This window comes from Pseudomonas sp. PGPPP4 (assembly GCF_002256045.1).
GTDB lineage: Bacteria > Pseudomonadota > Gammaproteobacteria > Pseudomonadales > Pseudomonadaceae > Chryseomonas > Chryseomonas oryzihabitans.
The window spans coordinates 224,104-278,903 of the sequence record NZ_NKID01000005.1 but is presented as its reverse complement, the minus strand read 5'-3'; the positions used below and the strand labels follow the sequence as shown (position 1 = coordinate 278,903).

General features: G+C 66.0%; 56 protein-coding genes and 5 tRNA genes (1 of these 61 running past the window's edge). 32 read left to right on the top strand and 29 right to left on the bottom strand.

Features of this window, described 5'->3' with window-relative positions; translation table 11 throughout:
- The 4 genes from metG to CFE50_RS12010 all read left to right on the top strand — a co-directional run.
- Positions 1–1,911 carry the 3' portion of a methionine--tRNA ligase gene (gene metG, locus CFE50_RS12025; RefSeq protein WP_286733769.1) on the top strand. 129 nt of this gene lie to the left of the window's left edge, so the window shows 1,911 of its 2,040 coding nt (coding positions 130–2,040); its start codon lies off the left edge, out of view; it ends in the stop codon at positions 1,909–1,911.
- A 178-nt stretch (positions 1,912–2,089) separates the two neighbouring features.
- A complete protein-coding gene (locus tag CFE50_RS12020; RefSeq protein ID WP_502694698.1) occupies positions 2,090–3,070 on the top strand; it encodes an RnfABCDGE type electron transport complex subunit B in 981 nt (326 codons plus the stop codon).
- Positions 3,067–3,705 carry an endonuclease III gene (gene nth, locus CFE50_RS12015; RefSeq protein ID WP_042138452.1) on the top strand — a complete coding sequence of 213 codons (639 nt, stop codon included), beginning with the start codon at positions 3,067–3,069 and terminating at the stop codon, positions 3,703–3,705. The genes CFE50_RS12020 and nth overlap by 4 nt, the downstream gene beginning before the upstream one ends.
- A gap of 141 nt (positions 3,706–3,846) precedes the next feature.
- Positions 3,847–4,026, top strand: a complete 180-nt coding sequence (locus CFE50_RS12010; RefSeq protein WP_241809603.1) for a PA3496 family putative envelope integrity protein — start codon at positions 3,847–3,849, stop codon at positions 4,024–4,026.
- A 50-nt stretch (positions 4,027–4,076) separates the two neighbouring features.
- On the opposite strand, the gene CFE50_RS12005 is transcribed toward CFE50_RS12010, so the two are convergent.
- On the bottom strand, positions 4,077–5,294 hold the full coding sequence (locus tag CFE50_RS12005) for an argininosuccinate synthase (protein ID WP_286733764.1): 1,218 nt from the start codon (positions 5,292–5,294) through the stop codon (positions 4,077–4,079).
- Positions 5,295–5,411: 117 nt separating this feature from the next.
- Entirely contained in the window at positions 5,412–6,362 is a 951-nt protein-coding gene (locus tag CFE50_RS12000; protein WP_286733762.1) for a flagellar protein MotY, read from the bottom strand.
- 141 nt (positions 6,363–6,503) lie between these two features.
- On the opposite strand from CFE50_RS12000, the gene pyrC reads away from it, so the two are divergent.
- The 4 genes from pyrC to bfr all read left to right on the top strand — a co-directional run bounded on the left by pyrC (position 6,504) and on the right by bfr (position 9,216).
- A complete protein-coding gene (gene pyrC, locus CFE50_RS11995; RefSeq protein ID WP_286733760.1) occupies positions 6,504–7,547 on the top strand; it encodes a dihydroorotase in 1,044 nt (347 codons plus the stop codon).
- Positions 7,548–7,549: 2 nt separating this feature from the next.
- A complete protein-coding gene (gene rnt, locus CFE50_RS11990; protein WP_371099723.1) occupies positions 7,550–8,221 on the top strand; it encodes a ribonuclease T in 672 nt (223 codons plus the stop codon).
- A 110-nt stretch (positions 8,222–8,331) separates the two neighbouring features.
- On the top strand, positions 8,332–8,547 hold the full coding sequence (locus tag CFE50_RS11985; RefSeq protein WP_007162750.1) for a bacterioferritin-associated ferredoxin: 216 nt from the start codon (positions 8,332–8,334) through the stop codon (positions 8,545–8,547).
- Between the two features lie 192 nt (positions 8,548–8,739).
- Positions 8,740–9,216 carry a bacterioferritin gene (bfr, locus tag CFE50_RS11980; protein ID WP_286733757.1) on the top strand — a complete coding sequence of 159 codons (477 nt, stop codon included), beginning with the start codon at positions 8,740–8,742 and terminating at the stop codon, positions 9,214–9,216.
- Positions 9,217–9,275: 59 nt separating this feature from the next.
- Here the strand turns inward: bfr and grxD are convergent, their stop codons facing one another.
- Positions 9,276–9,602 carry a Grx4 family monothiol glutaredoxin gene (gene grxD, locus CFE50_RS11975; protein ID WP_007162748.1) on the bottom strand — a complete coding sequence of 109 codons (327 nt, stop codon included), beginning with the start codon at positions 9,600–9,602 and terminating at the stop codon, positions 9,276–9,278.
- Positions 9,603–9,846: 244 nt separating this feature from the next.
- Here grxD and CFE50_RS11970 point away from each other — a divergent pair, with 244 nt between their 5' ends.
- A complete protein-coding gene (locus CFE50_RS11970; RefSeq protein ID WP_007162747.1) occupies positions 9,847–10,251 on the top strand; it encodes a DUF3597 domain-containing protein in 405 nt (134 codons plus the stop codon).
- Positions 10,252–10,445: 194 nt separating this feature from the next.
- Entirely contained in the window at positions 10,446–11,363 is a 918-nt protein-coding gene (gene argF, locus CFE50_RS11965; RefSeq protein ID WP_286733754.1) for an ornithine carbamoyltransferase, read from the top strand.
- Positions 11,364–11,409: 46 nt separating this feature from the next.
- Here argF and CFE50_RS11960 read toward each other — a convergent pair whose 3' ends face one another.
- Positions 11,410–12,192 carry a PhzF family phenazine biosynthesis protein gene (locus tag CFE50_RS11960; protein WP_286733752.1) on the bottom strand — a complete coding sequence of 261 codons (783 nt, stop codon included), beginning with the start codon at positions 12,190–12,192 and terminating at the stop codon, positions 11,410–11,412.
- A gap of 296 nt (positions 12,193–12,488) precedes the next feature.
- Here CFE50_RS11960 and CFE50_RS11955 point away from each other — a divergent pair, with 296 nt between their 5' ends.
- The 5 genes from CFE50_RS11955 (at position 12,489) to metR (ending at position 18,596) form a co-directional block, all read left to right on the top strand.
- Positions 12,489–13,361, top strand: coding sequence for an MIP/aquaporin family protein (locus CFE50_RS11955; RefSeq protein WP_027601308.1), 873 nt, complete (start codon positions 12,489–12,491; stop codon positions 13,359–13,361).
- Positions 13,362–13,391: 30 nt separating this feature from the next.
- Entirely contained in the window at positions 13,392–14,900 is a 1,509-nt protein-coding gene (gene glpK / locus CFE50_RS11950) for a glycerol kinase GlpK (protein ID WP_286733750.1), read from the top strand.
- Positions 14,901–15,071: 171 nt separating this feature from the next.
- Entirely contained in the window at positions 15,072–15,836 is a 765-nt protein-coding gene (locus CFE50_RS11945) for a DeoR/GlpR family DNA-binding transcription regulator (RefSeq protein WP_007162742.1), read from the top strand.
- A 156-nt stretch (positions 15,837–15,992) separates the two neighbouring features.
- A complete protein-coding gene (gene glpD / locus CFE50_RS11940) occupies positions 15,993–17,522 on the top strand; it encodes a glycerol-3-phosphate dehydrogenase (protein WP_286733748.1) in 1,530 nt (509 codons plus the stop codon).
- 156 nt (positions 17,523–17,678) lie between these two features.
- The gene (gene metR, locus CFE50_RS11935; RefSeq protein ID WP_007162740.1) at positions 17,679–18,596 is read left to right on the top strand and encodes a transcriptional regulator MetR; all 918 of its coding nucleotides are present in this window, start codon (positions 17,679–17,681) and stop codon (positions 18,594–18,596) included.
- A gap of 23 nt (positions 18,597–18,619) precedes the next feature.
- Here metR and CFE50_RS11930 read toward each other — a convergent pair whose 3' ends face one another.
- Complete coding sequence (locus tag CFE50_RS11930; protein ID WP_007162739.1) at positions 18,620–18,880, bottom strand: type B 50S ribosomal protein L31; 261 nt, start codon at positions 18,878–18,880, stop codon at positions 18,620–18,622.
- Between the two features lie 398 nt (positions 18,881–19,278).
- On the opposite strand from CFE50_RS11930, the gene CFE50_RS11925 reads away from it, so the two are divergent.
- From CFE50_RS11925 to CFE50_RS11910, 4 genes are read left to right on the top strand one after another with little or no spacing between them, the layout of a single operon-like run.
- Entirely contained in the window at positions 19,279–21,051 is a 1,773-nt protein-coding gene (locus tag CFE50_RS11925; protein WP_286733742.1) for an N-acetylglutaminylglutamine amidotransferase, read from the top strand.
- A 13-nt stretch (positions 21,052–21,064) separates the two neighbouring features.
- Entirely contained in the window at positions 21,065–22,804 is a 1,740-nt protein-coding gene (ngg, locus tag CFE50_RS11920; RefSeq protein ID WP_286733741.1) for an N-acetylglutaminylglutamine synthetase, read from the top strand.
- Positions 22,801–23,988, top strand: a complete 1,188-nt coding sequence (locus tag CFE50_RS11915) for an osmoprotectant NAGGN system M42 family peptidase (protein ID WP_286733738.1) — start codon at positions 22,801–22,803, stop codon at positions 23,986–23,988. Before ngg ends, CFE50_RS11915 begins: the two co-directional genes overlap by 4 nt.
- A 54-nt stretch (positions 23,989–24,042) precedes the next feature.
- Positions 24,043–24,273: a YheU family protein gene (locus CFE50_RS11910; RefSeq protein WP_286733736.1), complete on the top strand. Its 231-nt coding sequence runs from the start codon at positions 24,043–24,045 to the stop codon at positions 24,271–24,273.
- Positions 24,274–24,288: 15 nt separating this feature from the next.
- Here CFE50_RS11910 and CFE50_RS11905 read toward each other — a convergent pair whose 3' ends face one another.
- The 11 genes from CFE50_RS11905 to CFE50_RS11855 form a co-directional block, all read right to left on the bottom strand.
- Complete coding sequence (locus tag CFE50_RS11905; RefSeq protein WP_286733734.1) at positions 24,289–24,618, bottom strand: YnfA family protein; 330 nt, start codon at positions 24,616–24,618, stop codon at positions 24,289–24,291.
- Positions 24,612–25,754, bottom strand: a complete 1,143-nt coding sequence (locus CFE50_RS11900; RefSeq protein ID WP_286733732.1) for a GNAT family N-acetyltransferase — start codon at positions 25,752–25,754, stop codon at positions 24,612–24,614. The genes CFE50_RS11905 and CFE50_RS11900 overlap by 7 nt, the downstream gene beginning before the upstream one ends.
- Positions 25,755–25,887: 133 nt before the next feature.
- Positions 25,888–25,963: transfer RNA gene (locus tag CFE50_RS11895), tRNA-Glu, on the bottom strand.
- A gap of 34 nt (positions 25,964–25,997) precedes the next feature.
- A tRNA-Ala gene (locus CFE50_RS11890) sits at positions 25,998–26,073 on the bottom strand.
- A gap of 40 nt (positions 26,074–26,113) precedes the next feature.
- A tRNA-Glu gene (locus tag CFE50_RS11885) sits at positions 26,114–26,189 on the bottom strand.
- A 41-nt stretch (positions 26,190–26,230) separates the two neighbouring features.
- Positions 26,231–26,306: transfer RNA gene (locus CFE50_RS11880), tRNA-Ala, on the bottom strand.
- Positions 26,307–26,405: 99 nt separating this feature from the next.
- Complete coding sequence (locus CFE50_RS11875) at positions 26,406–27,284, bottom strand: ParB/Srx family N-terminal domain-containing protein (protein ID WP_027597598.1); 879 nt, start codon at positions 27,282–27,284, stop codon at positions 26,406–26,408.
- 70 nt (positions 27,285–27,354) lie between these two features.
- Positions 27,355–28,476: a beta-ketoacyl-ACP synthase III gene (locus CFE50_RS11870; protein WP_241809394.1), complete on the bottom strand. Its 1,122-nt coding sequence runs from the start codon at positions 28,474–28,476 to the stop codon at positions 27,355–27,357.
- 72 nt (positions 28,477–28,548) lie between these two features.
- On the bottom strand, positions 28,549–29,538 hold the full coding sequence (locus tag CFE50_RS11865; protein WP_286733728.1) for a DctP family TRAP transporter solute-binding subunit: 990 nt from the start codon (positions 29,536–29,538) through the stop codon (positions 28,549–28,551).
- Between the two features lie 187 nt (positions 29,539–29,725).
- Complete coding sequence (locus CFE50_RS11860; RefSeq protein ID WP_007162893.1) at positions 29,726–29,857, bottom strand: hypothetical protein; 132 nt, start codon at positions 29,855–29,857, stop codon at positions 29,726–29,728.
- Positions 29,858–29,914: 57 nt separating this feature from the next.
- Positions 29,915–30,154 carry a DUF2789 domain-containing protein gene (locus CFE50_RS11855; protein WP_286733726.1) on the bottom strand — a complete coding sequence of 80 codons (240 nt, stop codon included), beginning with the start codon at positions 30,152–30,154 and terminating at the stop codon, positions 29,915–29,917.
- A gap of 138 nt (positions 30,155–30,292) precedes the next feature.
- Between CFE50_RS11855 and cprA the strand changes: the two genes are divergently transcribed.
- Positions 30,293–31,444 carry a cationic peptide resistance protein CprA gene (cprA, locus tag CFE50_RS11850; RefSeq protein WP_286733724.1) on the top strand — a complete coding sequence of 384 codons (1,152 nt, stop codon included), beginning with the start codon at positions 30,293–30,295 and terminating at the stop codon, positions 31,442–31,444.
- Positions 31,445–31,486: 42 nt separating this feature from the next.
- Here the strand turns inward: cprA and CFE50_RS11845 are convergent, their stop codons facing one another.
- Entirely contained in the window at positions 31,487–32,425 is a 939-nt protein-coding gene (locus CFE50_RS11845; RefSeq protein ID WP_241809397.1) for a bestrophin family protein, read from the bottom strand.
- Between the two features lie 283 nt (positions 32,426–32,708).
- Here CFE50_RS11845 and CFE50_RS11840 point away from each other — a divergent pair, with 283 nt between their 5' ends.
- Positions 32,709–33,347 carry a DsbA family oxidoreductase gene (locus CFE50_RS11840; RefSeq protein WP_286733720.1) on the top strand — a complete coding sequence of 213 codons (639 nt, stop codon included), beginning with the start codon at positions 32,709–32,711 and terminating at the stop codon, positions 33,345–33,347.
- Here CFE50_RS11840 and def read toward each other — a convergent pair.
- Positions 33,344–33,883: a peptide deformylase gene (gene def / locus CFE50_RS11835; RefSeq protein WP_286733717.1), complete on the bottom strand. Its 540-nt coding sequence runs from the start codon at positions 33,881–33,883 to the stop codon at positions 33,344–33,346. The two genes, CFE50_RS11840 and def, sit on opposite strands and share 4 nt — an antisense overlap.
- 59 nt (positions 33,884–33,942) lie before the next feature.
- On the opposite strand from def, the gene CFE50_RS11830 reads away from it, so the two are divergent.
- The gene (locus CFE50_RS11830; RefSeq protein WP_286733715.1) at positions 33,943–35,133 is read left to right on the top strand and encodes a serine hydrolase domain-containing protein; all 1,191 of its coding nucleotides are present in this window, start codon (positions 33,943–33,945) and stop codon (positions 35,131–35,133) included.
- 327 nt (positions 35,134–35,460) lie between these two features.
- Here the strand turns inward: CFE50_RS11830 and CFE50_RS11825 are convergent, their stop codons facing one another.
- From CFE50_RS11825 to CFE50_RS11810, 4 genes are all read right to left on the bottom strand, one after another.
- Positions 35,461–36,069, bottom strand: a complete 609-nt coding sequence (locus CFE50_RS11825; RefSeq protein WP_241809401.1) for a hypothetical protein — start codon at positions 36,067–36,069, stop codon at positions 35,461–35,463.
- A 382-nt stretch (positions 36,070–36,451) separates the two neighbouring features.
- Complete coding sequence (gene pepN, locus CFE50_RS11820; protein ID WP_286733711.1) at positions 36,452–39,091, bottom strand: aminopeptidase N; 2,640 nt, start codon at positions 39,089–39,091, stop codon at positions 36,452–36,454.
- A gap of 11 nt (positions 39,092–39,102) precedes the next feature.
- Positions 39,103–39,945 (bottom strand): DUF2797 domain-containing protein, encoded by an 843-nt coding sequence (locus CFE50_RS11815; RefSeq protein WP_286733882.1) that lies wholly within the window; start codon positions 39,943–39,945, stop codon positions 39,103–39,105.
- Positions 39,946–40,030: 85 nt separating this feature from the next.
- Positions 40,031–40,294 (bottom strand): YeaC family protein, encoded by a 264-nt coding sequence (locus CFE50_RS11810; RefSeq protein WP_007162881.1) that lies wholly within the window; start codon positions 40,292–40,294, stop codon positions 40,031–40,033.
- 390 nt (positions 40,295–40,684) lie between these two features.
- On the opposite strand from CFE50_RS11810, the gene pdeM reads away from it, so the two are divergent.
- Entirely contained in the window at positions 40,685–41,344 is a 660-nt protein-coding gene (gene pdeM, locus CFE50_RS11805; protein ID WP_286733709.1) for a ligase-associated DNA damage response endonuclease PdeM, read from the top strand.
- Positions 41,345–41,362: 18 nt separating this feature from the next.
- On the opposite strand, the gene CFE50_RS11800 is transcribed toward pdeM, so the two are convergent.
- Positions 41,363–41,587, bottom strand: a complete 225-nt coding sequence (locus CFE50_RS11800; RefSeq protein ID WP_241809403.1) for a hypothetical protein — start codon at positions 41,585–41,587, stop codon at positions 41,363–41,365.
- A 67-nt stretch (positions 41,588–41,654) separates the two neighbouring features.
- Complete coding sequence (locus tag CFE50_RS11795) at positions 41,655–42,536, bottom strand: polyprenyl synthetase family protein (RefSeq protein WP_241809404.1); 882 nt, start codon at positions 42,534–42,536, stop codon at positions 41,655–41,657.
- A gap of 135 nt (positions 42,537–42,671) precedes the next feature.
- On the opposite strand from CFE50_RS11795, the gene fni reads away from it, so the two are divergent.
- The 6 genes from fni (at position 42,672) to CFE50_RS11765 (ending at position 49,309) form a co-directional block, all read left to right on the top strand.
- Positions 42,672–43,721 carry a type 2 isopentenyl-diphosphate Delta-isomerase gene (gene fni / locus CFE50_RS11790; protein WP_286733705.1) on the top strand — a complete coding sequence of 350 codons (1,050 nt, stop codon included), beginning with the start codon at positions 42,672–42,674 and terminating at the stop codon, positions 43,719–43,721.
- On the top strand, positions 43,721–45,016 hold the full coding sequence (locus CFE50_RS11785) for a nucleotide disphospho-sugar-binding domain-containing protein (RefSeq protein WP_286733704.1): 1,296 nt from the start codon (positions 43,721–43,723) through the stop codon (positions 45,014–45,016). Before fni ends, CFE50_RS11785 begins: the two co-directional genes overlap by 1 nt.
- The gene (gene crtY / locus CFE50_RS11780) at positions 44,979–46,172 is read left to right on the top strand and encodes a lycopene beta-cyclase CrtY (RefSeq protein WP_286733702.1); all 1,194 of its coding nucleotides are present in this window, start codon (positions 44,979–44,981) and stop codon (positions 46,170–46,172) included. The genes CFE50_RS11785 and crtY overlap by 38 nt, the downstream gene beginning before the upstream one ends.
- Entirely contained in the window at positions 46,169–47,665 is a 1,497-nt protein-coding gene (locus CFE50_RS11775; protein ID WP_286733699.1) for a phytoene desaturase, read from the top strand. The genes crtY and CFE50_RS11775 overlap by 4 nt, the downstream gene beginning before the upstream one ends.
- Before the next feature lie 2 nt (positions 47,666–47,667).
- Positions 47,668–48,603, top strand: a complete 936-nt coding sequence (locus CFE50_RS11770; RefSeq protein ID WP_286733697.1) for a phytoene/squalene synthase family protein — start codon at positions 47,668–47,670, stop codon at positions 48,601–48,603.
- A gap of 172 nt (positions 48,604–48,775) precedes the next feature.
- Positions 48,776–49,309: a gluconate 2-dehydrogenase subunit 3 family protein gene (locus CFE50_RS11765; RefSeq protein WP_286733695.1), complete on the top strand. Its 534-nt coding sequence runs from the start codon at positions 48,776–48,778 to the stop codon at positions 49,307–49,309.
- 40 nt (positions 49,310–49,349) lie between these two features.
- On the opposite strand, the gene CFE50_RS11760 is transcribed toward CFE50_RS11765, so the two are convergent.
- The 5 genes from CFE50_RS11760 to CFE50_RS11740 form a co-directional block, all read right to left on the bottom strand.
- On the bottom strand, positions 49,350–49,877 hold the full coding sequence (locus CFE50_RS11760; RefSeq protein WP_286733694.1) for a sterol desaturase family protein: 528 nt from the start codon (positions 49,875–49,877) through the stop codon (positions 49,350–49,352).
- Between the two features lie 22 nt (positions 49,878–49,899).
- Complete coding sequence (gene yegS / locus CFE50_RS11755) at positions 49,900–50,844, bottom strand: lipid kinase YegS (protein WP_286733692.1); 945 nt, start codon at positions 50,842–50,844, stop codon at positions 49,900–49,902.
- A gap of 126 nt (positions 50,845–50,970) precedes the next feature.
- Positions 50,971–52,167, bottom strand: a complete 1,197-nt coding sequence (locus CFE50_RS11750; protein WP_286733689.1) for a molybdopterin molybdotransferase MoeA — start codon at positions 52,165–52,167, stop codon at positions 50,971–50,973.
- Positions 52,164–52,703: a molybdenum cofactor biosynthesis protein B gene (moaB, locus tag CFE50_RS11745; protein ID WP_133859462.1), complete on the bottom strand. Its 540-nt coding sequence runs from the start codon at positions 52,701–52,703 to the stop codon at positions 52,164–52,166. Before moaB ends, CFE50_RS11750 begins: the two co-directional genes overlap by 4 nt.
- Positions 52,704–52,934: 231 nt before the next feature.
- Positions 52,935–53,426 (bottom strand): hypothetical protein, encoded by a 492-nt coding sequence (locus CFE50_RS11740; RefSeq protein ID WP_286733685.1) that lies wholly within the window; start codon positions 53,424–53,426, stop codon positions 52,935–52,937.
- Positions 53,427–53,627: 201 nt separating this feature from the next.
- Between CFE50_RS11740 and mobA the strand changes: the two genes are divergently transcribed.
- The 3 genes from mobA to CFE50_RS11725 all read left to right on the top strand — a co-directional run bounded on the left by mobA (position 53,628) and on the right by CFE50_RS11725 (position 54,687).
- The gene (gene mobA / locus CFE50_RS11735) at positions 53,628–54,203 is read left to right on the top strand and encodes a molybdenum cofactor guanylyltransferase MobA (protein WP_286733683.1); all 576 of its coding nucleotides are present in this window, start codon (positions 53,628–53,630) and stop codon (positions 54,201–54,203) included.
- 109 nt (positions 54,204–54,312) lie between these two features.
- Positions 54,313–54,534, top strand: a complete 222-nt coding sequence (locus CFE50_RS11730; RefSeq protein ID WP_286733682.1) for a YgdI/YgdR family lipoprotein — start codon at positions 54,313–54,315, stop codon at positions 54,532–54,534.
- A gap of 76 nt (positions 54,535–54,610) precedes the next feature.
- A tRNA-Pro gene (locus CFE50_RS11725) sits at positions 54,611–54,687 on the top strand.
- Positions 54,688–54,800: the final 113 nt, after the last annotated feature.

Sequence of the window (54,800 nt, the reverse complement as noted above, 5' to 3'; positions counted from 1 at the left end):
CAGTGCCTCTATGTCTGCGCCGACGACGCCCACGGCTCGGCCATCATGCTGCGCGCCGAGCGCGAGGGCATCACGCCCGAACAGCTGATCGACAACGTCAAGCGCGAGCACAGCGCCGATTTCGCCGACTTCGGCGTGGCCTTCGACAACTTCCACTCCACCCATGCGGAAGAGAATCGCGAGCTGTCGCGCGCCATCTACCTGAAGCTGCGCGAAAACGGCCACATCGCCACCCGTCCGGTCACCCAGTATTTCGACCCGGACAAGCAGATGTTCCTGGCCGACCGCTTCATCAAGGGCACCTGCCCCAAGTGCGGCAGCGCCGACCAGTACGGCGACAACTGCGAGAAGTGCGGCGCCACCTATGCGCCCACCGAGCTGAAGGATCCCAAGTCGGCCATCTCCGGCGCGACCCCGGTGCTGCGCGAATCCGAGCACTTCTTCTTCAAGCTCCCCGACTTCACCGACATGCTCAAGGGCTGGACCCGCGGCGGTGCCCTGCAGGAATCGGTGGCCAACAAGATTGCCGAATGGCTGGACGCCGGTCTGCAGGAGTGGGACATCTCCCGGGATGCGCCCTACTTCGGCTTCGAGATTCCCGACGCCCCGGGCAAGTACTTCTATGTTTGGCTGGACGCCCCCATCGGCTACATGGCCAGCTTCAAGAATCTCTGCGATCGCCGCGACGACCTGGATTTCGACGCCTTCTGGAACAAGGACAGCAGCGCCGAGCTGTACCACTTCATCGGCAAGGACATCGTCAACTTCCACGCGCTGTTCTGGCCGGCCATGCTCGCAGGTGCCGGCTACCGCAAGCCGACCGCGCTCAACGTCCACGGCTTCCTGACCGTCGACGGCCAGAAGATGTCCAAGTCCCGCGGTACCTTCATCAAGGCGCGCACCTACCTGGACCACCTCAATCCCGAGTACCTGCGCTACTACTTCGCCGCCAAGCTCTCGCGCCACGTCGAAGACATCGACCTGAACCTCGAGGACTTCGTGCAAAAGGTCAATTCCGACCTGGTGGGCAAGGTGGTCAACATCGCCAGCCGCTGCGCCGGTTTCATCCACAAGGGCAACGCCGGCCTGCTGGTGGACGCCCAGGCCGCACCCGAGCTGGAAGCCGCCTTCCGCGCCGCCGCGCCGAGCATCGCCGAGGCCTACGAGACCCGTGACTTCGGCCGTGCCATGCGCGAGATCATGGCCCTGGCCGACCGCGCCAATGCCTGGATCGCCGACCAGGCGCCCTGGAGCCTGGCCAAGCAGGACGGCAAGCAGGACGAGGTCCAGGCCATCTGCGCCCAGGGCATCGAGCTGTTCCGCCAGCTGGCGATCCTGCTCAAGCCGGTGCTGCCCAACCTGGTCGCCGCGGCCGAGGACTTCCTCAATGTCGCGCCCCTGACCTGGGCAGACCTGGACACGCGCCTGGCCAATCACCAGCTCAATGCCTTCCAGCCCCTGCTCACCCGCATCGAACCCGCCAAGGTGCAGACCATGATCGACGCTTCCAAGGAAGACCTGGCCGCCCAGGCCGCGCCGCAGCCCGCCGGCAACGGCGAACTGACCAAGGCCCCGCTGGCCGAGACCATCGACTTCGACACCTTCGCCAAGGTCGATCTGCGCATCGCCCTGATCGAGAAGGCCGAATTCGTCGAGGGCGCCGACAAGCTGCTGCGCCTGACCCTGGACATCGGCGATGCCAAGCGCAACGTCTTCTCCGGCATCAAGAGCGCCTACCCCGAGCCGAGCCAGCTCGAAGGCCGCCTGACCCTGTACGTCGCCAACCTGGCGCCGCGCAAGATGAAGTTCGGCGTCTCCGAAGGCATGGTGCTGGCCGCCGGCCCCGGCGGCAGCGAGATCCACCTGCTCAGCCCCGACAGCGGCGCCAAGCCCGGCCAGCGGGTGATGTGATAGCGACGGCGCCTTAGAGCCTGTTCAAAGGCTCGCGAGCTAGCGACAAGCAAGGCGAAAATGGCTGAGGAAGCGGAGTTTACAAAGCGTAAATGAGCATTCCGAAGCTATTTTCAACGCAGTTTGGCCGACGCGCAGCCGACTTTGAGCAGGCTCTCAGGGCGCAGTTCTTTCTGTCATGACCATGAACGCCCAAGCCAACCTCATCACCGCCATCGACGCCCTCTTGCCGCAGACCCAGTGCGGCAAGTGCGGCCATCCCGGTTGCCAGCCCTATGCGGCAGGCATTGCCGCGGGCGAAGCGCACAACAAGTGCCCGCCCGGCGGCACGGCTACCATCCTCGAACTCTCGGCCCTGCTCCAGCGCCCGGCGCTGCCCCTGGACTCGCCCTATCCGGTGACACCCAGCCAGCGCGCGGTGATCCGCGAGGCCGACTGCATCGGCTGCACCAAGTGCATCCAGGTCTGTCCCACCGACGCCATCCTTGGCGCAGCCAAGCTGATGCACACGGTCATCGAGAGCGAATGCAGCGGTTGTGAGCTGTGCCTGGCGCCCTGTCCGGTGGACTGCATCGACCTGGTGGCGGTACCGGCCCCGGTCGATCGCCCGGCGGAGCGTCAGCGCGCGCAGTACTACCGCCGCCGCTTCGACGCCCGCCAGGCGCGCCTGCAGCGCGACCGCGAGCGCCAGGAGGCCGAACGCCAGCGGCGGCAGGTGCCTCCCGCGGCCAGTACGCCGACGGAGACGCCGGTCACCACGGACGCTGCGCTCAAGCCCTTGAAGATCGCCGCTGCCATGGCCCGGGTCGCCCTGCAAAAGGCCGAACGGCAACTGGCGCAGTACGGCACACCGGCCCTGGAGGCCCAGGTGCAGCAACTGCGCGAAGCCGCTAAGCAGGCCCAGGTGGCCCTGGACAACGCGCAGCATGGGGCGGCCACCGCCAGGGTACCGGACCTGGCGACGCCAGCCACCGACCCCGCCGTCCTCAAGCAGGCGCGCATCGCCGCCACCCTGGCGCGTGCCCAGCTGACCAAGGCCGAGCGCGCCTTCGGTAGCGCGCCCACCCCCGAGCAGAGCACTCAACTGGCAACCCTGCGTGGCACCGCTCAGCAGGCCGCCCACCGTCTTGCCGCACTGGAAAATGCGACCCGCCCATGAACGCCGCCAAACGCCTGGAGATCTTTCGCCGCCTGCACGAGGACAATCCCGATCCCAAGACGGAACTGGCCTACGCCTCGCCGTTCGAGTTGCTGATCGCGGTGATCCTCTCCGCCCAGGCCACCGATGTCAGCGTCAACAAGGCCACCGCCCGCCTCTATCCGGTGGCCAACACCCCCCAGGCCATCCTGGACCTGGGCGTGGAAGGGCTGTCGGAATACATCAAGACCATCGGCCTCTACAACAGCAAGGCCAAGAACGTCATCGAGACCTGCCGGCTGCTGCTTGAGCGCCATGGCGGCGAGGTGCCCCAGACCCGCGAGGAACTGGAGGCGCTGCCCGGCGTGGGCCGCAAGACCGCCAACGTGGTGCTCAACACCGCCTTCCGCCAGCTCGCCATGGCAGTGGATACCCATATCTTCCGGGTCAGCAACAGAACCAATCTGGCGCCTGGCAAGAACGTGGTGGAAGTCGAGCTCAAGCTGCTCAAGGTGGTGCCCAAGGATTTTCTGCTGGACGCCCACCACTGGCTGATCCTGCACGGCCGCTATGTCTGCCAGGCGCGCAAGCCCCGCTGCGGCAGCTGCCGGATCGAGGATCTCTGCGAATACAAGGCGAAAACCTCTGACGATTGAAAAAGGGCTTACCAAAGCCCTTTGGCGATTGAAAAAATCTTTTTTACCGACCCCGGCTTTGTCGTTATAAGGTGCGCGAAAAGGTCCCGCAGCCCTGTCGATGAGTGCGTGTGACCCTGTCCAGCCTTGCAGGAGTTACCAATGGCCGAAGACAAAAGCGATATCGATGTAGACGATGATTTCGAAGGCGAGGCCGAAGCCCCGGAGACCGTCGAGCCCGTCGTCAGCAAGACCAACCTGACCAAGCGGCGGCTGATTGACGACATGCTCGAAGAGCGCCGTCTGAAGCGGCAGATTTCCGAGTACGACTTCGATCTGTAAGCCATAAAAAACCCCAGCCGAGGCTGGGGTTCCGTCGTGCGGGGCGACCCTTACAGCAGGGTACGGCCCTTGCCTGCGGCGATGCGCATGCGCAGGGCGTTGAGCTTGATGAAGCCCGCCGCGTCCGCCTGATTGTAGGCGCCGCCGTCTTCTTCGAAGGTGGCGATGTTGGCGTCGAACAGCGACTCGTCGGACTTGCGGCCGACGACGATGACGTTGCCCTTGTACAGCTTCAGGCGCACCACGCCGTTCACGTTGGCCTGGGAGGCGTCGATCATCTGCTGCAGCATCAGCCGTTCGGGGCTCCACCAGTAGCCGGTGTAGATCAGGCTGGCGTACTTGGGCATCAGCTCGTCCTTGAGGTGGGCCACCTCGCGGTCGAGGGTGATGGACTCGATGGCGCGGTGGGCCTTGAGCATGATGGTGCCGCCGGGGGTCTCGTAGCAGCCACGGGACTTCATGCCCACATAGCGGTTCTCGACGATGTCCAGGCGACCGATGCCGTTCTCGCCGCCGATGCGGTTCAGTTCGGCCAGTACGGTGGCCGGGCTCAGCTCCTGGCCGTCGAGGGCGACGATGTCACCGTTGCGGTAGGTCAGCTCGAGATAGGTCGGGGTATCCGGCGCGGCTTCCGGCGACTTGGTCCAGCGCCACATGTCTTCTTCGTGCTCGGTCCAGGTGTCTTCCAGCACGCCGCCCTCGTAGGAGATGTGCAGCAGGTTGGCGTCCATGGAGTACGGCGACTTCTTCTTGCCGTGGCGCTCGATCGGGATCTGGTGCTTTTCGGCGTAGTCCATCAGCTTCTCGCGGGACAGCAGGTCCCACTCGCGCCAGGGCGCGATCACCTTGACGCCCGGCTTGAGCGCATAGGCGCCCAGCTCGAAGCGCACCTGGTCGTTGCCCTTGCCGGTGGCGCCGTGGGAGATGGCGTCGGCGCCGGTCTCGTTGGCGATCTCGATCAGGCGCTTGGCGATCAGCGGACGGGCGATGGAGGTACCCAGCAGGTACTCGCCTTCGTAGACGGTGTTGGCACGGAACATCGGGTAGACGAAGTCGCGGACGAATTCTTCGCGCAGGTCGTCGATGTAGATTTCCTTGACGCCCATGGCCTTGGCCTTGGCACGTGCCGGTTCGACTTCCTCGCCCTGGCCGAGGTCAGCGGTGAAGGTCACCACTTCGCAGTTATAGGTATCCTGCAGCCACTTGAGGATCACCGAGGTGTCCAGGCCGCCGGAATACGCCAGGACTACCTTCTTCACATCCGCCATGCCGTTCGCTCCCGTGTGTTGCGTTGAGTCGGAAAGCGACAATTCTACTGGTCGCCTCGCTGCTTTTACAGGGGCGCGACGCACTCTGATGTCTGGGCGACATGCGGTCGGGGCGGGTCAGCCCTTGGGCTTGGCCGGCGGTGCCGGGGTGGGCGCCGGCGATTCGGGCGGATTGGCCGCGGTACTGGTGGCTGGCGCAGCCGGCGGCTCGCCGCTCGGCGGGACCCGCGAGAACACCAGGGTCACCCGGCGGTTGAGCGCGCGATTGGCCTTGCTGGTGTTGGGCGCCACAGGGTACTGCTCGCCAAAGAAGCGCAATTCGATCTGCTCCGCGGCGAAGCCCTTGCTCTTGAGGTACTCCATCACGGCGATGGCGCGCAGCCGCGATTCCTGGCGGTTGTCCAGGCGGGTGCCCTGGTTGTCGCTGTAGCCGGAGACGATGACGTGATTGACCGTCGGATCGGCGTTCAGGTACTCGTCGATGAGGTCGAGCTTGGCCTTGGCGAGGTCGTCGAGGGTATCGCCGCCGCCTGGGAAATTGACCTGGGAATGGCGGATCTGCTCGAAGTTGACCGCCAGCAGCTTCTGGGTGCAGGCCTGGAATTGCTGGTAGGCCGGCTCGAAGCGCACCGGCAGCAGTCGCACCTCGACGCGGTCGTCCAGGGCCCCCGAGCGACTCACCTGGGGCATGCGCCCCTCCATCAGCCCCGCCAGCAACCGCTGCGCCTGTTGCGCGCTGGTGGCCAGCGCCTGCTCGCCCTCCACCACCTTGACCGAGCCGAGGCTGATATCGCCCAGCCCCGGCTTCCAGGGCACCGCCGCCGCCTTCAGGCTGGCGCTGCCCGTCGGCAACCACTGGCCATTGGGCCGCAATTCGAACACCGTGGACTCGCCCGCGCGGCGCAGGAAGCCGCCACTGCCGAAGCGCGGGATGGGCTGCAGCAGGCGACAGGCGAAGATGTCGCCCTCCACCTTCCACTCCACGCTCTCGAGCCGGCTCTGGAAGGTCATCCCCCAGGCCGGCACGGCAAGCAGCAGACAGGAAAGGAAGAGGTAACGCGGGCGCACGTCGAACTCCGGAAAGAAAAAGTACCTGGGGTTCTTATCGGTCGAGGCCGCGGAAAACTTGAGCGCGGTCCCGCCGCACGGGTGCCGGCCACCCCCTTTTCCGGTAGCATTTCCCCACTTTCCCGCAGCCTGGAATCCCGCATGACCGACCGGATCACTCTTGCCCGTCCCGATGACTGGCACATTCACCTGCGCGACGGCGCCGCCCTGCAGCAGACCGTCGCCGACGCCGCCCGGGAATTCGGTCGCGCCATCGTCATGCCCAACCTGGTGCCACCGGTGCGCAATGCCGAGCAGGCCGCCGCCTATCGCGAGCGCATCCTGGCCGCACGCCCGGCCGGCAGCCGCTTCGAGCCGCTGATGGTGCTCTATCTCACCGACCGCACCAGCCCGGAAGACGTCCGCGCCGCCAAGGCCAGCGGCTTCGTGCATGCCGCCAAGCTCTATCCGGCCGGCGCCACCACCAACTCCGATTCCGGCGTGACCTCGCTGGACAACCTCTTCCCGACGCTGGAGGCCATGGCCGAGATCGGCCTGCCGCTGCTGGTGCACGGCGAGGTCACCCACGCCGAGGTGGACGTCTTCGACCGCGAGAAGAAATTCATCGACGAGCACCTGGTGCGCATCGTCCAGCGCTTTCCGACGCTCAAGGTGGTGTTCGAGCACATCACCACCGGCGACGCCGCCGCCTTCGTGCGCGAGGCCCCGGCCAACGTCGGCGCCACCATCACCGTCCACCACCTGCTGTACAACCGCAACCACATGCTGGTGGGCGGGATCCGGCCGCACTTCTATTGCCTGCCGATCCTCAAGCGCAACACCCACCAGAGCGCCCTGCTGGACGCCGCCACCAGCGGCAATCCCAAGTTCTTCCTGGGCACCGATTCGGCGCCCCACGCGCGGCACGCCAAGGAAGCGGCTTGCGGCTGCGCCGGCTGCTATACCGCCTATGGCGCCCTGGAGCTCTATGCCGAGGCCTTCGAAAGCCGCAATGCCCTCGACCGCCTGGAAGGCTTCGCCAGCCACTTCGGTGCCGATTTCTACGGCCTGCCACGCAACACCGAAACCGTCACCCTGGTGCGCGAGGACTGGCAGGCGCCGGCTTCCCTGCCCTTCGGTGACCACGAGGTGATTCCGCTGCGCGCCGGCGAAACCCTGCGCTGGCGCCTGGAGGTGGGCGCATGAGCATGGACGAGACCTTCAGCGACGAACTGGACGCCAGCCAGCCGATGTCCGACTCGCGCATCCCCATGGCCCGTCGCTTCCGCGGCTACCTGCCGGTGGTGGTGGATGTCGAGACCGGCGGCTTCAACGCCGCCACCGATGCCCTGCTGGAAATCGCCGCCACCACCGTGGCCATGGACGAGGAAGGCGTGCTCTATCCGGATCACACCTACTTCTTTCGCGTCGAACCCTTCGCCGGCGCCAACATCGAGGCGGCGGCCCTGGAATTCACCGGCATCAAGCTCGACCATCCGCTGCGCATGGCGGTGGGTGAAGAGCAGGCGCTCAGCGAGATCTTCAAGGGCGTGCGCAAGTCGCTCAAGTCCAGCGGCTGCAAGAGGGCCATCCTGGTCGGCCACAACAGCAGCTTCGACCTGGGCTTCCTCAATGCCGCGGTGCTGCGCTGCGGCCTGAAGCGCAATCCCTTCCACCCCTTCTCCAGCTTCGATACTGCGACCCTCGCCGGCCTGGCCTATGGCCAGACGGTGCTGGCCAAGGCCTGTCAGGCGGCCGGCATCGAATTCGATAACCGCGAAGCCCACTCGGCCCGCTACGACACCGAGAAGACCGCCGAGCTGTTCTGCGGCATCGTCAATCGCTGGCGGGAGATGGGCGGCTGGGTCGATCTCGACTGACCGTCCGTCGCCGATCCTGCCTTTGATGAGATTTTGCCGCCTACAACTTTGACAATCATTCTCATTGTCATTAGCTTTGGCGGCACCTCCACTCATACAGCAGGCGATCCATGTACGTGTGTCTTTGCCGTGGCGTGACCGACAAGCAGATCCGTGAAGCCATCTACGAGGGCTGCTGCAGTTATCGGGAAGTTCGGGAAAGCACCGGTTGCGCCACCCAGTGCGGCAAGTGCGCCTGCCTGGCCAAGCAGGTGGTCAAGGAAACCCTCGGCGAACTGCACGGCGCCCAGCAGCTCGCCTACGCGCTGGACGTGCCGCGCGCCTGAGCGCAAGCCCTGTAAAAAAAGCCGGACCCAGGGTCCGGCTTTTTTATTGTCTAATCAAACGCTTACGGAAAGGATGGAAAAGCTTCCGATTACCGTTCGATTTTCGTCGATTTTTCAACAACTTAAGCTTTTGACAAAGGGCTGTTCCGCGCTCAGACTGCCGGCAATCCCACCCCATTCGCAGGTCCAGCCATGAAAGGCGATATCACCGTCATCCAGCATTTGAACAAGATCCTCGGCAACGAACTGGTGGCCATCAACCAGTACTTCCTGCATTCGCGGATGTACAACGACTGGGGTATCCGCAAACTCGGCCATCACGAGTACAAGGAATCCATCGACGAGATGAAGCACGCCGATCGCCTGATCGAGCGCATCCTGTTCCTGGAAGGCCTGCCCAACCTGCAGGATCTGGGCAAGCTGATGATCGGCGAGAACACCCAGGAGATGATCCAGTGCGACCTGCGCCTGGAAATCAGCGCCGTGGCCGACCTGCGTGAAGCCATCACCTACTGCGAAAGCGTGCGGGACTACGTCAGCCGCGACATGCTCAAGGACATTCTCGAATCCGAGGAAGAGCACATCGACTGGCTGGAAACCCAGCTGAGCCTCATCGCCAGCGTCGGGATCGAGAACTACATCCAGTCGCAGATGCACGACGACGATTGATCGGGCAGACGCCCACAAAAAAGCCCGCACATTGCGGGCTTTTTCTATGCACCAGGGACTCAGGCGTCCTTGGTTTCCACGGCTTGCTTGATCAGGGTCTGCAATTCGCCCTTCTCATAGAGTTCGGCGAGGATGTCGCTGCCGCCGACCAGTTCACCGCCGACCCACAGCTGGGGGAAGGTCGGCCAGTTGGCGTACTTGGGCAGATTGGCGCGGATTTCCGGATTCTGCAGGATGTCGACGTAGGCGAATTTCTCGCCACAGGCCATCAGCACCTGAGCAGCACGGGAAGAGAAGCCGCACTGAGGCGCGTTCGGCGAACCCTTCATGTAGAGCAGCACGGGATTGTTGGCAATCTGGTCTTTGATGGTATCGATGATGTCCACGATGCACCTCGCTAATACGGTGGGACGATTGTAACGGAAAGGCCGGTGGAACGCCGGGATTTCCGCGACGTCCAGCCCGTGACAGGCGCGGCTCGACCTGGCAATCGACCACGTTCCGACCCGGCCGTTCGCCAGCACCCTGACCATCCGGAGCGGTGCCAGGCAAAACTTTGGCGCCGGGGCCGTGGTCAGGTTAAGGGTAGGCGCCGCTCGGTGCGCCTGATCCAAGACCCAGGAGAACTCCATGAGCCTGTTCAGCAAGATCCTCTCGAAGCTCGGCATTGGTGAAGCCCATGCGGATACCCCCGCCGCAGCGCCCACCACCGGCGCGACCGATACCGCCGCACCCGCCGGCAGCCCGGCCGCCCCGACCGGCGCCACCCCCATGAGCCAGGTGGACGTCGCCGCCAAGCTTGACGGTCTGGCCGCCCAGAAAGGCGAACAGCTCAACTGGAAGACCTCCATCGTCGACCTGCTCAAGCTGCTCGACCTGGACAGCAGCCTGACCGCCCGCCAGGAGCTGGCCAAGGAACTGAACTGCCCCGCCGACAAGATGGGCGATTCCGCCCAGATGAACATGTGGCTGCACAAGGCCGTTCTGCAGAAGCTGGCCGACAACGGCGGCAATGTCCCCGCCGACCTGCTGTAAGGCACCGCCCCTCCGCTACCCCGTCTCAGGCTAGCCGCCCGAAAAGAAGGGCCTAGCCTGGGATGGTGGTAAAATGCGACATGAACTTATACCATTTCGCCTTTGGTCTTTCCGCCGTTTGAAACGGCATGCTCTCAGGTTCGCCGCGCCCTCCATGGACGGCCGTTACCGGGACGGGACGCTAGGGTAACGAAATGACGGTTCGCCACTTTCTTTCTTTCATGGACTGTTCCCCCGAGGAACTCCGGCAACTCATCGCACGCGGCATCGAGCTCAAGGCCCTGCGCAACCGGGGCGTGCTGCATGAGCCCCTGCGCAATCGCGTCCTGGGCATGATCTTCGAAAAGGCCTCCACCCGCACCCGCCTCTCCTTCGAGGCGGGCATGATCCAGCTCGGTGGCCAGGCGATCTTCCTCTCCTCCCGGGACACCCAGCTCGGCCGCGGCGAACCCGTCCCGGACAGCGCTCGCGTCATGTCGAGCATGCTCGACGGCGTGATGATCCGCACCTATGCCCACGAGATGCTGACCACCTTCGCCGCCCATTCCCAGGTGCCGGTGATCAATGGCCTGTCGGACGATCTGCACCCCTGCCAGCTGCTGGCCGACATGCAGACCTTCTTCGAACACCGCGGCGATATCCGTGGCAAGACCGTGGCCTGGATCGGCGACGGCAACAACATGTGCAACAGCTATATCGAAGCGGCCGAACAACTCGACTTCAATCTGCGCATCGCCTGCCCGGAAGGCTACGAGCCCAACCCGCGCTTTCTCGAGCGTGCCGGCGAACGCGTCCGGGTGACCCGGGATCCGCGCGAGGCCGTGGCTCAGGCACACCTGGTCAGCACCGACGTCTGGACCTCCATGGGCCAGGAAGAGGAAACCCGCCTGCGCCTGGCGGCCTTCAAGCCCTACCAGGTCACCGCCGAGTTGCTCGATGGCGCCGCACCGGATGTGCTCTTCATGCATTGCCTGCCGGCGCACCGCGGCGAAGAGATCAGCCATACCCTGCTGGACGACCCGCGCGCCGTGGTCTGGGACGAAGCGGAAAATCGCCTGCATGCCCAGAAAGCGCTGCTCGAATTCCTCATCAAGCCGCCGCTACACGCCTGATCCGGAGCAAGAGACCTCGGCAGCACCCGCCGCCGAGGTCTCCCCATCACAGCAGCAACTGCCCGCGCATGACCGTTACCGCGCGCCCGGCGATGCTGACCCTATCCCCTTCCAGCCGACACCTGAGCTGCCCGCCCCGCGCCGAAAGCTGCTGGGCGGTGAGCATCCGCTTGGCCAGTCGCCGCGACCAGTAGGGAATCAGGCTGCAGTGCGCCGAACCGGTGACGGGATCCTCGTCCACGCCCACCGCCGGGGCGAAGAAGCGCGACACGAAGTCGACCTCCTGGCCTCGCGCGGTCACGATGACGCCCTGCCAGGGCAGCCGGGCGATGGCCGCCAGATCAGGCTTGCAGTCCCGCACCGCCTGTTCCGACTCCAGCAGCACCAGCAGCTTGTCCGCCGCCAGGGCATCCACCGGCGATACCCGCAAGGCACGCTCCAGTTCGGGGGTCACCCCCAGCTCCGTGGGCACCAGCGCCGGAAAATCCAGCGCCAGCAGGCCATCGCCTTCCCGAAACACCCGCAGGACGCCCGCCTGGCTGATGAACGCCAGGCGGTCACCCACTTCGCCATAGACCTCGAACAGGATGTGCGCCGCGGCCAGGGTGGCATGGCCGCACAGGGGCACCTCGGTCCGCGGGGTAAACCAGCGGATGCGCCAGGTGTCCCCCTCCTGCACCACGAAGGCGGTTTCCGAAAGATTGTGCTCGGTGGCGATCCGCTGCAGCAGCTCGTCGGCTGGCCAGCTCTCCAGGCGGTAGACCGCGGCGGGATTGCCGCGAAAGGGCTGATCGGTGAAGGCATCGACCTGATGAAATTCTAGGGGCATGCGCGCTACCTGAGCAGAAGAAGAAAAACAGCGAGCGTCGCCGTCGCGCGGGCACCAGACCCCTGATGATCCCTGGCCGCGACGGCTACCTCTTGAGACCTGCCAACGGGCCGGTTGTCGCCAGAAGTCCTATGACCAAAATAGCAGGCGGCGTCGCATCGGCAATGAATTGTCGAACGTCGTCACTGTTTTTGCGCTCAGGAGCTTTGACAGTTTTCATATTTGAAATTAGATTTTCGGTTGCGAACAAATGGCTCTCCGGCCACCTATAAATACAACAACCACGAGGCTCCTCCATGAGTACTCTTCTCGCTCCAACGCTACGCGGTCAATGCATCGCCGAATTCCTCGGCACAGCCCTCCTCATCTTTTTCGGTACAGGTTGCGTGGCGGCCGCGAAGGTCGGCGGTGCCACCCTCGGCCTGTGGGAAATCAGCATCATCTGGGGCGTGGGTGTGAGCATGGCGGTCTACCTGTCCGCCGGGGTCTCCGGCGCGCATCTCAGCCCGGCCGTCACCATCGCCCTCTGGTTGTTCGGCGGCTTCGAAAGACGCAAGGTGCCCGCCTACATCCTGGCCCAGGTCGCCGGTGCCTTCTGTGGCGCGGCCCTGGTCTACGGCCTCTACAGCAGCCTGTTTTTCGATTATGAACAAGCCCACAACATGGTCCGCGGCAGCCAGGCGAGCCTGGAGCTGGCCGGCGTCTTCTCCACCTATCCCCATCCTTCCCTGTCGATTGGCCAGGCGTTCCTCGTCGAAGCCGTCATCACCGCGATCCTGCTGGCCATGATCATGGCCCTCACCGACGACGGCAACGGTCTGCCCCGTGGCCCGCTCGCGCCCCTGCTGATCGGCCTGCTGATCGCCGTGATCGGCGGCTCCATGGGCCCGCTGACCGGCTTCGCCATGAACCCGGCCCGGGATTTCGGACCCAAGCTGATGACCTTCTTTGCCGGCTGGGGCGAGATCGCCTTCACCGGTGGCCGTGACATCCCCTACTTCCTGGTGCCCATCTTCGGCCCCATCGTCGGTGCCTGCCTGGGCGCCGCCGGTTACAAGGCGCTGATCTGCCGCCATCTGCCCGGCCTGGCCTCCGGTGCCTGCGACGTTCCGGCCAAGGCCGAGGACAGTGCCCGCACCGAAGTGACCTCCGCCTCCAAAGCGTCCTGATCGCCGCGAATCACAATAAGGAACAAGACCATGACCGACCAGAACAAGCAGTACATCGTCGCGCTCGACCAGGGCACCACCAGCTCGCGCGCCATCGTGCTGGATCGCAACGCCAACGTGGTGACCATCGCCCAGCGCGAATTCGCGCAGATCTATCCGCAGGCCGGCTGGGTCGAGCACGATCCCATGGAGATCTGGGCCACCCAGAGCGCGGTGTTCGTCGAGGCGCTGGCCCAGGCCAGCATCAGCAACGAGCAGATCGCCGCCATCGGCATCACCAACCAGCGCGAGACCGCCATCGTATGGGACAAGACCACCGGTCGCCCCATCTACAACGCCATCGTCTGGCAGAGCCGCCAGAGCACCGCGATCTGCGACCAGCTCAAGCGCGACGGCATGGAAGACCATATCCGCAAGACCACCGGCCTGGTGATCGACCCCTATTTTTCGGGCACCAAGATCAAGTGGATCCTCGACCACGTCGAAGGCAGCCGTGAACGCGCCCGCCGCGGCGAACTGCTGTTCGGCACCGTGGACACCTGGCTGATCTGGAAGATGACCCAGGGTCAGGCCCACGTGACCGACTACACCAACGCCTCGCGCACCCTGCTGTTCGATATCCACAAGCGCGAGTGGGACGCCACCATGCTCGAGGTGCTGGACATCCCGCGCGAGATGCTGCCTGAGGTGAAGTCCTCTTCCGAGGTCTATGGCCAGGCGCACCTGGGCAGCGGCCAGACCACCGGCATTCCCATCGCCGGCATCGCCGGCGACCAGCAGGCGGCCCTGTTCGGCCAGATGTGCGTGGAGCCGGGCCAGGCCAAGAACACCTATGGCACCGGGTGCTTCCTGCTGATGAACACCGGCGAGAAGGCGGTGCAGTCCCAGCACGGCCTGCTGACCACCATCGCCTGCGGTCCCCGCGGCGAGGTCAACTACGCCCTGGAAGGCGCCATCTTCAACGGCGGCTCCACTGTCCAGTGGCTGCGCGACGAACTCAAGGTGATCAACGATTCCCTGGATTCCGAGTACTTCGCCACCAAGGTGACCGACAGCAACGGCGTCTACCTGGTCCCGGCCTTTACCGGCCTGGGCGCGCCCTACTGGGATCCCTATGCCCGCGGCGCGCTGTTCGGCCTGACCCGTGGCGTCAAGGTGGACCACATCATTCGCGCCACCCTGGAATCCATCGCCTTCCAGACCCGCGATGTGCTGGACGCCATGCAGCAGGACGCCGGCGAAGCCCTGAAGTCCCTGCGGGTGGACGGCGGCGCCACCGCCAACAACTTCCTCATGCAGTTCCAGTCGGACGTGCTCGGCACCCGGGTCGAGCGGCCGGAAATGAAGGAGACCACTGCCCTCGGCGCGGCCTATCTGGCCGGTCTCGCCACCGGCTTCTGGAGCAGCCTGGACGAGTTGCGCAGCAAGAGCACCATCGAGCGCGTATTCGAACCGGCCTGTGATCCGACCAAGAGAGACGCCCTGTACAAGGGCTGGAAGAAGGCCGTCGAGCGTACCCGCGGCTGGGCGCTGGACTGAGTCGAATCCGACCGGGAGGCGGCCGGCACTTGCCGGGCCGCTTCCCGCAAGGCTCCCACACGAGGCCGGCGTCTTCCGACGCCGGTCTTGCTTTGCGCGACAAGCGCTTTCCACCTGGATAGAGCTACGGCATCCTCTGTGAATTTACTCGATCACCTCAAGGAAGCCGTAATGAGCCTGGCGCCTCGCCAACAGCAGATTCTCGAACTGGTCCGTGAGCGCGGCTACGTCAGCATCGAAGAGCTGGCCCAGCATTTCTCCGTCACCCCCCAGACGATCCGTCGTGACATCAATCAGCTCGCCGAAGCCGGGCTGCTGCGGCGCTACCACGGGGGCGCCGCCCACGATTCCAGCGTGGAAAACACCGAATACAGCATGAGAGCGGGCCAGATGCGCGAGGAAAAGCGCCTGATCGCCGAAGCCGTGGCCGCGGCCGTGCCCGACCACGCCTCGCTGTTCATCAACATCGGCACCACCACCGAGGCCATCGCCCATGCCCTGCTCGGGCATCGCAGCCTCAAGGTCATCACCAACAACCTGCACGTGGCCAACATCCTCAGCGCCAAGGACGACTTCGACGTGCTGATCGCCAGCGGCAAGGTGCGCAGCGATGGCGGCGTGGTGGGCCAGGCCACGGCCGACTTCATCAAGCAGTTCAAGGTCGACTATGCCCTGGTGGGCATCAGCGGCATCGACGAAGACGGCACCCTGCTGGACTTCGACTACCAGGAGGTCTGCGTCTCCCAGGCCATCATCCATAACGCCCGCCAGGTGTTTCTCGCCGCCGACTCCAGCAAGTTCGGCCGCAACGCCATGATCCGCCTGGGCAGCCTGGAACAGATCGACCAGCTGTTCACGGAGCAGGAGCCCTCTCCCGCCTTCGCACGCTGCCTGCGCGAATGGCAGGTCAAGGTAGAAGTGGCGCGTCCGCGTTGATCCCTCGAGGCGACGACCATTCGTCGCCTCGCCTCTGTCTATATTCGTTTTTTTTCGTTTTAGCGGTCTTAAGCCACAGGCTTGGCTAGAACCTGAGTTTTTGCTGGGCTATTATGTTCGAAACCGAATAATTATGTTCGTTTCACAGGAGGCACTATGGCCCAGGCACCCACTGCAACTCCCCGGACTTACGATCTCGCCGTCATCGGCGGTGGCATCAACGGTGTAGGCATCGCGGCCGATGCAGCCGGTCGGGGTCTGTCGGTGTTTCTCTGTGAACGCGACGACCTGGCGAGCCATACCTCCTCCGCCAGCAGCAAGCTGATCCATGGCGGCCTGCGCTACCTGGAGCATCACGAATTCCGCCTGGTGCGCGAAGCCCTGGCCGAGCGCGAGGTACTGCTGGCCAAGGCGCCCCATATCGTCAAGCCGATGCGCTTCGTCCTGCCCCACCGTCCGCACCTGCGTCCGGCCTGGATGATCCGTGCCGGTCTCTTCCTGTATGACCACCTCGGCAAGCGCGAAAAGCTGCCGGGTTCCCGTGGCCTGAAGTTCGATGCCCAGGGGCCGCTCAAGGCCGAGATCAAGCGCGGCTTCGAATATTCCGATTGCTGGGTGGACGACGCCCGCCTGGTGGTGCTCAACGCCATGCAGGCGCGTGACAAGGGCGCCGACATCGTCACCCGCACCCGCTGCGTCAGCGCCCGGCGCGTCGAAGGTCACTGGGAAGTCGAGGTCGAGGGGCCCCATGGCCGCCAGCAGATCCGCGCCAAGGGCCTGGTCAATGCCGCCGGTCCCTGGGTCGCCAGCTTCATCCGCCAGGACCTGCAGCAGAAGTCGCCCTACGGCATCCGCCTGATCCAGGGCAGCCACGTGATCGTGCCCAAGCTGTACGAAGGCGAGCAGGCCTACATCATGCAGAACGAAGACCGCCGCATCGTCTTCGCCATCCCCTACCTGGGCCAGTACACCATGGTGGGGACCACGGATCGCGAGTACCAGGGCGATCCGGCCAAGGTGACCATCACCGACCAGGAAATCGACTATGTCCTCGGGGTGACCAACGCCCACTTCCGCAAGCAGCTAAGCCGCGACGATGTGCTGCACACCTTCTCCGGCGTGCGCCCGCTGTGCGACGACGAATCGGACAACCCCTCGGCCATCACCCGCGACTACACCCTGTCGCTGGCCGAGGAACAGGGTGCGCCGCTGCTGTCGGTGTTCGGTGGCAAGCTGACCACCTACCGCAAGCTGGCCGAATCGGCCATGGCGCAGCTGCAGCCCTTCTTTCCACAGTTGGGCAACAGCTGGACCGCCTCGTCACCGCTGCCCGGTGGCGAGCACATGACCACGCCCCAGGCGCTCACCCGCGAATTGCTGGACAAGGTCAGCGGCCTGACGCCCGCCCTGGCCCAGCGCTGGGCGACCACCTACGGCAGCCGGGTCTGGACCCTGCTGGGCGATTCGCGCTCCGTGGAAGAGCTGGGCAAGGTGCTAGGCGCCGATCTGCATGTGCGTGAGGTGGAATACCTGCAGCGTCACGAGTGGGTCACTCGCGCCGATGACGTGCTCTGGCGGCGGACCAAGCTGGGCCTGGTGTTCACCGACGCCGAGCGGGCGGCCCTGGAAGACTTCCTGGCGCATTCGGAACCGGCCCAGGCCACCAAGGGCAGCAACGCGGCCTGAGACGCGAGAAGAGCTGTCTCCCGAGCGGGCAATCCGCTCGGGGACGGTCAGAACTCACCCGGCAATCGAACCGGCAAGGACTGGCCAGGGGCGTCAGAGCATAGGCAGCACCATGAAAAGTCTTCATGATGCGCCTTTGTCTCCAGTGTCAGCGCCATGTTCGAACTCCGTCACCTGAAAACCCTGCATGCTCTCCGTGAATCCTCCAGCCTGGTGGAAGCCGCCGAGCGGCTGCACCTGACCCAGTCCGCCCTCTCCCATCAGTTCAAGGAACTGGAAGAACGCCTGGGGACCCCGCTGTTCATCCGCAAGACCAAACCCATTCGCTTCACCAGTGCCGGCCTGCGGCTGCTACAGACCGCGGACGCGGTGTTGCCGCACCTGCGCAGTGCCGAGCGGGACCTGGCGCGTCTGGTCGGGGGTACGGCGGGTCGCCTGCACATGGCCATCGAATGCCACAGCTGCTTCCAGTGGCTGATGCCGACCATCGACCAGTTCCGTGATTCCTGGCCGGAAGTGGAGCTGGACCTGGCCTCCGGCTTTTCCTTCGCGCCCCTGCCAGCGCTGGCCCGGGGCGATCTGGACCTGGTGGTGACGGCCGATCCGGTGGACCTCTCGGGGGTGACCTATGTGCCGCTGTTCACCTACGAGGCCCTGCTCGCGGTAGCCAACCAGCATCCGCTGGCGCAACGGCCCTATATCGTCCCCGAGGATCTCGCTCAGGAAACGCAGATCACCTATCCGGTGGAGCGCGATCGGCTGGATATCTTCACCCGCTTCCTCGATCCGGCCGATGTCGAGCCGCTGTCGGTGCGCACGGCGGAGATGACGGTGATGATGCTGCAGCTGGTGGCCTCGGGGCGTGGCGTCTGCTGCCTGCCCAACTGGGCGATCCACGAGTACAGCTCGCGCGGCTATGTGACCGCGCGGCGACTGGGCGAGAAAGGGCTGTATGCGACGCTCTATGCGGCGATCCGCGAGGACATGCTGGAGGCGCCCTTCATGCAGGATTTCCTGCTGACCGCCAAGGACACCTCCTTCGCCACCCTGGAAGGGGTCAGCAGCGCGCGCTGAGCCGGCGCGCTGCGCGCCAGGGCTTACTTGCTGTTGCCGCCCGGGAAGCCGGCGAACTTCTTGTTGAAGCTGGAGACCCGGCCTTCGACCTTCATCTGGCGCTGCTCACCGGTGTAGATGGGGTGCGAGGCGCTGGATACGTCGAGGCTGATGTAGGGATAGGTCTCGCCTTCGTATTCCTGGGTACGGTCGCTCTCGGCGGTGGAGCGGATCAGGAAGTAGGTGTCCGAGGTGGTGTCGTGGAACAGCACGGGACGGTAGTTGGGATGGATACCGGGTTTCATGAGGCGTCTCCTGCTCTGGGCGCCCGAGACGGGATGTCTCCTGCGCACCGATTAAAGATACATTATAACATATAAAGGTCGTTTTTGCAGCCCCACCTGTGACGGTGACGGCAGCCACGGCCTTTCCAATGGAACCATCCGCCGCGCACGGGGCTCGTAACCTGAGGCCCTGACCGGCGGTACCCCACACTTTCTGAGACCCGCTGTCGGTCGGTGCGTGCGTTCAGGTCCGCGGCGCCAGACAGACGAGCTGTCCGCCCCCTGCCCTGTTCACCCGCACAGCGCCCCTGCATTGGCTTCTCAAGGATGGCGAGAAGTCCACACGCATTGGATGCGCACGCCGGGTTCGGGATTGAACTCACCGCGCCGCATCCCAAGGATTCAAGAGGCACAGCACCATGTGCGGCATCGCCGGAGAGCTTCGTTTCGATCGTCAACCTGCATCCATCAGCGCGGTGGAGCGCATCACCCACCGCCTCGAACAGCGCGGCCCCGACGCCTGGGGTTTCCATAGCCAGGGGCCGGTCGCCCTGGGCCATCGGCGGCTGAAGATCATGGATCTGGCGGAAGCCTCGGGCCAGCCCATGATCGAGCCGGAGCTGGGGCTGTCGATGGTGTTCAACGGCGCCATCTACAACTACCCGGAACTGCGCAGCGAGCTGGAAGCCAAGGGTTACCGCTTCCACTCCGGCGGCGATACCGAGATCCTGCTCAAGGCCTATCACGCCTGGGGCAAGGCCATGTTGCCCAAGCTCAATGGCATGTTCGCCTTCGCCATCTGGGAGCGCGACAGCGGTCGGCTGTTCATCGCCCGGGATCGCCTGGGCATCAAGCCGCTGTACCTGTCCTTTACCGACAAGCGCCTGAGATTCGCCTCCAGCCTGCCCGCGCTGCTGGAGGCCGGTGACATCGACACCCGCATCGATCCGGTCGCCCTCAACCACTACCTGAATTTCCATGCCGTGGTGCCCGCGCCGCGCACCATCCTGCAGGGCGTGCAGAAGTTGCCCCCGGCGACCTGGATGACCGTGGACGCCTCCGGCCAGCAGCACCAGGAAACCTGGTGGACCCTGGACTACGGTCCCCACGAAGACGAGCGTCGCTACACCCTGGACGACTGGGCCGAACGGGTCCTGCATGGCCTCAAGGACGCCGTGGCGATCCGCCAGCGGGCGGCGCGCGAGGTGGGGGTGCTGCTTTCCGGCGGGGTGGATTCCAGTCTGCTGGTCGGCCTGCTGCACGATTCGGGGGTAAAGGACCTGCTGACCTTCTCCATCGGCTTCGAAGATGCCGGCGGCGAGCGCGGCGACGAATTCCAGTATTCCGACCTGATCGCCAATCACTACGGCACCCGCCACCACCAGTTGCGCATCGCCGAGGACGAGATCATCCAGCAGCTGCCGCGCGCTTTCTCGGCCATGAGCGAGCCTATGGTGAGCCACGACTGCATCGCCTTCTATCTGCTGTCGCGGGAGGTCTCCAGGCACTGCAAGGTGGTGCAGAGCGGCCAGGGCGCGGACGAACTCTTCGCCGGCTACCACTGGTATCCCCAGGTGCATGGCGCCGCTGATCCCTTCGCTGCCTACCGCGCCGCCTTCTTCGATCGCGACTATGCCCAGTACGCCGCCACCGTGCAGGCCGGCGTGCGCCTGGAGGAAGACGCCGCCGAGACTTTCGTCCGTCAGCACTTCGCCAAGCCTGGCGCCAGCGCCGGCGTCGACAAGGCCTTGCGCCTGGACAGCACCGTGATGCTGGTGGACGACCCGGTCAAGCGGGTCGACAACATGACCATGGCCTGGGGCCTGGAAGCCCGGGTGCCCTTCCTCGACTATCGCCTGGCCGAACTCTCGGCACGCATCCCCGCCGAATTCAAGCTGGGCGACGGCGGCAAGCAGGTGCTCAAGGCGGCGGCGCGCAAGGTCATTCCCCAGGAAGTCATCGACCGGCCCAAGGGCTATTTCCCGGTGCCGGGCCTCAAGCACCTGGAAGGCAACACCCTGACTTGGGTGCGGGAACTGCTGCTGGATCCCAGCCAGGATCGCGGCCTGTTCGAGACCGCCGAGATCGATCGCCTGCTGACCAATCCGGCCGACCGCATCACCCCCCTGCGCGGTTCCAAGCTCTGGCAACTCGCGGCGCTCAACCTCTGGCTGAGCGAGCACGGACTGTAAGGGCGGAACACCCATGAAAGCGACCAGCTACAACCAGCGCCTCCAGCGCGCCCAGACGCCCTCCTACGAACGGCTGCAGGCGCGTCTGGCGGAAGGCGACCATCCCACCTGCCAGCCGCTCTCCCTGCATTGCGGCTGGGGCCGGCTGCTCATCGGCCATACCTATCCCGACCCCGCCAGCCTGGCCAAGGAACTGCTCACTGAAACGCCCGGCGAGCGCGACATCGCCCTCTATGTGGCCGCACCCCACCAGGTGCTGGCCCAGGCGCCGCAGCAGCTGTTTCTTGACCCCAGCGACACCCTGCGGATCTGGTTCAGCGACTATCGTCCGGCCCGCCGGATCTATCGCGGCTTTCGCATCCGCCGCGCCTGCTCCGCCCAGGACTGGAGCGAGATAAACCGTCTGTACCAGCAGCGCCACATGCTGCCGGTCGACACCGAGCGACTGACCCCGCGGCACAAGGGCGGACCGGTGTACTGGCTGGCGGAGGACGACGACAGCGGCGCCATCATCGGCTCGGTGATGGGGCTCAATCACGTCAAGGCCTTCCAGGATCCGGATGGCGGCTCTTCGCTCTGGTGCCTGGCGGTCTCCCCGGACTGCAGTAGACCCGGTGTCGGCGAGGCGCTGGTGCGCCATCTGATCGAACACTACGCCAGTCGCGGCCTGGCCTTTCTCGACCTGTCGGTGCTGCACGACAACCTGCAGGCCAAGCGACTCTACGACAAGCTGGGGTTCCGGCCGCTGCAGACCTTCGCGATCAAGTGCAAGAACGGCATCAACCAGACGCTGTTCCTCGGTCCCGGGCCGGCGGCCGAACTCAATCCCTATGCGCGCATCATCGTCGACGAAGCCCTGAGACGCGGCATCGAGGTGCAGGTGGATGACGCCGAGGGCGGTCTCTTCACCCTGATCCAGGGCAACCGGCGCATCCGCTGCCGCGAGTCCCTGACCGATCTCACCTCTGCGGTGACCATGACTCTCTGCGCCGACAAGGTGCTGACCAGCCGTACCCTGGCCCGGGCCGGGCTGCGGGTGCCGGAACAGCAACTGGCGGGCAGCGACGACGACAACGCCGCCTTCCTGGAGAAACACGGCGCCCTGGTGGTGAAGCCGGTCAACGGCGAACAGGGCAAGGGCGTGGCGGTGGACATCCGCGACGCCGAGCACCTCGCCGCCGCCATCCAGGCCGCGCGCCGGTATGACGACCGGGTGCTGCTGGAAAGCTTCCATCAAGGTCTCGACCTGCGGGTGGTGGTCATCGGCCACGAGGTAGTGGCCGCCGCCATTCGCCGCCCGGCGGAGATCGTCGGTGACGGCCAGCACAGCGTCAGGGACCTGATCGAAGCCCAGAGTCGCCGGCGCCAGGCCGCCACTGGCGGCGAGTCGCGAATCCCGGTGGATGAGGAAACCGAACGCGCCATCCGCAGCGCCGGCTACGAGTGGGATAGCGTCCTACCGACCGGTACCCACCTGGCCGTGCGCAAGACCGCCAATCTGCACACCGGCGGCATCCTCGAGGACGTCACCGACAGCCTCCATCCGGTGCTGGCCGACGCCGCCGTCCAGGCGGCCCGAGCGCTGGATATCCCGGTCACCGGCATGGACCTGCTGGTGCCCGCCGCCGATGCGCCCGACTACGTCATCATCGAAGCCAACGAGCGGCCGGGCCTGGCCAATCACGAGCCGCACCCCACCGCCGAACGCTTCATCGACCTGCTGTTCCCGCTGTCCCGGGAGGTTCCGCTATGAATCGCTTGCCCGAGCCCGATCTGGATTACCTGCGCAAGGTCCTGCTGGACATGCTGGCGATCCCCAGCCCCACGGGTTTCACCGACACCATCGTCATGTATGTCGCCGAACGCCTCAACGAACTGGACATCCCCTTCGAGCTGACCCGTCGCGGCACCATCCGCGCCACCATCAAGGGGCACAAGGAGAGTCCGGACCGGGCCGTCTCTGCGCACCTGGACACCATTGGCGCCATCGTCCGCGAGATCAAGGACAACGGTCGCCTGGGCCTGGCGGCCGTGGGCCACTGGTCGAGTCGCTTCGCCGAAGGCAGTCGCGTCAGCCTGTTCACCGACGACGGTACCCTGAGAGGCAGCGTGCTGCCGCTGCTGGCGTCCGGCCACGCCTTCAACACCGAGATCGACAAGATGCCGGTGACCTGGGACCACATCGAGCTGCGCCTGGACGCCGTGACCAAGAGTCGCCACGAGACCGAGCAGCTGGGCGTGCAGATCGGCGACTTCGTCGCCTTCGATCCGCTGCCGGAATTCACCGACAGCGGCTACATCAGTTCGCGCCATCTGGACGACAAGGCCGGCGTCGCCGCCCTGCTCACCGCCCTGAAGATGCTCAAGGAAACCGGCCAGACCCCGCCGATCGACTGCCACCCGCTGTTCACCATCACCGAAGAGGTGGGTTCGGGCGCCGCCGGTGCCCTGCCCTGGGACGTCAGCGAATTCGTCGGCATCGACATCGCCCCCGTGGCGCCCGGCCAGCGCTCCGACGAGCACCGCGTCAGCGTGGCCATGCAGGATTCCGCCGGCCCCTACGACTATCACCTGTCACGGCACCTGCTGCGGCTGGCGCAACGCAACGACATCCCGGTGCGCCGCGACCTGTTCCGCTACTACTACAGCGACGCCCACTCGGCGATCAGTTCCGGCCAGGACGTACGGGTCGCCCTGCTGGCCTTTGGCTGCGACGCCACCCACGGCTACGAGCGCACCCATATCGTCAGCCTGGCGGCGCTCAGCCAGTTGCTGACCGGCTACATGCTCAGCCCGCCGGTGTTCGATAGCGATGCCCAGCCGGCCGACAGCTCGCTCGACCGCTTCGGTCACCAGTTGCTGCCAGAAGACACCCAGATGGACAACCAGACGCACCTGCCGCCGCTGGAGGAGGTCGTCGGCGACGGCAGCAAATAGCGTTCGATCAACGCGCCTGGGGTATCCTGGGCGCCTTTTTCCAGGCACCTCTCGATGATCATCCCCCACGACCAGCTCGCTGCCGCCACCCTCGACAACCTGCTGGAAGACTTCGTCACCCGCGACGGCACCGACAACGGTGACGAGACGCCCCTGGCGACCCGGACCCAGCGCGCGCGCCGCGCCCTGGAAACGGGCGAGGCCGTCATCCTCTTCGATCCGGACAGCGCCCTCTGCCAGCTGATGCTGCGCCGCGACGTGCCGCCCGAGCTGCTGGACGACTAGCGCCTCTCGCGCCCGTCAGGCACTGCCACGCGGCGCCAGCAGGATCACCAGCGCCCCCGCCACGCAGAGCAGACCGCCCGCCAGATCGGCCCAGGTCGGTCGGGTACGCTCGACCAGCGCCAGCCAGCCCAGCGAAGCCACCACATAGATGCCGCCATAGGCGGCATAGGCACGCCCGGCATAGGCCGCCTCGATACGGGTCAGCAACAGGGCGAAGAGCACCAGGCTGGCGAGTCCGGGGGCTATCCACCAGGGACTGCGATCCAGCCGCAGCCAGAGCCAGAAGGCATAGCAGCCGGCGATCTCGCACAGCGCGGCCAGCAGGAACCAAAGATAGTTCAGCATGGGGCCGCGCCGTCTTCCTGGCGATAGGGCAATGCCTCGGCGGCCCGCCGCGCATAGGCCTGGACGCCGTCGCGCTCCTGCTCGAGAAACTCCGCCACCGCCGCTCTCAGGCCCGAATGCACCAAGTAATGCCAGGAACGGGTCAGGGTCGGCTCGAAGCCACGAATCAGCTTGTGCTCGCCCTGGGCGCCGGCATCGAAGCGCTGCAGCCCTTCGGCGATGGCGTATTCGATCCCCTGGTAGAAACAGGTCTCGAAATGCAGCTGATCGAATTCCTGCAGGCAGCCCCAGTAGCGGCCATAGAGGGTGTCGCCGTCCTTGAGATAGAAGGCCATGGCCACCGGCCGGCTGCCCTGGCGGACCAGCACCACCCGGATCGCCGCGGGCAGCCGCTCGGCCAGCAGGCTGAAGAAGGCGCGGGTCAGATAGGGATCCTGGCCACGCACCTCGTAGGTATTGGCATAGCAGGCATAGACGAAATCCCACTCGGCTTCGCTCAGCTCGCTCCCCGTCCGCCATTCGAAGTTCACCCCCAGACCGGCGACCTGGTCGCGCTCCTTGCGCAGCTGCTTGCGCTTGCGCGAGGTCAGGGCAGCCAGGAAATCGCCGTAGTCGCCATAGCCGCGGTTATGCCAGTGGAATTGGCAGCCAAGCCGCGCCAGCCAGCCCTCCCGATCCTCGAGCAGGGCATCGGCCTTGGGATCGGTGAAGTTGACGTGCAGGCTGGAGAGCTCCAGACCGGCCAGGCTGCCGGTGGTGGCGTCCAGCAGGGTCGCGCAGGCGGCGGGATCGCCCAGCAGGCGCGCCCCCTGTACCGGCGAGAAGGGCACCGCGGCCAGCAGCTTGGGATAGTAGTCGATCCCGGCACGGCGGCAGGCATCGGCCCAGGCCCAGTCGAAGACGTATTCGCCATAGGAATGCATCTTGAGGTAGGCCGGCATCGCGGCCCGCAGCTGCCCCTGCTCATCCTTGAGAATCTGGTGCGCCGGTTGCCAGCCGGTCCCCTGCCCCAGGCTGCCACTGTCTTCCAGGGTGGCGAGGAATTCATGGCGCAGAAAGGGCTGGTCGTCCGCCAGCAGCGCGTTCCACTGGGCGGCAGGCACCTGGGCCAAGCTGTAGAGATACTCGACGATCATCCCACTCCCCTTGCTTGGACTCGGCCTACAGGTCTAACACAGATGAGTAGCCGGACGGCTCCTGTGAAAGACTCTGGCGGCCGGCTTTCGTGCGGACGAAAAAAAACCGCCGTGAGGCGGTTTCTTTCGAGTGTGGCGTCCCCTAGGGGACTCGAACCCCTGTTACCGCCGTGAAAGGGCGGTGTCCTAGGCCACTAGACGAAGGGGACGTTACCCTGGTGCAATCCTTGCGGACCGCGAATTTGGTGGAGCTAGACGGGATCGAACCGTCGACCTCTTGCATGCCATGCAAGCGCTCTCCCAGCTGAGCTATAGCCCCGCGTACAACGTCTCGCCACGTCTGGGATACGTGACTGATATGGCGTCCCCTAGGGGACTCGAACCCCTGTTACCGCCGTGAAAGGGCGGTGTCCTAGGCCACTAGACGAAGGGGACGAAACCTTCTACCGATTCCCCCCGAAGGCGAAACCGAAATTTGGTGGAGCTAGACGGGATCGAACCGTCGACCTCTTGCATGCCATGCAAGCGCTCTCCCAGCTGAGCTATAGCCCCGTCGGTCAGGACGGGGCGCATGTTAAGAGGCCCGGCCTCCCCTGTCAACACCAATAAGAAAAAAACCTGCTAGTAACAGACACTTAAGCCGGAAACCGACTAGATCGCCCGGGACAGGGCCGCACGCTGGGCGCGGGCGGCCAGCAGGTAGGTGAACTTGCCGTCGCTGGAGGAGAGCTTGCGCAGGACCTTCTTGTCCAGGGCGCGATAGGCCCCCATCTCCAGCGCCGTACGGCCCGAGCTACCGATCAGCATGCCCGGATTGGCCACCATCAGCCTGGCGGCCTGCTCCACCGCCTTGGCGTAGCTCTTGCGATCGTCGAGATCGTAGTCCCGCAGCGGCAGCAGCATGCGCAGCCATTCGGCCCAGTAGAACTCGAGGAATTCCGACGGCAACACCCGGCCATCCGGGGTCCGCGGCTTGTCGTAGCCGATCTGGCGGGTGAAATAGACCAGGGCGCGGTATGGGTCGTCGGCCATGGCGGAGAGCCCCAGGGTCGGCGGCAGCTGCTCGGGCAGGATGGGCCGGCCCTGGGGATCCTTGAGCCAGGCCTTGCGCTCGTCGAGCAGGCGGATCCAGAAGTCGGCCATGCTCGCGGCGTCGCTGAAATCGTCGGTGACCCTGACCCACACTGGGGTCTCGGGGCCGCCGCCGGGATGCTCCCAGAAGGCGGAAAAGGTGTGGTGGCCGTCGGTGAGATAGAGCTGCCGCCCCGGACCTATGACGACGGTCTTCATTTCATCCGGACAGCTACCTGGCGGCCGTACCCCGAGGGCGTCGCCGGCCGAGCGCAGACTGGTGCTCGGCTGGAAGCCACCACTCAGGTGCTGGCCATTGGCTTCGCAGTAGTCGTCGAACAGCTTGCGCCGGTCGCAGGCGTACTTGCCGAGCTTGTACAGCACCTGGTCGTGGCCGATCGCGGGCTGGGTGGGGCGCAGCTGATGCAGCTGCACCTGGAGCAGGCTTCCTGGCGGCACGGGGTCTTCCTATTTCAAGAGGTCTTCCCAGGTCCGACAACGGTCATCCCGGGAAGACTCCTGCCGTCGATCAGACCTTGCGCAGCACCACGCTGCCGATGGAATAGCCCGCGCCAAAGGAGCTGAGCACCCCCAGGCTGCCGCTGGCCAGATCCTCGTGATGCAGATGCAGCGCGATGACCGAACCGGCCGAGCTGGTGTTGCCGTAGGTATCGAGGATGACCGGCGCCTCCTTGGGCTCGGGTTCGCGACCCAGCAGGCGTTTGACGATGAGCTGATTCATCGCCAGGTTGGCCTGGTGCAGCCAGAAGCGCGAGACCCGCTCGACGGGGATGTCCAGTTCGGCCAGGTGATTGCCGATCAGCTCGGCCACCAGCGGGCAGACCTCCTTGAACACCTTGCGCCCTTCCTGGACGAACAGCTTGTCCGGGTGGGTCATGCCCTCCTCCGCCGCGCGGTTGAGAAAGCCGAAGTTGTTGCGGATGTTGTTGGAGAATTGGGTGAACAACCGGGTGCCGAGGATCTCGAAGCGGTGCGCCGAGGTCGCCTGATCGGCGCGCTCCACCACCAGGGCGGTGGCCGCATCGCCAAAGATGAAATGGCTGTCGCGGTCGCGGAAATTCAGGTGGCCGGTGCAGATCTCTGGATCGATCACCAGCACCGCCCGCGCCTGGCCCAGTTGCACGGCGTTGGCTGCGGTCTGCAGGCCGAAGGTCGCCGAGGAACAGGCGACGTTCATGTCGAAGCCGTAGCCCTGGATACCCAGCGCGGCCTGGACCTCGATGGCCACCGCCGGATAGGGCCGCTGCAGGTTGGAGCAGGCGACGATGACGCCGTCGATGTCGGCGGCCGTCTTTCCGGCCCGTTCCAGGGCTTCACGCGCCGCGGCGACACCCATCTCGCAGAGGATCGAGGGCTCGTCATTGGAACGCTCGGGGATACGCGGCACCATGCGCGCCGGATCGAGGATGCCGGCCTTGTCGACCACATGGCGGCTGCGGATGCCGGAGGCCTTCTCGATGAAGGCGGCGCTGGATTCCGGCTGGGGCGCCAGGCTGCCCTGGGCGATGGCCTCGGCATGCTCGGCATTCCACTGGCCTGCCCACTGGTTGAAGGACGCAACCAGCTCGTCGTTGGAAATGCTTTCGGGCGGCGTATAGAGCCCACTACCGCTGATGACCGCGTGCTGCACGGCTATTCCTCTTGTTGTCGGGATGACGCCGTGCCAGTTTGCCGCAAATCCGGGGTGGACGCCCGTGCAATCTCAGCGCCGATTGGCCGCCTCGGCGGCGCGCAGGACGTCGCTGCCCACTTCGCTTTCGTACTCCTTGATCAGGGGCGCCACCGCCGCGCGCCAGGCCTCGCGCTCGGCAGCCGTCGGCACCAGGATCCTGCTGGTATTGGCCGCCACCACCCGCTCGCGCGCCTTGGCGTTGATGGCTTCGGCATCGCGATTCACCGACTGGGACACCTCGTCGAGAATGGCCTCCAGCTCGCTGCGGATCTCGAAGGGCAGCCCGTTCCAGAAGGTGGTGTTGGTGATGAGCATGTAGGTGAGAAAGCTATGGTTGTCCTCGACGATATAGGGCTGCACGGTATTGATCTTCTGCCCCAGCAGGTTCGACCAGGGATTTTCCGCGCCCTGGACCTTGCCGGTGCGCAGGGCGTCGTAGACCTGGGCAAAGGGCAGCTTGACCGCCTGGGCGCCGAGTTGCTGGTAGTAGGCCGCCAGCACATCGGAGGACTCGACGCGAAAGGCCAGGCCCTTGAGGTCGGCGGGAACGTGAATTTCCCGGGTGGCCGAGAGTTGCCGGCCACCGTTGTTCCAGTAGGCCAGCCCGGTGATGCCATGGGGAGCCAGGCTGCCCAGCAGTTCGCGACTCTTGTCGCGGCGCTGGAAGCGCTTGACCGCCTCGATGTTGTCGAACAGAAAGGGCAGATCGTAGACCCTGAGCGGCTTGGCCAGGGCATTGAGCTTGGAGACCGAGGGTGCCAGCAGCTGGACCTTGTTACTGCGCAGCGCCTCCAGTTCGTCGGCATCGCCCACCAGGCTGGAATTAGGGTAGACCTCGACCTTGACCTTGCCCGCCAGCCGCTCCTGCACCAACTTCTGGAATTGCAGGGCGCCGCGTCCTTTGGGCGTCTCGTCCGTCACCACATGGGCGAACTTGATGACGATGGGTTCGGCCACGGCGAAGGGCATGGCCAGAGCGATAAGCGAGCCGGCCAGGGTGGCGAAAAAGGTCTTGATCATGGGATTCCCTGCGTTGAACGATCCATTGGATCGCATGCGCGACCCCGGTCGCAGTGCGTGCGCGACGCGATTACCTTAGCAGTCGCGGGAACAAAGGCCGGTCAACAGAGGGAAACTGCACGACGAAAGTGCAGGAAAGCCGGATCAGGGGTAGGAACAGCGCCGTCGAAACGGCGCCAAGAATCCATCAGGGCGAGATCGGATCGCTCGCGGGAAAGGTTTCCTCGACGGATTCGTCGAGTTGCTCTTCGCTGACCTCGTCTTCGTCATCGGCGACGGGCGGATCGTTGGGCTGCTGCTGGGCATGGACGGCGTTCATGGCAAATCTCCGGACATGAGGAGTGTGGCAGGGCTGGAAGCCTCCAGCCCTACAGCATTAGTCATGACTATGCAGACGGACGTTCAGCTCGTCGACGATCGGCGCCCAGTCGGCGTCGCCCATGATTTCGTCCTTGAGAAAGGCCTTTTGCGCCGGCGACCAGAAGTCGGCTTCGGACACCTTTACCTCGTCGGGCAGCGGCGAATGGCTGGCGATGAAGTCATCGATGGCAGCCGGATCGGCGTCCAGGCCCAGTTGTTCGAAGAGGGTCGTCAGATCGTGAACGGGAAGTTCCATGGGGGTCTCCAGGCGGTTATCGGTCGTTACGCCAGGCATCTAGAAAGATGCCAGCCTGGAGGGGTTCCCCGGCCTTAATAAATCCTTCAGCGTCGACCCTTAAGGTACGCCCACGTTCCGCCAACCAGGGCCTCCGCCATGTCGCTTCCCGTCTCTTCCATCCAATTCACCGCCGCGCCGCGCCGTATCCTCATCACTGGCGCCACCGGCTTTCTCGGAGGCGCCGTCACCCTGCGCCTGCTGGAGCTGGGCCATGTCGAAGGGCTGAGATTCCTGGTCCGGGCCGCGACCCCCGCGGAAGGACTGGAGCGCCTGCTGCAGAATCTGCGCGTGCATGACGTCGACGAGCGCCTGGCCGCCCTGCTCAGGCCCGAACAGATCCTCTGTGGCGACCTGCTGGACACCCACTGGATCGAAGCCGCCAAGCCGCTCCTGCAGACGCTGGACGAGGTCATCAACTGCGCGGCGGTCGCCTCCTTCTCGCGCAATCCGAAGATCTGGCCGGTCAACGTCGAGGGCACCTTCGCCCTGGCCGAGGCCTGCGCCCAGTCGCGGCGGCTGAAGCGCTTCCTGCACGTCAGCACCGCCATGGCCTGCGGTCCGCAGCGCCAGTCACCGGTCGCCGAGACCTGGGACTTCCCCGAGCCGGAGCAGCAACTGGTGGACTACACCGCCTCCAAGGCGGCCATCGAACTCAAGCTGCGCAACGAGTTGCCGCTGCTGCCGCTGGTGGTGGCGCGCCCCTCCATCGTGGTGGGGCACCGTCGTTCCGGCTGCAAGGCGTCGGGCAGCATCTTCTGGGTGTTCCGCATGGGCTTCGCCCTGGAGCGCTTCACCTGCGGCCTCGACGAGCAGATCGATGTCATTCCGGTGGACTACTGCGCCGAAGCCCTGGTGGAACTGGCGCTCAAGCCCAAGCTGAACTACAGCCTGTATCACATCTCGGCGGGCAATGCGGGCGCCTGTACCTTTGGTGAAATCGACGAGGCCTATGCCGGCGCCATGGGCGACGCCCCGGTGGGCGAGCGCTATCGCCAGGTGGACAGCGCCGATCTCAAGGAACTGGCGGCCGACTTCAACGAACGCATCGGCCCGGCCAATCCGCGGCTGGTGCTGCGGGCGCTCAAGCTGTACGGCGGCTTCGCCGATCTGAACTACCTGTTCGACAACCAGCGGCTGCTCGACGAAGGCATCGCCGCTCCGCCGCGCTTCACCGACTATTTGGATGTCTGCGTGCACTCCTCGCGAGACATCAGCATCCCGGCGCAGATGCAGTGGGACTTCAAGTAAGGCCTATGCCCGGGGCTGGCGTTGGCCAGCCCCGGGCGCTGCTCAGACGGAATCCTTCTCCGGAGAATTCAACCGCGAATCCCGCACGATCTCGCTGACCGAGGCGTAACCCCCGCGGGCATCGCGCAGCATGGTGCGCAGGTTGCCCTCGATGGTGTTGCAGATGGTACCCATAGTGATCTGGTGCCGACTGCGCTGGAAGGGACTCTGCAGATCGGTGCCGACCTTTTCCAGCGCCAGGAACATGAAGCCCACCACGGTGGAAGCCAGCGGTGTGTACCACTCCAGGCTTTCCACCAGGCCGATGGGCATCAGCACGCAGAACAGGAAGACGAACAGCCGCGGGAAGTTGACATAGGGATAGGGCAAGGGCGTGTTGGCGATGCGCTCCATGCCGCCCTGCCAGTTGGACATGTCGACGAAGGTGGCTTCCAGACGCTCCAGGCGGATGCTGTCCAGGCGGCCGGCGCGGTATTCCAGAGCGATCAGACTGGAAGAACCGCTGAGGATGGCGTTGGCGAAGTTGTTGGTCTCCTTGCGCATCGCCCACTCCTCCTTGCCCAGGTAGGTGCGGACTTCCTTGGGCAGCGGATCGCCGCTGAGCTGGCAGGCCAGGCAGCGGACATAGGCGAGATGCCGCTCGATGAGCACCGTCTTGATGGCGTTGAAATGCTCGTCACCATCGTCGATGAGCGTCAGCGCCTGGCGGGCGAAGCTGCGCGAGCTGTTGACCATGCCGCCCCAGAGGGTGCGTGCTTCCCACCAGCGCTGATAGGCACTGGTGTTGCGAAAGCTGGTCAGCACGATCAGTGCCGAGCCGATCAGGGTCAGGGGGATGTTGGGCAGCTGCGCCCGGTGGTCGACGAAGATCATGTAGTCGACGGTGACGGCGATGTCCCACAGCAGCAGCCAGAAAACCGACCAGCCGACGTAGCTGAAGGTTTGCCGAAGGAATGTCAGTTTGCGTTCGAAAAAACCCAAGGTGATAGTCCTTAGCGCGTGAAAGGAAGGATGCAGGCATAGGAACCTGGGGTCGGGGACAGGTTCAAGGCAAGCGTCTAGAGCGCGGATCGCCACCCATTTCACGCAATTGGCCGGTGGCCATTCCGTTTCCGGGTATGAAGAGGACGTCGGTTGCTGGCTGCCAACCTCCAGCTCATAACCCGTGCGCGGAGGCCTTATCGCCCAGCGATATCGACACGTTCACCGAACATCCGCTTTCGGGTGCGGTCCGACGGACACCATGCCCTTCCGGAGCACTGCCATGACCGCCACCCCGCGCGTTCGTCTGGATGTCTGGAGCGATTACGTCTGCCCCTTCTGCTACCTGGAGCTGCCCCAGCTGGCGCGTCTGCAGGAAGAATTCGGCGACCAGCTGGCCATCGAATGGCATGCCTTTGAATTGCGTCCCGAGCCCACGCCCACCCTGGATCCGGCCGGTGACTACCTGCGCCGGACCTGGGATCGCGCCGTCTATCCCATGGCCGCGGAATACGGCATGGTGCTACGGCTGCCGCCCGTGCAACCCCGCAGTCGCCTGGCGCTGGAGGCAGCGGAATTCGCCCGCGAGCAGGATCGCTTCGAAGCCTTCCACCTGGCGGTCTTCCAGGCCTTTTTCGAAGAAGGACGGGATATCGGCGAACTGGACGTGCTGCTCGAGCTGGCGCGTCGCACGGGTCTGGACGGCGAGGCCCTGAAGGCCAGTCTGGCCCGTGGCGACCATACCGACGTCGTGCTGCACGCCGAGGATCGCGCCGAAGCCCTGGGCATCACCGCGGTGCCGACGCTGCTGCTGCGTTCCGCCGGAGCACCCGTCGAAGAGGCTCGCGCCCTGGATGGCGCGGTGCCCTTCGCCCAGTTGGCAGCGGCCGTCAGGGCGCAGCTGGAGGCCGCCGGCGCCTAGTGCTGCGCGGCGCCGGTCAACTCGGGAAACAGCACCTCGGTGAAGCCGAAGCGGGCGAAATCCTGGATGCGCGAGGGGTAGAGCCGCCCGATCAGGTGATCGTATTCGTGCAGCACTACCCGTGCGTGGAAGCCTTCGGCCTCTTGGTCCACCAGGCGACCGTCGCCATCCACCCCTTGATAGCGGATCCGCCGCGGCCGAGGCACCTCGCCGCGCAACCCCGGGATCGACAGGCAGCCTTCCCAGCCCAGCTCCTCGCTGGCGTCCAGCACCTCGATCCGCGGATTGATCAGCACCTGCAGGGGCACCGGCGCCGCCTGGGGATAGCGGACATTGCGCTCGAAGCCGAAGACCATCAGTTGCAGGTCTTCGCCGATCTGCGGCGCCGCGAGGCCCACGCCACCCGCGGCGGCCATGGTGTCGAACATGTCCTGGATCAGCCCCCGCAGCTCGGCCGAACCGAAGCGCTCGGCCGCCACCGGCGGTGCCACCCGCAGCAGGCGGGGATCGCCCATCTTCAAAATGTCACGAATCATGCGAGGATTCCTCCTTTGGCCGGTCCAGCCGCCGGCGATTCGCCAGGAGCTTAAACCAGATGTCTTCCCTACTGCTCGCCAGCGCACTCGGCCTCGGCCTGAGTACCCCCCTTGCCCAGGCCGAGGACGCGGCCCTCGCCGCCCGCCTCGATCCGATCCTGGAGCAGGCCATCGCCCAGCAGCGCATCGTCGGTACCGTGGTCATGGTCGCTCACCAGGGCCGCGTGGTGTATCGGCGCGCCGCCGGTTTCGCCGATCGCGAAGCCCGGCGCCCGATGCAGGAAGACCAGCTGTTTCGCTTCGCCTCCCTGACCAAGCCGCTGGTGGCCGTGACGGCCTTGCGGCTGGCGGACCAGGGCCGCCTGGATCTGCAGGCGCCGGTCAGTCGCTACCTGCCCTACTTCACCCCGAGGCTAGCCGATGGCACCCCGGCCGCGCCGACCCTGGCGCAGCTGCTCAGCCACACCGCCGGCCTGCACTATGGCTTCGGCGAAGACCAGGACGGTCCCTATCACCGCGCCGGGGTTTCCGACGGCCTGGATGGCGTCCCCCTGACCCTGGAAGAAAACCTCCGGCGCCTGGCGGGGGTGCCGCTGGATTTCCAGCCGGGCACCCAGTGGCGCTACTCCCTCGGGCTGGACGTGATGGGCGGCGTGCTGGCGGCCGCCACCGGGCAGCCCCTGCCAGAGGTCGTCCAGCGGGAGGTGGCCGCACCGCTGGGCCTGCACGACCTGAGCTTCCACGTCAGCGATGCCGGGCGCCTGGCCACGGCCTATCGCGACGGCTATCCGCGGCCCGAGCCCATGAGCGAGCCCTATCGGCTGCCCCTGCCCAAGGGCGGCATCCTCTATTCGCCGGCACGCGCCCTTTCCGCGCAGGCCTTCGCCTCGGGCGGCGGTGGCATGCAAGGCAGCGCGGGCGATTATCTCGCCTTTCTGGAAGCGCTCCGCCAGGGGCGGCTGCTCCAGCCGGCCAGCCAACGCCTGTTCATGGAAGACCAGATCCCGGGGTTGCAACGCGACGACGCCCCGGGCTGGGGCTTCAGCCTGGGCGCAGCGGTGCTGCGCGATGCCCGAGTGGCGAAAACCCCGCAGACGCCCGGCACCCTGCAATGGGGCGGCGTCTATGGCAATGCCTGGTTCATTGACCCGGCGCGCGAACTCAGCGTGGTGATCCTCACCAACACGGCGATCGCCGGCATGAGCGGGCCCTTCCCCGACGCCATCCGCGATGCCCTTTACAGGGACTGACTGGCTGAGCATCGACTCGGATCAGCTAGCGGATGTCTCTCCACCAGCATCAGCGCAAGCAGGACGTGATCACGACAACGGGTCGCCCACCCAGGCGGTCGACGGTCTCAGCCAGCAGAACCACCAGGACCAGTGAGAGCCAACGGCTGAACGAGGGGAAGGTGGAATTAGCGTTGGCCAGGGCTTAGTAGAAGCCGCAGTTTTACAAAGTCGTACCTGGAGGTATTGAGCAGCGCTCGTCTAGGGGCGAGCCACACGGCCCGCTGCCTAGCTCGACGGATGCGGCGATATAGGGGTGGCTGGTGAATCCAGGGGGCATACCGCGGTTCAGGACGAGGATGGCGTGCCCGGGTCGGTCGGCTGGCGTGGCGCCGCGTCCGCCTTGCGGCCGGGCTGGAGCTCCAGCAGCAGGGCATCGCGCTCCTGACGCATCTGGGCGAGGCTGGTCTGGGTCCGGGTCAGTTCCTCCTGCAGCCGCTGGGCCTGGGCTTCGGAGGCACGCAATTCGCGATTCTGCGCGCGCAGGCCGGTCACCACCTTGTGCGCCCGGGTCAGCCGCATGACCATGTTGTCCACCTTGAGCTCCAGGGCTTCGCGGTGCGACAGCAATTCCTCGACATAGGGGTCGTCGCTTTTCTTCCACTCGGGATAGTTGGCGTCGTACACCTCTTCCGGGCCCTCGTCGAAGAGGTCGACGTTGCGGTTCACCACCGGGGCGGGACTGGCGGGAAGTGGCGGCGGCGGAGCGTCGGCAGGCGCGCTGTCGACCACCTCGGGAACGGCCGGCGCCGGCTCCTCGTTAGCGCCCTCGGCCTTGGAGGCCGCGTCGCTGGCGACATAGCGCTGCCACAGCAGAAACACCACCAGGGCGATCAGCAGGATATTGCACAGGGTTATCAGGACGAATCCCCAATCCATCAGCTGTGCATGACTCATCTGCCGCTCCGTGCTCTTCCAATGATTGGGCCTGGTTGCCACGCGAAGCCCCTCGCCTACCCTGTCGGCGGCGGCGCCTCGTTCTGCAGCCGATTTGAATACAGCGGGCAGCCTAAAGCATTTCTATCAGCCAAGCGGCACCAGAGCGGAGACAAGTTGTCAGGCACGGGGGTGCGCGCAGTTTTTCAGCGGGCGGCAGAGGCGCTACAGGCTAGGGCCAAGCGGGAAAATCCGGGCGAAAAAAAGCCCGACGCTGGGCGTCAGGCTTGGCAATGGCGGGCGATGTTGGGCTTCGCAGGGCTCAACCCAACCCACGGGACGAGGTAGGTTGGGTTGAGACGGCTCTATCGTCGAAGCCCAACAAGCAGCCCAGTCGGCTCTCCTACGCCAGGCTCTTGCTCACCACCTCGTAGACGTCGCTGGACAGCTCGCCGCTGGCCAGGATGCGCTCCAGCTCGGCGCGCATCAGCGTCTGGCGCGCCGGGCCGTACTTCTTCCAACGGGTCAGGGGCGTCAGCAGTCGCGAGGCGATCTGCGGATTGAGCCGATTGAGGGTGATGATCTGGTCGGCCAGGAAGCGATAGCCGCTGCCGTTCTCGGCGTGGAAATTGACCAGGTTGCTGTTGGCGAAGGCCCCGATCAGCGCGCGTACCTTGTTGGGGTTCTTCAGGGTGAAGACCGGATTCTCCATCAGCGCCTGGACGCGCGGCAGACCGCCCGGCAGGGGGCTGGACGCCTGGACGCTGAGCCAGGTGTCCATGACCAGCGGATCGCTCTTGAACTCTTCGAAGAAGCGCGCCAGGACATCGGCCTTTTCCTGCTCGAAAGCGGAATTGACCAGGGCGCTCAGCGCGGCCAGGCGCTCGGTCATGTTGTCGGCGTTGTCGAATTGCTCCAGGACGGCGTCACGCGCTTCCGGCTCTTCCAGCAGCATCAGATAGCCGAGTGCGGCGTTCTGCAGACTGCGGCGGGCAATATGGTCGGCGCTGGCCTGGTAGGGCGTGGCGCGCGAGGCCTCGCGGGCGCTGCGATAGCGCTGCCAGAGTATGTCGCGCAGGGCCTCGGCGATGGCGCGGCGGGCCTGACGACGGGCACCGTGGATGGCGCCGGGATCGGCCTGCTCGGACAGTTCCACCAGATAGGCTTCGGACGGCAGCGAGAGCATCTCGGCAACCATGGCCGGATCAAGGGACTCGTCCGCCGCCACGGTGCGCAGGGCTTCCACCAGCCGGGTGTCCAGCGACTCGCCGACGATCATGCCCTGCAGCACCTGCACGGCCAGCTGCTGGCCAGCGTCCCAGCGATTGAAGCCGTCGCTGTCGTGCTGCATGAGGAAGGTCAGCTGCTCACGGCTGTAGGGGAAGCTGAGCTTGACCGGCGCGGAGAAGCCACGCAGCAGCGACGGCAGCGGACGCTCGGGCACATCGACGAAGGTAAAGGTCTGCTCGGCCTGGGTGACCGACAGCACCCGGTCGGTGCCCTGGGCCGCGCTCTCGCCTTCCAGGCGCAGCGGCAGGTCGCGTCCCTGGCCATCCAGCAGGCCGAGCTGGACCGGGATGACGAAGGGCTCCTTGGTCGGCTGACCCGGGGTGGGCGGGCAACTCTGGCTGAAGGTCAGGCGATAGGTCCTGGTCGCCGCATCGTACTGCTCGCTGACCGCCAGGCGCGGGGTGCCGGACTGGCTGTACCAGCGCTTGAACTGGCTGAAGTCGGCGCCGCTGGCGTCTTCCAGGGCCTTGATGAAGTCGTCGCAGGTCACCGCCTGACCGTCGTGGCGCTCGAAGTAGAGATCGGTGCCCTTGCGGAAGCCCTCGGCGCCCAGCAGGGTGTGCAGCATCCGCACCACCTCGGCGCCCTTCTCGTACACCGTCAGGGTGTAGAAGTTGGAAATCTCGATGAAGTGATCCGGGCGCACCGGGTGGGCCATGGGACCGGCGTCCTCGGCGAACTGATTGGTGCGCAGGAAGGCCACGTCCTCGATGCGCTTGACCGTGGGCGAATTCATGTCGGAGCTGAAGCCGGCGTCGCGGAACACGGTGAAGCCTTCCTTGAGCGACAGCTGGAACCAGTCGCGGCAGGTCACGCGGTTGCCCGACCAGTTGTGGAAGTATTCGTGGGCGACGATGGCCTCGACGCGCTGGTGGGCGGCGTCGGTGGCGGTGCGCGGGCTGGCCAGCACAGCGCTGGAGTTGAAGATGTTGAGGCCCTTGTTCTCCATGGCGCCCATGTTGAAGTCGTTCACCGCGACGATCATGAAGATGTCCAGATCGTATTCGCGGCCGTAGACCTCCTCGTCCCAGCGCATGGACTTCTTCAGGCTGTCCATGGCGTGCTGCAGCTTGCCGATGTTCTCCGGCTCCACATAGATGCGCAGGGCCACGTCGCGGCCACTGCCGGTGCGGTAGCTGTCTTCGACGCACCAGAGGTCACCGGCGACCAGGGCAAACAGGTAGGCCGGCTTGGGGAAGGGATCTTCCCAGGTGGCCCAGTGACGGCCGCCTTCGGCGTCGCCACTGGCTACCGGGTTGCCGTTGGACAGCAGGATCGGATACTTGGCCTTGTCGGCCTCCACCGTGGTGGTGAAGACGCTCATCACGTCCGGCCGATCCAGGTAGTAGGTGATCTTGCGGAAGCCTTCGGCCTCGCATTGGGTGCAGAACAGGGTGCCGGAGACGTACAGGCCTTCCAGGGCGGTGTTGCTTTCCGGGTGGATGCGCACCGAGGTCTTGAGCACGAAGGCTTCGCCCTGGGGCTGCAGGGTCAGGCTGCCCGCCTCCACCTGATAGTCGCCGGCGGCCAGGGCCTGGTCGTCCAGGGCCACGGCCAGCAGCTCCAGTTCCTCGCCATGCAGCACCAGCGGCGGCAGGCCCGCGCCGCGGGCCGGATTGCGCTGCAGCCGCAATTCGGCATGTACCAGGGTCTGGTCGTCGTGCAGCTCGAATCTGAGGCGGGTCTCCTCGATGAGGTACTCGGGCGCCTGGTAGTCCTTGAGATAGATGGTCTGGGGCTGGTCGGTGCGCATGGCTTACGTCCTTACATCTCTGCTGCGGAGGCGGACACGGCCAGCTGGTAGGCCGTGTACTTGCGAATGTTGATCACGCCGGTGTCGAACATCAGGTATTGACCCTTGATGCCCAGCAGCGTGCCTTCCACCATGGGGGTCTTTTCCAGGTCGTGGCTGACCACCTTGGTGGGATAGACCGTCACCGGATAATGGATCTCGATGGGCGCCATGTCGACCACCGGCTGGATCGCCTGCAGGCCGAAGCGGCCCTGGAGATCGTCCAGACCCTGGGCGCAGGCGTCGAAAATGCGCTCGCGCACCGCCACCAGATCTTCCGGCGCGGCCACGCCCTTGAGCATGGCGCGCCAGTTGGTGCGATCGCCCACCTGGCTGCGCAGCAGGTCTTCCACCAGGCCGGATTGCTGACGGGTGGCGACCCTCAGGATCGGCAGCGCCTGGTAGGCGCCCTGGTCGATCCAGCGGGTGGGCAGCTGGGTGGCGCGGGTGATGCCCACCTTGAGGCCCGAGGAGTTGGCCAGGTAGACGACGTGGGGCACCATGCAATGGGCTTCGCCCCACTCCGGCTGGCGACAGGTGCCATGCTCGTAGTGGCACTTCTCGGGGCTGACGATGCAGCTGTCGCACTGGGCCAGGCCGGTGAAGCAGGGATAGCAGTAGCCCTGGCTGAAGCTCTTGCGGGTCTTGCGTCCGCAGTGGGTGCAGTGGATGGCGCCCAGGTATTCGAGCCGCAGGCGACGGCCGATCAGCGGATTGACCGGCACCTCGCGCTCATCGAGGCGAAAGGCGTAGTTGACGGGGTCGGCCAGGGTCACGGCCATCTTGCGCAGGGCGCCACGGCCCAGTTCGGTCATCACGGTAGGAATTTCTCGATTTCTAAAAGACGCGAGGTGCCTCTTCGTCGCCGAAGGGCACCTCGTCGGGGTAAGGCGCGGACGGTCAGTGGATGGCGTCGGACTTGAACAGGATGTTCTCGATGGGCACCGACTTGGAGGCGCACTCCTGGGGACCCATGTAGCCGGTCCGCTGGTCTTCGGGCAGGTGCTTGGCCTCGTAGGCGATTACCGCCTGCAGACAGAGCTCGACCTGGTCGCGACTGAGCTTGCGGCCATCGGGCCACTTGCCGATCTCCACGGCCAGCTTGAGGCCTTCGTAGATATCGGGGGTGATGTTTTCCAGCATCTGGGCGAAGGATGTCGACATGGGTCGCTCCGGACTCTAGTGAACCGCCAGTTTACCGGGCTGCCGGCGACGGTGCACCTGGCCTGGTTCAATGGTGGTCATAGGTTGGGTTTCGGCTCGCGGCCCGGAGGCACGGCAGGTTGGGTTGAGACGGCTCCATCGTCGAAGCCCGACAGGGGCGATGCCGGATTGGGCCGTTGGGCTTCGCTGCGCTCAATCCAACCTACGCGGGTGCTTATCCCGTGGCGTGGAACACGGCTTGGCCTTTTCCACTGAAGAATTCGGGTCAGAGTCGCCCTCACCTCAACCCTCCAACAGGGAGCAGGCGCTAGCCAAGCAGGCCCTCCTGCAACACGTCTGAACCCTGGCACCTGGCCGCCATCAGAGCAGGAAGCGCTTCCTGGAGACCCCATGCCTGCCTATCACTCCCTCATCCTCGCCGGTGTCGAACTCTGGCTGCTCGCGGAAAAGGCCATCTACTGGCCCGCGCGCCAGGCGCTGCTGGTGGCGGACATCCATTTCGGCAAGGCGGCCGCCTTCCGGGCCCTGGGCCAGCCGGTGCCCCATGGCACCACCGCGGGCAACATCGCGCGACTGGACAGCCTGCTGGCGCGTTATGACTGCCGCGAGATCATCTTTCTCGGTGATTTCCTGCACGCGCCGGAATCCCGCGCGCCCCTGACCCTGGACACCCTCGAGCGCTGGCGGGAACACCAGGCCCATCTGCGGCTGCTGCTGATTCGTGGCAACCATGATCGGCGCGCCGGGGATCCACCGGCCGCCCTGGGCATCGACGTGGTGGGCGAGCCGCTGGAGCTGGATGGCCTGTCGTTGCAGCACGAACCCGATCCACACCCGCGCCTGCCGGTGCTGGCCGGCCATATCCATCCGGCGTTTCGTCTGCAGGGTCGCGGGCGCCAGACGCTGCGCCTGCCCTGCTTCTGCCTGGAAAATGACGAGGTGCTGATCCTGCCGGCCTTTGGCGATTTCACCGGCGGGCACCTGCTGGCACCCGACCCCGCGCGGCGGATCTTCGTGGTGGGGGATGGCGGTATCTGGCCCTTGCGCTAGAGCCAGATACCCTGACGATCAGCCTTCTTCGGTGATTCCGGTGATGGTGATGCCATGGCGCTCCAGCAGGGCTACCGTGGGTTCGTCGTAATCCCGCGGGACTTCACTGTCGTCGTACTCTTCCAGGGCATCGTCACGGACGATCTGCGCGACCCGCTCCATGTCCGGCTTCTGGTCGGCGTCGATGGTGACCACCGAGGTGTTGCCGTCAACGTTGCTGTAAGCAATTTTCCACTTCGACATCTCAGGACTCCTCACACGGGAACAAGGCTATCGAGAGATTAGAGGGTCGGATGCCCAGTAATTCGCCCTAACGCGGACGAAAGACGATATCCAGCAGGCCGGCCAGGGCGCCATCGGCGCAATCGGCCTGGGCCAGAGCCTCGCGCGCCTGCTTGAGATGACCGTGCAACTGGCGTTGCGCATGGTCGCGGCCGAGCAGGCTGACCAGGGTGGACTTGTCGCCATCCTTGCCGGCGTCCTTGCCCAGGCCCTTGCCGTCGTCGAGATCGTCGAGCAACTGGAAGGCCAGGCCGAGTTGGCAGGCGAAGACGTGGAAGGCCTCGCGCTGCACGGCGGTGGTGACCAGGGTGGCACCGGCCATGGCCATGGCCGCGGAAAACAGCGCACCGGTCTTGAGCTGATTGGTCAGGGCGATGGCATCGGCCGGGCGCGCCTGACGGCCACCGTGCAGGTCATGGTACTGGCCGCAGACCAGCCCGGCGGTGCCGACCGCATCGGCCAGTTGGCAGACCATCTGGGTGCGGGTTTCCGCCGGTACCCCGGCGAGACCCGCGACCAGGCGCAGGGCGTGGCTGAGCAGGGCCACCGCGGCCAGCATGGCGACGTCTTCACCGAATTCGACGTGCAACGTCGGCCGACCGCGGCGCAGGCGCGCATCGTCCATGCAGGGCATGTCGTCGAGGAACAGCGAGGCGGCGTGCACCATTTCCACGGCGCAGCCCAGGTCGAGAACGGCCTCGTCGGCCTGACCGAGGTCCTCGGCGGCCAGCACCATCAGCAGCGGACGCAGCCGCTTGCCGGGCGCGAGGACACCACTGCGAATGGCTGCGGCGACCGGATCGCTGCCGGCTGGTAACAGCTCTGCCAGACGCTCGTCGATACGGGTACGCTGCCATTGCAGCGCAGCGGCAAAATTGTCTGTCGCGTTCGGCACTAATACGGTCGCCATGAGTCGAGATACTCCATATGTGGAACCGACGAACGGTCGCACCTCGGTGGATTAGGTCTTCGCAAAGCGAACCCGTCGTCCCCTACCAGACCACAACGACCGACGAAAGGTCATTCAGGGCGGACTTTAGAAGACATGGTGGATTGGGAACTGGCAAGCCGCAAGAACGATCATCTGGACATCGTGCTGGATCCCCACAAGGCCCGCAGCGCCGTCACCACGGGCTTCGACGCCTACCGCTTCACGCATTGCGCCCTGCCCGAACTGAACCTCGACGAGATCGATCTCGGCACCCGCCTGTTCGAGCGTCCCCTGGCCGCGCCGTTGCTGATCAGCTCCATGACCGGCGGGCCAGAGCGGGCCGCGCTGATCAATCGCCATCTCGCCGAGGCGGCCCAGACGCTGGGCATCGCCCTGGCGGTGGGCTCCCAGCGTATCGCCCTGCAGCAGGGTGGCGACCAGGGTCTCACCGGCGAATTGCGCCGCCTGGCGCCGGACGTGCCGCTGCTGGCCAACTTCGGTGCCGCGCAGCTGGTGGCCGGCTACGGCCTCGACGAAGCCCGCCGCGCGGTGGAGATGATCGAGGCAGACGCCCTGATCGTGCATCTCAATCCCCTGCAGGAAGCCGTGCAGGCCGGTGGCGATCGCCGCTGGCACGGCATTCTCCTCGCCCTGGAAAATCTGGTTACACAACTGGCCGTGCCGGTCGTCGTCAAGGAAGTCGGTGCCGGGTTGTCGGGCCGAGTCGCCACGCAATTGGTGGAGGCTGGTGTGGCGGTGCTGGATGTCGCCGGCGCCGGGGGCACCAGCTGGGCGGCAGTGGAAGCCGAACGTGCCCGAGACGACCAGCAGCGCGCCATCGCCCGCGCCTTTGCCGACTGGGGCATCCCCACCGCCGAGAGTCTGCGCCAGGTGCGCGCTGCCTGCCCGCAGGCGACGGTGATCGCCTCGGGTGGCATCCGCGATGGCATCGACGTGGCCAAGGCCATCCGCCTCGGCGCGGATCTGGCCGGCCAGGCCGCCGCGGCCCTGCCCGGCGCCACCGAATCCACCGAGGCGGTGATCGCGCATTTCCAGGTGGTGATCGAACAGTTGCGCATCGCCTGCTTCTGCACCGGCTCGGCGGACCTGGCCAGCCTGCGCCAGGCCGAGTTGCTGGACGCCGCGCCGCTGCGGTGCCCATAGTGGCCGACACCCGACCGGACGCCGCCATGCATGTCGCCCTGATCTCGCCGCCGCTGCCGAGCCACCTGTCCACCCATCTGGTGCTGGGCGAGGCGCTGGTCGCCCTCGGCCACCGGGTCACCCTGCTGCACCAGGTAGAGGCAGGCGACCGGGCGCTGCCGGCGGGTATCGGCTTCCAGGCGATAGGCGCGACCAGTCATCCGCGCGATAGCCTGGCGCCGCTGCTGGCCCGTACCGCCAGCAGCAAGCCCTGGTCGGTGTTCGGCGTGATCGCCGACATGGCGCGCAATACCGAATTGTTCTGCCGCGAAGGCCCGGCCGCCCTGCGTGACCTGGGTGTTGACTGCCTTATCGCCGACCAGATGGAACCGGCCGGGGGCCTGCTCGGCGACCACCTGGGCCTGCCCTATGCGTCCCTGGCCTGCGCCGTGCCGATGAATCGTGAGCCCCACCTGCCGCTGCCCACCCTGCCCTTCGCCTACCCCGCCAGCGAGCGGGAAAGGCAGATCGTCCAGGGCGCCACCCAGGTGTTCGACCTGATGATGCGCGGTCAGGGCAAGGTCATCCAGCGCCAGGCCCAGGCCTTCGGCCTTGGCGACCGCCGGACCCTCGACGACTGCTTTTCGCCCTATCTGCAGCTGAGCCAGTGCCTGCCGGGCTTCGACTTTCCGCGGAAGGCCCCGCCGCCGCATTTCCACGAGGTCGGGCCGCTGCGCTCGCCGGCGGTGAGCGAGCAACGGCTGGCGCTGGAGATCGATCCGCGCCGGCCCTTCGTCTTCGCCTCCTTCGGCACCCTGCAGGGTGGCCGTCTGCCCCTGTTCCGCCGCATCGCCCAGGCCTGTCGCCACCTGGGCGTCCAGGTGCTGATCGCCCACTGCGGGCGCCTGGATGCCAGCGGCGAACGCCGCCTGCTCGACGACGGCGCCACCTGGGTCACCGACTTCGCGCCCCAGGAAGCGGCCATCGCCCGCGCCGATGCGGTCATCACCCACGGCGGCTTCAATACCGTGCTGGACGCCCTGGCGGCCGGCAAGCCCATGCTCGCCCTGCCCATGGTGTTCGACCAGCCGGGCATCGCCCGGCGCCTGGAGCGGGTCGGCGCCGGCATCTGCCTGGCACCGCGGCTGGCCAGCAAGGCCCGCCTGACCCAGGCCCTGGGCGCCGTGCTGGCCGACCCCAGCTATCGCCAGGCGGCCGAACGCTTCGTGCCCATCGCCAGAGCGGCAGGCGGCGTCGCCACTGCCGCCCGCCTGGTGGATGGCCTGGCCCGGCGAGGACTCGAGCGTGCGTCCTGATCTGCTGATCGTCGGCGGCGGCCTGGCCGGCGGCCTGCTCGCCCTGCGCCTGGCCGAAACCCGCCCGGAGCTGGACTGGCGCCTGGTGGAAGCCGGTCCGCGCCTGGGCGGCAACCACACCTGGTCGTTCCACGAGCCGGATCTCACCGCGCCGCAGCATGCCTGGATCGATCCGCTGGTCGCCCATCGCTGGCCGGGCTACGAGGTGCGCTTCCCCCAGCGCCAGCGGCAACTCGGCAGCGGCTACGCCAGCATCAGCGCCGAGCGCTTCCATGAGGTGCTGAGCGCCCGGCTACCGGCCGAGCGCCTGTTACTGGGGCGCGAGGTGCTGCGCCTGCAGGACGATGGGGTGGTGTTCGCCGATGGCTACACCCTGGCCGCCGGCGCGGTGATCGATGCCCGCGGACCGCGACCCGATCCGGCGCTCTGGCTGGGCTATCAGAAATTCCTCGGCCAGGAGGTGCGCCTCGCGCGGCCTCATGGCCTGGCCGAACCCATCGTGATGGACGCCACCGTCGATCAGCTGGACGGCTATCGCTTCGTCTACAGCCTGCCACTGGCCCCCGACCGGCTGCTGATCGAAGACACCTACTATGCCGATGGCGAGAGCCTGCCGGTCGAGCGCCTGCGCCAGCACCTGGCCGACTATGCCGGGCAGCAGGGCTGGGAGATCGCCGAGGTGCTGCGCGAGGAACAGGGCGTGCTGCCCATCACCCTGGGCGGCGATCTCGACCGCTACTGGGACAACGTCACCGCCGGCGCCCCCATCGGCCTGGCCGCCGGGCTGTTCCACCCCACCACCGGCTATTCGCTGCCCGAAGCGGTGCGCCTGGCGGAACACCTGGCCGCCCAGCCCTTCACCTCCAGCGCCGTGCTGCGCGACAGCCTGCGGCAGTACGCCCAGGGCCGCTGGCAGGGCCAAGGCTTCTTCCGTCTGCTCAATCGCATGCTCTTTCTCGCCGGCCGCCCCGAGCACCGGGTGCGCGTCATGCAAAGGTTCTACGGCCTCGGGGAACCGCTGATCCAGCGCTTCTACGCCGGCCGCCTCACCGCCTTCGATCGGCTGCGCATCCTGTCCGGCAAGCCGCCGGTACCGCTGAAACCGGCCCTGGATGCCGCGCTGGCTCGTCCTCCTCAGTTCAAGGAAGCACCATGACCCAAGGTAACGCGCCCAAGCGGGCCATCGTCATCGGCGCCGGCTTTGGCGGTATCGCCCTGGCGATCCGTCTGCAGTCGGCCGGCATCGCCACCACCCTCATCGAGGGCCGCGACAAGCCCGGCGGTCGTGCCTACGTCTACGAGGACGCGGGCTTCACCTTCGACGCCGGTCCGACCGTCATCACCGATCCCTCGGCCCTGGAAGAGCTGTTCACCCTCAGTGGTCGGCAGATGAGCGACTACGTGGAGCTGCTGCCGGTCAGCCCCTTCTACCAGCTGTGCTGGGAAGACGGCACGCGCTTCGACTACGTCAACGACCAGGCCCGACTGGACGAGCAGATCCGCGCCCTGGAGCCGGACGACGTGGCCGGCTACCAGCGCTTCCTGGCCTATTCCCAGGCGGTGTTCGAAGAAGGCTACATCCGCCTCGGCGCCAAGCCCTTCCTCAAGGTCGGCGACATGCTCGCCGCCGGTCCCAAACTGGCCCAGCTCAGCGCCTGGCGCAGCGTCTACACCCAGGTGTCGCGCTTCGTGAAGAGCGAGAAGCTGCGCCAGACGCTGTCCTTCCATACCCTGCTGGTGGGCGGCAATCCCTTCGCCACTTCCTCGATCTATGCGCTGATCCATGCGCTGGAACGCAAGTGGGGCGTCTGGTTCGCCAAGGGCGGTACCCACCAGCTGGTGCTCGGCCTGCTTAAGCTCTTTACCGACCTCGGCGGCGAGGTGCGGCTGAATGCGCCGGTGGAACGCATCCTCACCGAAGGCAATCGCGCCACCGGCGTCTGCCTGGCCGACGGCAGCCAACTCGCGGCCGATCTGGTGGCTTCCAATGCCGACGTGGTGCACACCTATCGCAAGCTGCTCGGCCACCATACCCATGGCGTGGTCGAGGGCAATCGCCTCAAGCGCAAGAGGCACAGCATGTCGCTGTTCGTCATCCACTTCGGCCTGAGCCAGCCGCCGGTGGGTCTCGAACACCACATGGTCTGCTTCGGCCAGCGCTATCGCGGCCTGATCGACGAACTGTTCAAGGGCCCAGGCGTGCCGGACGACTTCTCGCTCTACCTGCACTCGCCCTGCGTCACCGATCCGTCGCTGGCACCGCCCGGGCACAGCTCCCACTACGTGCTGGCGCCGGTGCCGCACCTGGGCAATGCCGACGTCGACTGGAGCGTGGAAGGCCCGCTCCTGAGAGACAAGATCTTCGCCTACCTGGAAGAGCGCTACATGCCCGGCCTGAGGGACAACCTGGTCACCTCGCGCATCTTCACCCCGGCCGATTTCCGCCAGGAACTCAATGCCCATGTCGGCTCGGCCTTCTCCCTGGAGCCCATCCTCACCCAGAGCGCCTGGTTCCGGCCGCACAATCGCGATAGTGTCATTCCCAACCTCTACCTGGTCGGCGCGGGCACCCATCCCGGGGCCGGCGTTCCGGGCGTGGTCGGCTCGGCCAAGGCCACCGCCAGCGTCATCCTCGAGGAGCACGGTTAGCCATGCCAGCCACCCCTGACGTCGTTGACCACGCCGAGCAGAGCATTGCCGTCGGATCCAAGAGCTTTGCCGCGGCTGCCAAGCTGTTCGCCCCCGAGACCCGCGAGAGCGCGGTGCTGCTCTATGCCTGGTGTCGCCACTGCGACGACGTCATCGATGGCCAGGAACTGGGCTATGGTCAGGTCGACGGCGATCGCCGCGCCGGGGGGGAGCGCCTGGCCGAGCTGGAACGCCTGACCCGCGCCGCCTACGGCGACGAGCCGCTGCAGGATCCGGCCTTCGCCGCCTTCCAGCGGGTGGTCAGGCGCCACGGCATTCCCCTGGCCCTGCCGCTGGATCACCTGGCCGGCTTTCGCATGGACGTCGAGGAGCGCGTCTATGTGGAGCTGGAAGACACCCTGGAGTACTGCTATCACGTCGCCGGGGTGGTCGGGGTGATGATGGCGCGCATCATGGGCGCCGAAGACGAGGAAACCCTGGATCGCGCCTGCGACCTGGGCATGGCCTTCCAGCTCACCAACATCGCCCGCGACATCGTCGAGGACGCCCGTATCGGCCGCGTCTATCTGCCGCGGCTATGGCTCGACGAACTCGGGGTGCCGGCGGACGAATTGGCCGCGCCGCGCCATCGCGAAGCCGTCGCCCAGCTGGCCGAGCGTCTGGTGCGCCTGGCCGAGCCCTACTACGACTCGGCACGCCAGGGCCTGGCCGCCCTGCCCCTGCGTTCGGCCTGGGCCATCGCCACCGCCCGCGGCGTCTATCGCGAGATCGGCGTGCAGGTGCTGCATCTGGGCGCCCATGCCTGGGATCAGCGGGTCAGCACCAGCACCGCCGACAAGTTGCGTCTGGTCTGCCGCGGAGCCGCCCGCGCCATGCTCTCCCGCCACCAGCGCGACGAGCCGCGCGCGAGCGAGCTCTGGACCCGGCCGCGGCGCTGACGCCAGCGATCGCGCTTCGGTCACATTTGTGCGCATCTTGGGGCTGCCCACTGGCAAACTTTTATGCGATAAACGGGTCGGATTAAAGCGACCCCTGGTGGGCCGCGGATGGATGGATGCCTGAGCCAGAGCGCTGCATCCGGTAGTCAGCCTACGAGTATGGGATTTGCACATGCACAAGACGGAAACGGCTGTTTCACACGATCGCTTCGCTGCCTCCTCGTCACTACTTGCCCTTGGCCTTTCCGCTAACGCGCAGTCCGGTTACAAGCCCGAATTCTTCAACGCCACCCAGTGGCGCACCCTGGTCGCCCTCTGCGCTCACCTGCAGGCCGACAGCGAGCAGGCCGATGCCCGGCTGCCCGAGTTCATCGATCGCCACATGCTGACCCCCTACGCCCACGGCGACCGTTCCAATATCGTCGATCCCTTCGACGAGCAGGCCCAGGTCCAACAGGGCGCCAACCTGCGCGATCTGCTGCGTGACGGTCTGGCCGTGGTGGACAGCTATTGCACCGAGCGTCTGGGTGCTGGTTTCGCCGAACTGGCGGCCGGTGAACAGGCCCAGGTGGTCAACGCTGCCGAAGCGGGTACCCTGAATCCGCCGGCCAAGGAATTCATCGATCTGCTGCGCAACGAAAGCGAACGCAGTCAGTATGCCCACTCCCTGTTCGCCGCCTACGACGACACCCCCGCCGTCGCCTGACCCCGCTTAGCGCCTCCCTGGAGGCGCTTCCCTCTTCCGCCTAGTCCACACCTTCCTGCACCTGGTCCCGTGCCTTGCGTTCGCGCGAGGAATCCAGCGCGCCGCCGTGTATCTCGCGCAGCTGCTGCTTGAGTTGCTGGGTAGTGGGCGCCAGCAGGAAACCGAAGGACACGCAGCCGTCCTTGCCATCCACCGCATGATGCATGCGATGCGCCTGATAGAGCCGCTTCAGATAGCCGGTGCGCGGGATGTAGCGAAACGGCCAGCGCTGATGCACCAGGCCATCGTGGGCGATGAAGTACAGCAGGCCATAGAGGGTCATGCCGGCGCCGATCCACTGCAGGCGCCAGTAGCCGGCATTGCCCAGGGCGATCAGCAGGATCGCGAGGCCAGCGAAGACCACCGCATAGAGATCGTTCTTCTCGAACCAGCCGGTACGCGGGCGGTGGTGGGACTCATGCCAGCCCCACCCCCAGCCATGCATGATGTACTTGTGCGACCACCAGGCGAAAGCTTCCATGCCGGCCACGGTGGCCAGCACGATTCCCGCATTGATCAGTAGCTCCAACGTTACCTCCGCAGGCGCCTGCTCAGGACGTCGCCGCCGGCTCGGCCAGGGTGCCGGCGGTCTCGCCCAGCAGGGGCGAATCCACCGGTAGACAGACCTGCAGGATACCCGGACGCACCTCGAATCTCACCCGGTCTCGTTTGACCGGTTCGCCATCGAGATTCATGTCCAGGCCTTCGGCGGCTTCGAGCTCCACCCAGGGCAGCCGCGCGCGGATGAACATCTCCTCGGTGCTGAAGCCCTTGCTGAGGAATTCGCCCAGGGTGCCGAGCACGTCCTGGGACGCCGGCAGGATACCCACGTCGAGCAGGCCATCGTTGACCACGGCGGTGGGACAGAGCACATGACCGCCGCCGGCCTGGCGACCGTTGCCGATGCCCAGGGCGAGGAATTCGCCTTCCCATTCGAACCCGGGACCGCGGAAGTGGCCATGGGCCGAATGCACCTCAGCGAAGCGGGTCAGGCCGGTGAGGAAGTAGGCCGCGCCACCCAGCAGGCGCTTGAGTTCGCCCGGGGTGTTGGCGGTGACCTGGGAGCCGAAGCCGCCGGTGGCCATGTTGAGGAACAGCTGACCCTCCGCCTCGATCAGGTCGATGGTGCTGGTCGGTCCATCCAACAGCGCCAGGGCCGCAGCGGGCTCCAGGGGTACTCCGGCGGCATTGGCGAAATCATTGGCGGTGCCCAGGGGCAGCAGGCCGAGACGGGCCTGGCTGTGATTCTGCGCCATGGCTTCGGCCACCGCCCGCAGGGTGCCGTCGCCGCCGGCCGCGATCAGGGTGCCGTAGCCTTCGCGAGTCGCCTGCTCGACGAAGCGCGCGGCATCGTCTTCTTCCCAGGTCACCCGCACATCGATGTGATGACCGGCGGCACGCCGTTCGAGAATGGCCTCCCGAACGTCCTCGTTACCGGTTTCCTTGCCATTGAGAATGACCAGGGCTGCGTCAGCCAGGGTGCCTGTCGTCGTCATGTCTGTCGTCCAAGGTTGGCGCTGCGCGGCGAGATGCCGCGTCAGGTACCGGGCAGCGCCCGGCGAGCGAATCTGGAGACTAGGACTGTGGCCCAACGGCCACGTTCAGTCCTGACCGCCGGTTGGCTAGGCCTTGAGCAATTCGGCCAGCGGGATGAAGCGCACCGGATCGCCCACGGCGAAGGTGCGGTCCTCGCGGATCTCCACCAGGCCATGGGCCCAGGCCGCCGTCTGCAGCACGTTGGAGCCCTGGTTGCGATGGGGTACCGCCCGGCCATTCTCCAGGCGCGCCCGCTGGTATTCGCGGCGGGCACCGGCACGCGGCCAGTCGAAACCGGCCGGCACCTCGACGCTCAGGGGCGCCACATCGATCTTGCCGGCCCGCCGCAGCAGATAGGGCCGCGCCAGCAGACCAAAGGTCACCAGGGTCGAGGCGGGATTGCCCGGCAAGCCGATCAGCGGGATGCCGCGGAAGCGCCCACAGGTCAGCGGCTTGCCCGGCTTGAGCGCCAGCTTCCACAGGGTCAGCTCGCCCTCCTCGCGCAGGGCCTGCCCCAGGTAGTCGGCTTCGCCCACCGAGACGCCGCCGGTGGAAAGGATCAGATCGGCCTGCAGCGAGCCCAACCGCCGGCGGGTCTCGGCAAGATCGTCCGGCAGGATGCCCTGGTCCGACACCTCGCAGCCCAGCCGCCGCAACCAGCTGATCAGCAGGACGCGATTGCTGTTGTAGATCTGCCCAGGACCGAGCGGCTGGCCGGGCGCCACCAGTTCATCGCCGGTGGACAGCACCGCGACCCTGGGGCGCCGAAAGACATTCAGCTGGGCACGCCCGAGGGAGGCGGCGACGCCCAGCTCCGCAGGACCCAGGGCAGTGCCGGCCGACAGGACCTCGTCACCGACCTTGACCTCGTTGCCGCGGCGCCGGATGTTGCGGCCAAGCCGCAGTTGCTCGACGAAGCGCACCCGGCCATCGTCCAGCACCTCGGTGTTTTCCTGCATTTCCACGCAGTCGGCACCCGCCGGCACCGGCGCGCCGGTGAAGATGCGCGCGCAGGTGCCCGGCTCCAGGGGCGCCGGGGCCTGGCCGGCGAAGATGCGCTGGGAGACCCGCAGCGGCTCGCCCTGCCAGTCGTCCAGGCGCAGGGCGTAGCCGTCCATGGCGCTGTTGTCCCAGGGCGGCAGATCCAGGTCGGCCACCAGGGGCATGGCCAGGATGCGCCCGTCGGCGTCTTCCAGGGCGACCTGCTCGAGGGGCAAGGGACCGTCTTCGGCCGCCATGGCCAGCAGTCGCGCCAGGGCCTCTTCCAATGACAGCAGGCTCATCCGCGTGGCCCGCAGGGTTCGGCCTGCTTGAGGTGCGGCACGAAGTTGCAAGGGCGATGACGGTTGTCCAGCTGCTCGGCGAGGATGCCGTCCCAGGCAGTGCGGCAGGCATTGGTCGAACCCGGCAGGCAGCAGACCAGGGTGCCGTTGGCCAGACCGGCCAGGGCGCGGGACTGCACGGTGGAGGTGCCGATGTCGGCCACGGAGATCTGGCGGAACAGTTCGCCGAAGCCATCCACCTGCTTGTCCAGCAGGCAGGCCACGGCTTCGGGGGTGCTGTCGCGACCGGTGAAGCCGGTGCCGCCGGTGATCAGCACCACCTGCACCTGGTCTTCGGCGATCCAGTGGGCGACCTGGGCGCGGATCTTGTAGAGGTCATCCTTGAGCAGCACGCGGTCGGCGAGGAAATGGCCGGCGGCCTCCAGGCGGTCGACGAACAGCTGACCCGAGGTGTCGGTCTCGAAGGTGCGGGTGTCGCTGACCGTCAGGACGGCGATATTCAGCGGTACGAAAACCGCCTCGGCTTTGTGGCTCATCTGCTTGGGTTTCCGAAGTGTGCGAAAGAAAGGGTGCAGCGGAAGACCGCTGGACGGCCAGCGGGTTTCCCGGAGGGGGTGAGCGCCGCCCTGGCAGCGGCCAGGAGATAGCCGCGCCGACAGCCAGGGTCACTGTCGGCCAGGATCGCGGGAAAGGTCCGAAAAGGCTGCATCGTCACAGCCTAGAGGAAAAGCCGGCGCCCCTTCAACCGAAGGGGCGCCTGGCCACGCCTAGCGCTGGCGTTGTTCGCCTTCGGCATGGGTCTCCCATTTGATGGGACGCGGATCGGCGATGTCGTTGACGTCCTGGCTGAAGCGGCCGTATTGCGGGGCGATATTCGGGTCTTCCTCCCAGGTCGCCTGCTGGGTGAAGGTGCCGGCCTTGCGATCGAACGTGAGGAAATGCCGGGCCGTCTTGCCGCCCCAGTCCGCGGACGGCAGGGAGATGAAATCCACCTGGTACTGGTCGTCGGTCAGCTTGCCGTGCACCACATAGACGCCGTAGTGCTCTTCGCCGGGCGAGATGATCTTGTAGACGCCGTTGCTGTAGTAATAGAGGGTGGCGTCGGGATAGGGCTTCTTCTCGTAGAGCTTTTCGTAGAACAGCGTCTGGCGGATGGTCGGCTGGCCAAAGGTGACCTTGACCGAGGGAGGTTCACCGCCGCCCGCGCCAAAGGCGGGCAAGGCGGCCAGGGCCAGCGCAGGGAGCAGCATCGTCTTCATCGTTTCCAAACTCCTTCTGGGCAGGGACTCCCCGCCAGCGCGCGGCAGGGATCAAAGGTTTCTAGCACGCCCCTTCGTACGGGACGCGCCCGAGTCCAGCCCAGACATTGCGCCCGGACAAACCCGCTCCCGCCGACCGCCAGCGGTGAAACCGGGCTAGGATGGACGCCCGCTCCCCACGTCCGAAAGCCGAGGTCCTCCATGCCGCTGTTACCCGCTTCCATCCTGATCCTCGCCGGCGGTCGCGGCCAGCGCATGGGTGGACGCGACAAGGGCCTGGTGGAATGGCGCGGCCAACCCTTGGTGGCCCAGGTGCAAGCTGCGGTGCGGGCGCTGACCGATGATCTGGTCATCTCCTGCAACCGCAATGCACCGCGTTATGCCCAGTGGGCCGACCAACTGGTGGCCGATGACCAGCCGGACTTTCCCGGCCCCCTGGCCGGCATCCTCGCCGGCCTCGCCGTGGCGCGGCATGACTGGGTGCTGCTGCTGCCCTGCGATGCGCCGCGGATCGATGCCGCCCTCGCCCTGCAACTGCTCGCGGCGGCCCAGGCGGGCGCGGGCCCGGTGATGGCGCGCCAGGGCGGCTATTGGCAACCGCTGTTCAGCGCCCTGCCCCGACGCCTGCTACCCGCCCTGCGCCAGGCCTGGGCGGACGGCGAGCGCAGTCCGCGTGGCGCCCTGCTGCCCCTTGGCCTGACCGCCGTGGACTTCGCCGAAGACGATATCCGCCTGGCCAACTTCAACGATCCCGCGGCGCTGGAAAGCGCGGTCTGAACGCGGCGTTCCACCCGGCCAGACGGCGTGACCCACCGGTTCCCGGACGAACTCGGCCCTGCACCCGCGGTCCTAAGCCCGCTTGGTTGCCAAGAAAGGAGACCGTCACATGAACAAGCACCTGCTCCCCGCCGCCCTGCTGGTCACTGCCAGCGCCCTGCTCGCCGGCTGCTCCACGCCCAGCGTCATCACCCTCAACGATGGTCGCGAGATCCAGGCCACCGACACGCCGAAGTACGATGACGACTCGGGCTTCTATACCTTCAAGCAGCTCGACGGCAAGCCGACCCGCATCAACAAGGACCAGGTTCGCACCATCAAGGAGCTCTGATTCCTGCCCGGCGCGATTTTTTTACCTAACCCCTTGTGCTTGCATGAGTTTTAGGTAGAATGCGCGCCATCCATCACGGAGCGTAGCGCAGTTTGGTAGCGCGTCTCGTTCGGGACGAGAAGGTCGCTGGTTCGAATCCAGTCGCTCCGACCAATTTGATCCGCAAGGATCACCCCAAGGCCCGCCTAGTGCGGGCTTTGTCGTTTCTGGGTGTTTTCAACGGCACTGGTAAGTCCTAGCCGTGCTCCCCGGATTGGGAAACCAAA

What these genes read in the sequence shown, in the direction of transcription:
- CFE50_RS11730 (WP_286733682.1), top strand. Translation starts at nt 54,313, where the DNA reads ATGAACAAGCACCTGCTCCCCGCCGCCCTGCTGGTCACTGCCAGCGCC.
- CFE50_RS11910 (WP_286733736.1), top strand. Translation starts at nt 24,043, where the DNA reads ATGATCATCCCCCACGACCAGCTCGCTGCCGCCACCCTCGACAACCTG.
- cprA (WP_286733724.1), top strand. Translation starts at nt 30,293, where the DNA reads ATGTCGCTTCCCGTCTCTTCCATCCAATTCACCGCCGCGCCGCGCCGT.
- CFE50_RS11970 (WP_007162747.1), top strand. Translation starts at nt 9,847, where the DNA reads ATGAGCCTGTTCAGCAAGATCCTCTCGAAGCTCGGCATTGGTGAAGCC.
- crtY (WP_286733702.1), top strand. Translation starts at nt 44,979, where the DNA reads ATGGCCTGGCCCGGCGAGGACTCGAGCGTGCGTCCTGATCTGCTGATC.
- moaB (WP_133859462.1), bottom strand. Translation starts at nt 52,703, where the DNA reads ATGAGCCACAAAGCCGAGGCGGTTTTCGTACCGCTGAATATCGCCGTC.
- CFE50_RS11860 (WP_007162893.1), bottom strand. Translation starts at nt 29,857, where the DNA reads ATGAACGCCGTCCATGCCCAGCAGCAGCCCAACGATCCGCCCGTCGCC.
- CFE50_RS11930 (WP_007162739.1), bottom strand. Translation starts at nt 18,880, where the DNA reads ATGAAACCCGGTATCCATCCCAACTACCGTCCCGTGCTGTTCCACGAC.
- pyrC (WP_286733760.1), top strand. Translation starts at nt 6,504, where the DNA reads ATGACCGACCGGATCACTCTTGCCCGTCCCGATGACTGGCACATTCAC.
- CFE50_RS12010 (WP_241809603.1), top strand. Translation starts at nt 3,847, where the DNA reads ATGGCCGAAGACAAAAGCGATATCGATGTAGACGATGATTTCGAAGGC.
- pepN (WP_286733711.1), bottom strand. Translation starts at nt 39,091, where the DNA reads ATGCGCACCGACCAGCCCCAGACCATCTATCTCAAGGACTACCAGGCG.
- mobA (WP_286733683.1), top strand. Translation starts at nt 53,628, where the DNA reads ATGCCGCTGTTACCCGCTTCCATCCTGATCCTCGCCGGCGGTCGCGGC.
- def (WP_286733717.1), bottom strand. Translation starts at nt 33,883, where the DNA reads ATGATTCGTGACATTTTGAAGATGGGCGATCCCCGCCTGCTGCGGGTG.
- CFE50_RS11810 (WP_007162881.1), bottom strand. Translation starts at nt 40,294, where the DNA reads ATGTCGACATCCTTCGCCCAGATGCTGGAAAACATCACCCCCGATATC.
- CFE50_RS11955 (WP_027601308.1), top strand. Translation starts at nt 12,489, where the DNA reads ATGAGTACTCTTCTCGCTCCAACGCTACGCGGTCAATGCATCGCCGAA.
- CFE50_RS11815 (WP_286733882.1), bottom strand. Translation starts at nt 39,945, where the DNA reads ATGACCGAACTGGGCCGTGGCGCCCTGCGCAAGATGGCCGTGACCCTG.
- CFE50_RS11750 (WP_286733689.1), bottom strand. Translation starts at nt 52,167, where the DNA reads ATGAGCCTGCTGTCATTGGAAGAGGCCCTGGCGCGACTGCTGGCCATG.
- CFE50_RS11945 (WP_007162742.1), top strand. Translation starts at nt 15,072, where the DNA reads ATGAGCCTGGCGCCTCGCCAACAGCAGATTCTCGAACTGGTCCGTGAG.
- CFE50_RS11765 (WP_286733695.1), top strand. Translation starts at nt 48,776, where the DNA reads ATGCACAAGACGGAAACGGCTGTTTCACACGATCGCTTCGCTGCCTCC.
- yegS (WP_286733692.1), bottom strand. Translation starts at nt 50,844, where the DNA reads ATGACGACGACAGGCACCCTGGCTGACGCAGCCCTGGTCATTCTCAAT.
- CFE50_RS11775 (WP_286733699.1), top strand. Translation starts at nt 46,169, where the DNA reads ATGACCCAAGGTAACGCGCCCAAGCGGGCCATCGTCATCGGCGCCGGC.
- bfr (WP_286733757.1), top strand. Translation starts at nt 8,740, where the DNA reads ATGAAAGGCGATATCACCGTCATCCAGCATTTGAACAAGATCCTCGGC.
- CFE50_RS11795 (WP_241809404.1), bottom strand. Translation starts at nt 42,536, where the DNA reads ATGGCGACCGTATTAGTGCCGAACGCGACAGACAATTTTGCCGCTGCG.
- fni (WP_286733705.1), top strand. Translation starts at nt 42,672, where the DNA reads ATGGTGGATTGGGAACTGGCAAGCCGCAAGAACGATCATCTGGACATC.
- ngg (WP_286733741.1), top strand. Translation starts at nt 21,065, where the DNA reads ATGAAAGCGACCAGCTACAACCAGCGCCTCCAGCGCGCCCAGACGCCC.
- CFE50_RS11925 (WP_286733742.1), top strand. Translation starts at nt 19,279, where the DNA reads ATGTGCGGCATCGCCGGAGAGCTTCGTTTCGATCGTCAACCTGCATCC.
- CFE50_RS11900 (WP_286733732.1), bottom strand. Translation starts at nt 25,754, where the DNA reads ATGATCGTCGAGTATCTCTACAGCTTGGCCCAGGTGCCTGCCGCCCAG.
- rnt (WP_371099723.1), top strand. Translation starts at nt 7,550, where the DNA reads ATGGACGAGACCTTCAGCGACGAACTGGACGCCAGCCAGCCGATGTCC.
- pdeM (WP_286733709.1), top strand. Translation starts at nt 40,685, where the DNA reads ATGCCTGCCTATCACTCCCTCATCCTCGCCGGTGTCGAACTCTGGCTG.
- CFE50_RS11905 (WP_286733734.1), bottom strand. Translation starts at nt 24,618, where the DNA reads ATGCTGAACTATCTTTGGTTCCTGCTGGCCGCGCTGTGCGAGATCGCC.
- argF (WP_286733754.1), top strand. Translation starts at nt 10,446, where the DNA reads ATGACGGTTCGCCACTTTCTTTCTTTCATGGACTGTTCCCCCGAGGAA.
- CFE50_RS11800 (WP_241809403.1), bottom strand. Translation starts at nt 41,587, where the DNA reads ATGTCGAAGTGGAAAATTGCTTACAGCAACGTTGACGGCAACACCTCG.
- nth (WP_042138452.1), top strand. Translation starts at nt 3,067, where the DNA reads ATGAACGCCGCCAAACGCCTGGAGATCTTTCGCCGCCTGCACGAGGAC.
- CFE50_RS11915 (WP_286733738.1), top strand. Translation starts at nt 22,801, where the DNA reads ATGAATCGCTTGCCCGAGCCCGATCTGGATTACCTGCGCAAGGTCCTG.
- CFE50_RS12005 (WP_286733764.1), bottom strand. Translation starts at nt 5,294, where the DNA reads ATGGCGGATGTGAAGAAGGTAGTCCTGGCGTATTCCGGCGGCCTGGAC.
- CFE50_RS11770 (WP_286733697.1), top strand. Translation starts at nt 47,668, where the DNA reads ATGCCAGCCACCCCTGACGTCGTTGACCACGCCGAGCAGAGCATTGCC.
- CFE50_RS11830 (WP_286733715.1), top strand. Translation starts at nt 33,943, where the DNA reads ATGTCTTCCCTACTGCTCGCCAGCGCACTCGGCCTCGGCCTGAGTACC.
- glpD (WP_286733748.1), top strand. Translation starts at nt 15,993, where the DNA reads ATGGCCCAGGCACCCACTGCAACTCCCCGGACTTACGATCTCGCCGTC.
- metR (WP_007162740.1), top strand. Translation starts at nt 17,679, where the DNA reads ATGTTCGAACTCCGTCACCTGAAAACCCTGCATGCTCTCCGTGAATCC.
- CFE50_RS12020 (WP_502694698.1), top strand. Translation starts at nt 2,090, where the DNA reads ATGACCATGAACGCCCAAGCCAACCTCATCACCGCCATCGACGCCCTC.
- glpK (WP_286733750.1), top strand. Translation starts at nt 13,392, where the DNA reads ATGACCGACCAGAACAAGCAGTACATCGTCGCGCTCGACCAGGGCACC.
- CFE50_RS11960 (WP_286733752.1), bottom strand. Translation starts at nt 12,192, where the DNA reads ATGCCCCTAGAATTTCATCAGGTCGATGCCTTCACCGATCAGCCCTTT.
- CFE50_RS11840 (WP_286733720.1), top strand. Translation starts at nt 32,709, where the DNA reads ATGACCGCCACCCCGCGCGTTCGTCTGGATGTCTGGAGCGATTACGTC.
- CFE50_RS11985 (WP_007162750.1), top strand. Translation starts at nt 8,332, where the DNA reads ATGTACGTGTGTCTTTGCCGTGGCGTGACCGACAAGCAGATCCGTGAA.
- CFE50_RS11865 (WP_286733728.1), bottom strand. Translation starts at nt 29,538, where the DNA reads ATGATCAAGACCTTTTTCGCCACCCTGGCCGGCTCGCTTATCGCTCTG.
- CFE50_RS11825 (WP_241809401.1), bottom strand. Translation starts at nt 36,069, where the DNA reads ATGAGTCATGCACAGCTGATGGATTGGGGATTCGTCCTGATAACCCTG.
- CFE50_RS11855 (WP_286733726.1), bottom strand. Translation starts at nt 30,154, where the DNA reads ATGGAACTTCCCGTTCACGATCTGACGACCCTCTTCGAACAACTGGGC.
- CFE50_RS11740 (WP_286733685.1), bottom strand. Translation starts at nt 53,426, where the DNA reads ATGAAGACGATGCTGCTCCCTGCGCTGGCCCTGGCCGCCTTGCCCGCC.